Source organism: Streptomyces sp. NPDC018026, from assembly GCF_044327745.1.
Taxonomy (GTDB): domain Bacteria; phylum Actinomycetota; class Actinomycetes; order Streptomycetales; family Streptomycetaceae; genus Streptomyces; species Streptomyces rubrogriseus.
On sequence record NZ_JBIRFY010000026.1, the window covers coordinates 1 to 49,350 of the forward strand.

General features: G+C 70.2%; 34 protein-coding genes. 27 read left to right on the plus strand and 7 right to left on the minus strand.

Going from position 1 to position 49,350, the window contains the following annotated elements; translation table 11 throughout:
* The first annotated feature begins 12 nt into the window (after positions 1-12).
* From ACH4D3_RS39830 to ACH4D3_RS39870, 9 genes are all read left to right on the plus strand, one after another.
* Positions 13-13,812, plus strand: a complete 13,800-nt coding sequence (locus ACH4D3_RS39830; RefSeq protein WP_398332659.1) for an amino acid adenylation domain-containing protein — start codon at positions 13-15, stop codon at positions 13,810-13,812.
* Positions 13,813-13,999: 187 nt separating this feature from the next.
* Positions 14,000-15,583: an MBL fold metallo-hydrolase gene (locus ACH4D3_RS39835; protein ID WP_398332660.1), complete on the plus strand. Its 1,584-nt coding sequence runs from the start codon at positions 14,000-14,002 to the stop codon at positions 15,581-15,583.
* Positions 15,584-15,585: 2 nt separating this feature from the next.
* Positions 15,586-16,893: a PLP-dependent aminotransferase family protein gene (locus ACH4D3_RS39840; protein ID WP_398332661.1), complete on the plus strand. Its 1,308-nt coding sequence runs from the start codon at positions 15,586-15,588 to the stop codon at positions 16,891-16,893.
* A 94-nt stretch (positions 16,894-16,987) separates the two neighbouring features.
* Positions 16,988-18,142, plus strand: coding sequence for a 3,5-dihydroxyphenylacetyl-CoA synthase DpgA (dpgA, locus tag ACH4D3_RS39845; protein ID WP_398332662.1), 1,155 nt, complete (start codon positions 16,988-16,990; stop codon positions 18,140-18,142).
* A 23-nt stretch (positions 18,143-18,165) separates the two neighbouring features.
* Positions 18,166-18,864, plus strand: coding sequence for an enoyl-CoA-hydratase DpgB (gene dpgB / locus ACH4D3_RS39850; RefSeq protein ID WP_398332663.1), 699 nt, complete (start codon positions 18,166-18,168; stop codon positions 18,862-18,864).
* Positions 18,865-18,929: 65 nt separating this feature from the next.
* Positions 18,930-20,207, plus strand: coding sequence for a (3,5-dihydroxyphenyl)acetyl-CoA 1,2-dioxygenase DpgC (gene dpgC / locus ACH4D3_RS39855; RefSeq protein ID WP_398332691.1), 1,278 nt, complete (start codon positions 18,930-18,932; stop codon positions 20,205-20,207).
* Entirely contained in the window at positions 20,204-21,010 is an 807-nt protein-coding gene (gene dpgD / locus ACH4D3_RS39860) for an enoyl-CoA-hydratase DpgD (protein ID WP_398332664.1), read from the plus strand. The genes dpgC and dpgD overlap by 4 nt, the downstream gene beginning before the upstream one ends.
* 138 nt (positions 21,011-21,148) lie before the next feature.
* A complete protein-coding gene (locus ACH4D3_RS39865) occupies positions 21,149-22,279 on the plus strand; it encodes a sensor histidine kinase (RefSeq protein WP_398332665.1) in 1,131 nt (376 codons plus the stop codon).
* Positions 22,276-22,944, plus strand: a complete 669-nt coding sequence (locus ACH4D3_RS39870) for a response regulator (protein WP_398332666.1) — start codon at positions 22,276-22,278, stop codon at positions 22,942-22,944. The genes ACH4D3_RS39865 and ACH4D3_RS39870 overlap by 4 nt, the downstream gene beginning before the upstream one ends.
* 126 nt (positions 22,945-23,070) lie before the next feature.
* Here the strand turns inward: ACH4D3_RS39870 and ACH4D3_RS39875 are convergent, their stop codons facing one another.
* Positions 23,071-25,629: an ABC transporter permease gene (locus ACH4D3_RS39875; RefSeq protein ID WP_398332667.1), complete on the minus strand. Its 2,559-nt coding sequence runs from the start codon at positions 25,627-25,629 to the stop codon at positions 23,071-23,073.
* A 16-nt stretch (positions 25,630-25,645) separates the two neighbouring features.
* A complete protein-coding gene (locus ACH4D3_RS39880; protein WP_398332668.1) occupies positions 25,646-26,431 on the minus strand; it encodes an ABC transporter ATP-binding protein in 786 nt (261 codons plus the stop codon).
* Positions 26,432-26,827: 396 nt separating this feature from the next.
* Between ACH4D3_RS39880 and ACH4D3_RS39885 the strand changes: the two genes are divergently transcribed.
* The 10 genes from ACH4D3_RS39885 (at position 26,828) to ACH4D3_RS39930 (ending at position 38,601) form a co-directional block, all read left to right on the plus strand.
* On the plus strand, positions 26,828-27,631 hold the full coding sequence (locus ACH4D3_RS39885) for an alpha/beta fold hydrolase (RefSeq protein ID WP_398332669.1): 804 nt from the start codon (positions 26,828-26,830) through the stop codon (positions 27,629-27,631).
* A gap of 50 nt (positions 27,632-27,681) precedes the next feature.
* Positions 27,682-29,643, plus strand: coding sequence for an ABC transporter ATP-binding protein (locus tag ACH4D3_RS39890; protein WP_398332692.1), 1,962 nt, complete (start codon positions 27,682-27,684; stop codon positions 29,641-29,643).
* Between the two features lie 84 nt (positions 29,644-29,727).
* On the plus strand, positions 29,728-30,654 hold the full coding sequence (locus tag ACH4D3_RS39895; RefSeq protein WP_398332670.1) for a VOC family protein: 927 nt from the start codon (positions 29,728-29,730) through the stop codon (positions 30,652-30,654).
* Between the two features lie 57 nt (positions 30,655-30,711).
* On the plus strand, positions 30,712-31,794 hold the full coding sequence (locus ACH4D3_RS39900; protein WP_398332671.1) for a prephenate dehydrogenase: 1,083 nt from the start codon (positions 30,712-30,714) through the stop codon (positions 31,792-31,794).
* A 249-nt stretch (positions 31,795-32,043) separates the two neighbouring features.
* Positions 32,044-32,895 (plus strand): hypothetical protein, encoded by an 852-nt coding sequence (locus ACH4D3_RS39905; RefSeq protein WP_398332672.1) that lies wholly within the window; start codon positions 32,044-32,046, stop codon positions 32,893-32,895.
* A gap of 610 nt (positions 32,896-33,505) precedes the next feature.
* The gene (locus ACH4D3_RS39910) at positions 33,506-34,336 is read left to right on the plus strand and encodes a transcriptional regulator (protein ID WP_398332673.1); all 831 of its coding nucleotides are present in this window, start codon (positions 33,506-33,508) and stop codon (positions 34,334-34,336) included.
* Positions 34,337-34,409: 73 nt separating this feature from the next.
* Entirely contained in the window at positions 34,410-34,844 is a 435-nt protein-coding gene (locus ACH4D3_RS39915) for a cold-shock protein (RefSeq protein WP_398332674.1), read from the plus strand.
* A gap of 642 nt (positions 34,845-35,486) precedes the next feature.
* Positions 35,487-36,494 (plus strand): 4-hydroxyphenylpyruvate dioxygenase, encoded by a 1,008-nt coding sequence (hppD, locus tag ACH4D3_RS39920; protein WP_398332675.1) that lies wholly within the window; start codon positions 35,487-35,489, stop codon positions 36,492-36,494.
* A complete protein-coding gene (locus ACH4D3_RS39925) occupies positions 36,491-37,573 on the plus strand; it encodes an alpha-hydroxy acid oxidase (protein ID WP_398332676.1) in 1,083 nt (360 codons plus the stop codon). Before hppD ends, ACH4D3_RS39925 begins: the two co-directional genes overlap by 4 nt.
* A 206-nt stretch (positions 37,574-37,779) precedes the next feature.
* Positions 37,780-38,601 (plus strand): potassium channel family protein, encoded by an 822-nt coding sequence (locus ACH4D3_RS39930; protein ID WP_398332677.1) that lies wholly within the window; start codon positions 37,780-37,782, stop codon positions 38,599-38,601.
* An 82-nt stretch (positions 38,602-38,683) separates the two neighbouring features.
* Here the strand turns inward: ACH4D3_RS39930 and ACH4D3_RS39935 are convergent, their stop codons facing one another.
* Positions 38,684-39,358, minus strand: a complete 675-nt coding sequence (locus ACH4D3_RS39935) for a TetR family transcriptional regulator (RefSeq protein ID WP_398332678.1) — start codon at positions 39,356-39,358, stop codon at positions 38,684-38,686.
* 226 nt (positions 39,359-39,584) lie between these two features.
* Between ACH4D3_RS39935 and ACH4D3_RS39940 the strand changes: the two genes are divergently transcribed.
* Positions 39,585-40,649 carry a hypothetical protein gene (locus ACH4D3_RS39940; protein ID WP_398332679.1) on the plus strand — a complete coding sequence of 355 codons (1,065 nt, stop codon included), beginning with the start codon at positions 39,585-39,587 and terminating at the stop codon, positions 40,647-40,649.
* An 18-nt stretch (positions 40,650-40,667) separates the two neighbouring features.
* Here ACH4D3_RS39940 and ACH4D3_RS39945 read toward each other — a convergent pair whose 3' ends face one another.
* Complete coding sequence (locus ACH4D3_RS39945; RefSeq protein ID WP_398332680.1) at positions 40,668-41,093, minus strand: winged helix-turn-helix transcriptional regulator; 426 nt, start codon at positions 41,091-41,093, stop codon at positions 40,668-40,670.
* A 97-nt stretch (positions 41,094-41,190) separates the two neighbouring features.
* On the opposite strand from ACH4D3_RS39945, the gene ACH4D3_RS39950 reads away from it, so the two are divergent.
* Complete coding sequence (locus ACH4D3_RS39950; protein WP_398332681.1) at positions 41,191-41,913, plus strand: DsbA family protein; 723 nt, start codon at positions 41,191-41,193, stop codon at positions 41,911-41,913.
* A 41-nt stretch (positions 41,914-41,954) separates the two neighbouring features.
* A complete protein-coding gene (locus tag ACH4D3_RS39955; RefSeq protein WP_398332682.1) occupies positions 41,955-42,596 on the plus strand; it encodes an FMN-dependent NADH-azoreductase in 642 nt (213 codons plus the stop codon).
* A gap of 172 nt (positions 42,597-42,768) precedes the next feature.
* On the opposite strand, the gene ACH4D3_RS39960 is transcribed toward ACH4D3_RS39955, so the two are convergent.
* Positions 42,769-43,524, minus strand: coding sequence for a hypothetical protein (locus ACH4D3_RS39960; protein WP_398332683.1), 756 nt, complete (start codon positions 43,522-43,524; stop codon positions 42,769-42,771).
* A 452-nt stretch (positions 43,525-43,976) separates the two neighbouring features.
* Between ACH4D3_RS39960 and ACH4D3_RS39965 the strand changes: the two genes are divergently transcribed.
* Positions 43,977-44,465, plus strand: a complete 489-nt coding sequence (locus ACH4D3_RS39965) for a GNAT family N-acetyltransferase (RefSeq protein WP_398332684.1) — start codon at positions 43,977-43,979, stop codon at positions 44,463-44,465.
* Positions 44,466-44,592: 127 nt separating this feature from the next.
* On the opposite strand, the gene ACH4D3_RS39970 is transcribed toward ACH4D3_RS39965, so the two are convergent.
* A complete protein-coding gene (locus ACH4D3_RS39970) occupies positions 44,593-44,991 on the minus strand; it encodes a hypothetical protein (protein WP_398332685.1) in 399 nt (132 codons plus the stop codon).
* A 219-nt stretch (positions 44,992-45,210) separates the two neighbouring features.
* Between ACH4D3_RS39970 and ACH4D3_RS39975 the strand changes: the two genes are divergently transcribed.
* Both ACH4D3_RS39975 and ACH4D3_RS39980 read left to right on the plus strand, forming a co-directional pair.
* Positions 45,211-45,843, plus strand: coding sequence for a bifunctional 4-hydroxy-2-oxoglutarate aldolase/2-dehydro-3-deoxy-phosphogluconate aldolase (locus ACH4D3_RS39975; RefSeq protein ID WP_398332686.1), 633 nt, complete (start codon positions 45,211-45,213; stop codon positions 45,841-45,843).
* Positions 45,840-46,901, plus strand: coding sequence for a sugar kinase (locus ACH4D3_RS39980; protein ID WP_398332687.1), 1,062 nt, complete (start codon positions 45,840-45,842; stop codon positions 46,899-46,901). Before ACH4D3_RS39975 ends, ACH4D3_RS39980 begins: the two co-directional genes overlap by 4 nt.
* Positions 46,902-46,912: 11 nt before the next feature.
* Here ACH4D3_RS39980 and ACH4D3_RS39985 read toward each other — a convergent pair whose 3' ends face one another.
* The gene (locus ACH4D3_RS39985) at positions 46,913-47,338 is read right to left on the minus strand and encodes a hypothetical protein (protein WP_398332688.1); all 426 of its coding nucleotides are present in this window, start codon (positions 47,336-47,338) and stop codon (positions 46,913-46,915) included.
* A gap of 190 nt (positions 47,339-47,528) precedes the next feature.
* Between ACH4D3_RS39985 and ACH4D3_RS39990 the strand changes: the two genes are divergently transcribed.
* Together ACH4D3_RS39990 and ACH4D3_RS39995 are read left to right on the plus strand one after the other, a co-directional pair.
* On the plus strand, positions 47,529-48,065 hold the full coding sequence (locus tag ACH4D3_RS39990) for a DUF2269 family protein (protein ID WP_398332689.1): 537 nt from the start codon (positions 47,529-47,531) through the stop codon (positions 48,063-48,065).
* Between the two features lie 31 nt (positions 48,066-48,096).
* Complete coding sequence (locus tag ACH4D3_RS39995) at positions 48,097-49,140, plus strand: LacI family DNA-binding transcriptional regulator (protein ID WP_398332690.1); 1,044 nt, start codon at positions 48,097-48,099, stop codon at positions 49,138-49,140.
* Positions 49,141-49,350: the final 210 nt, after the last annotated feature.

Below are 49,350 nucleotides of genomic sequence, written 5' to 3' on the forward strand. Positions count from 1 at the left end.
CATGTTCTTGGTTTGTCCTCGGTCGGGGTTGACGACGATTTCTTCGCGTTGGGCGGGCATTCTCTGCTGGCCACGCGTCTGGTCAGCCGGGTCCGGGCGGTACTCGGGGTCGAGTTGCCCATCCGGGTCCTGTTCGACGCGCCGACACCGGCCCAGCTCGCCGCCCACCTCAGCCAGGCCGCCCAGGGGCGGGCCGTCCTCGCGCCCATGGAGCGTCCCGAGCGGCTTCCCCTGTCGTACGCGCAGCAACGACTGTGGTTCCTGTCCCAGTTGGAGGGACCGAGCCCGACCTACAACATCCCGATGACACTGCGGCTCTCGGGCGGAGTGGACGCCGCGGTGCTGGAAACGGCGCTGCGGGACGTGATCGGGCGCCACGAAGTGCTGCGTACGGTGTTCCCCGCGGTCGACGGGCAGCCCTGCCAGCTGATCCTGCCGGTTGCCGGATGCGGATTCGCCCTGAGCACCGTCGAGGTGACACCGGACGGCCTCGCGACCGCGGTGGCCGATGCGCTGGACCACGGCTTCGACCTGGCCGCGGAGATTCCGCTGCGTGCCACGCTCTTCGAGGTGGGCCCGCAGGAGCACGTGCTGGTACTCCTCGTGCACCACATCGCCGGAGACGGCTGGTCCACCGCACCGCTGGCGCGTGACCTGGCGACCGCCTATACGGCACGGCTCGCGGCCCGGACCCCGCAGTGGGATCCGCTGCCGGTCCAGTACGCGGACTACACCCTGTGGCAGCGGGAGCTGCTCGGTGCTCCGGACGACCCGGACAGCCTTCTCGGTGCTCAGGCCGACTACTGGCGTGAGACGCTGTCCGGCCTGCCGGAAGAACTGGAGCTCCCCTTCGACCGGCCCCGTCCGGCGGTCGCCTCCCACCGCGGGCATGAAGTGCCGCTGGAGCTGTCACCCGAACTGCACGCACGACTGCTGGAGTTGGCGCGGGCGCAGGGAGTGACACCGTTCATGGCGCTGCAGGCGGCGCTCGCCGTGCTGCTGTCGCGGCTCGGTGCCGGCACGGACATCCCGATCGGTTCGGCGGCCGCGGGCCGCACCGACGAAGCGCTGGACGGTCTCGTCGGGTTCTTCGTCAACACCCTCGTCATGCGCGCCGACCTGTCGGGCGACCCCACGTTCGCCGAGATGCTCTCCCGGGTGCGGGAGGCCGACCTGGGGGCGTACGCACACCAGGACGTGTCGTTCGAGCGACTGGTGGAGGAACTCGCCCCCGTTCGCTCCTTGTCGCGCCATCCGCTGTTCCAGGTGATGCTCACCCTGCAGAACAACGCTCAGGTGACCCTGGAACTGCCCGGTGTGCGCACCGGCGGACTGCCCGGCGGAGCGGGAACGCCGTCGGGCGCGGTGAAGTTCGACCTGGAGGTCAACGCCACCGAGGTGTTCGACGAGGAGGGAGCTCCCGCCGGGCTGCGCGGAGTGGTGGTGGGCGCGGCCGATCTGTTCGACGAGGAGTCCGTGGCGCGGCTCGCCCGGCGCTGGACGCACGTCCTGTCGCTGCTGGTCGGTGATCCCGGACTGCCGCTGAGCCGGGTGGACGTGCTCGGCGCCGAGGAGCGCCGGCAGGTGCTCGAAGGCTGGAACGACACCGCGGTCGCGCTGCCCGAGACGCTGGTGCCCGAGCTGATCGCGCGACGTGCGGCCGAGGACCCCGCGGCCGTGGCCGTGGTGTGCGACGGGAGCGCACTGTCGTACGCGGAGCTGGAGCAGCGGTCGAACCGCCTCGCGCATCTGCTGATCGCCCGCGGAGCCGGCTCGGGCAGTGCGGTGGGGCTCTGCCTGCCACGCGGGGTGGACATGATCGTCGCGCTTCTCGGAGTGTGGAAGACGCAGGCCGCCTATCTGCCGCTGGACCCCGATTACCCCGTCGAGCGACTGGAGTTCATGCTCGCCGACGCCGGGTCCGACATTCTCGTCGGTACCGGCGGGTCGGCCGACGGACTGAGCGCGCCGCGGAAGGTGGCTCTCGACGCGCCGGAAATCCTTGCCGAACTGCGCGAGGCACCGGTGACGGCTCCCCGAGTCTTCCAGCATCCCCAACAGTTGGCGTATGTGATCCACACATCGGGTTCGACGGGCCGGCCGAAGGGCGTGGCGGTCTCGCACGCGTCGTTGGCGAACATGGCGCTGGCGCTGGGCCCGGTGCTCGGCGCGGGTCCCCGCGTCCCCGTGCTGCAGTTCGCGTCGTTCAGCTTCGACGCGTCCGTCCTCGACGTGGCCGCGACGCTGGCGGCCGGCGGCACGCTGGTGGTGGCGGGATCCGCCGAGCGGGCGGAGCCGGAGCTGCTGGTGGACCTGATCCGCACGGCGGGCGTGCGGTCGGCCAGCGTGGTGCCCTCGCTGCTCGGGGTGCTCGAACCGGGGGATCTGCCGGAGCTCTCCACCATCCTCGTCGGCGCCGAGCCGATCAGTGCCCGGCAGGCAGACGCGTGGGCGCGGGACCGGCGCCTCGTCAACACATATGGTCCGACCGAGGCCACGGTGATGATCACCACCGGGGTCGTCGTCCCCGGCAGGGGGCCGGTGGTCCCGATGGGCGCGCCGATCGCGAACACGCGCGTCTACGTGCTCGACGACCGTCTGGCGCCCGTGCCGGTGGGGGTGGCGGGCGAGCTCTATCTGGCGGGCGCCGGCCTCGCTCAGGGCTATGCGGGGCGCGCGGGCCTGACCGCCGAACGGTTCGTGGCCTGCCCGTACGGCTCGGCCGGGGAGCGGATGTACCGCACCGGCGACCGCGCCCGCTGGACCGCGGACGGGCAGCTGGCGTTCGCCGGCCGGGCCGACGACCAGGTCAAGATCCGCGGGTTCCGGATCGAGCCGGCTGAGGTCGCCGAGGCCCTGGCCGTGCACCCGGCCGTGGCACACGCGGCCGTGGTGGCTCGCGCGGACGCGGCCGGGGACACGCGGCTCGTCGCCTATGTCGTGCCGGCCGGACCCGAACGTGCCGCGGACGAACTGGCCGGTGAGCTGAGGAAGCACGCGAGTGAGCGGCTGCCCGGATACATGATGCCCTCGGCGGTCGTCACCCTCGACGCACTGCCGCTCACGGAGAACGGGAAGCTGGACCGCGCAGCGCTGCCCGCACCGGACTTCCCCGCGACGGCGGGCACGGGCCGGGGGCCGGCCACGGTCCGCGAGGAGATCCTTTGTGCCGTCTTCGCCGAGGTGCTCGGTGTGCCGTCGGTCGGCGTGGACGACGACTTCTTCGCGCTCGGCGGTCACTCGCTCCTCGCCGTGACACTGGTGGAACGGCTCCGCGTGCGCGGGGTTGCGATCTCGGTACGGGCGCTGTTCCAGACCCCGACACCGGCCGGACTCGCCGCTGCGACGGGGCCCGAAACGGTGGTGGTGCCCCGCAACGCGATACCCGCGGACGCCCGGGAGCTCACCCCGGACATGCTCCCGCTCGTGGACCTGAACGCCTCCGAGATCGCCCGGATCGTGGCGGACGTGGACGGCGGCGCCGCCAATGTCGCGGACGTCTATCCCCTCGCGCCGCTCCAGGAAGGCTTCCTCTTCCACCACCTCCTCGCGGACGGCGGCGAGGACGCGTACGTCGTACCCACGGTTCTCGAATTCGACTCGCGGCAGCGCCTGGACGGTTTCGCCACGGCGCTGCAACACGTGGTGGACCGGCACGACGTACTGCGCACCGCGGTCCTCTGGGAAGGCCTGCGCGAACCCGTGCAGGTGGTGTGGCGGCGCGCCGTGATCCCCGTCGAGGAAGTCGCCGTGGACCCGCAGAGCGCCGACCCGGCACGGGAGCTGACGGCGGCCGTCGGTCTGTCGATGGACCTGGGGCGGGCACCGCTGGTCAGCCTGCACACCGCGGCGCTGCCCGACGGGCGGCACCTCGGCCTGCTGCGCATGCACCACATGGTGCAGGACCACACCGCGCTCGACGTGATCCTCGGCGAGGTGTGGCTGTTCCTCGCCGGACGGGGCGACGAACTGCCCGAGCCGCTGCCGTTCCGCGACTTCGTGGCGCACGCGCGCGCCACGAACGACGACGGAGAACACGAGCGGTTCTTCACCGAACTCCTCGGCGACGTCACGGAACCGACGACGCCGTACGGCCTGACGGACGTGCGCGGGGACGGCGCGGACACGGTCCGAGCCGTGGTGGACCTGGCGCCGGCGGTGTCCGGACGGCTGCGCGAGACGGCCCGCCGCCTGGGTGTGAGCCCCGCGACGGTGCTGCACGTGGCGTGGGCCCGGGTCCTGGCCGCCGTGTCGGGGCGGGACGACGTCGTGTTCGGCACGGTGCTGTTCGGGCGGATGAACGCCGGGGCCGGGTCCGATCGGGTTCCCGGACCCTTCATGAACACGCTTCCAGTACGGGTACGCGTTGCGGGCACCGGTGCCAAGGAGGCGGTCGACACGATGCGTCGGCAGCTGGCGAACCTTCTTGAGCACGAGCACGCATCGCTGGCCCTGGCTCAGCGAGCCAGCGGTGTACCGGGCGACACGCCCCTGTTCACCTCGTTGCTCAACTACCGTCACAACACCGGTCGCATACCGGACGTGGGCGCTGACACGGGCCGGCGGGCCGGTCGCCTCGACGGCATCAGGACCCTGTTCTCACAGGAGCGCGACAACTTCCCGCTCTCGGTCTCGGTGGACGACGACGGAGCGGGCATCGGCCTGTCCGTGGAGGCGCTCGACCCGATCGACCCGGAGGTGGTGGGCACCCTCCTGCGTACCGCCGTACAGAACCTGGTCGGCGCACTGGAGGAAGCCCTCGACGGCGGCCCGGACCTCCCGCTCGGCGCGGTGGAGACGCTCGACGAGGCCGTGCGGTCGCGTGTCCTCGTCGAGTGGAACGACTCCGGCCTCGACGTGCCCGACCGGACCCTCACCGAGGAGTTCGAGGAGCAGGCGGCCCGGACCCCGGACGCCGTCGCCGCGGTGGGTGCGGGCATCGAGCTGACGTACGCCGAGCTGGACACACGCGCCAACCGCCTCGCGAGGCTGCTCGTCCGCCGCGGTGTGGGCCCGGAATCGGTGGTCGCGGTGCTCCTGGAGCGCGGCGTGGCGTCCGTGGTGGCGCTCCTCGCGATCCTCAAGGCGGGTGGCGCCTATCTGCCGGTGGACCCGGACCATCCGGCAGACCGCGTGGCCTCCGTCCTCGAGGACGCGGCACCCGTGGCGGTCCTCGCCGACGCGAGCACGGCCGCGGCCGCGGCCCGGTCGGCCGCCCAGGTGCTGCACCTGGACGCTCCCGCCACCGCCGCGGAGCTGGACGCGTTGCCGCCCGGCTCCTTGGGCGACGACGAGAGGACGACACCCGGGGCGGAGCACGCGGCATACGTCATCTACACCTCCGGCTCCACCGGGCGCCCCAAGGGCGTGGTGATCCCGCACTCGGGTCTGCACAACCTCTACGCCTTCCACCGCGCGCACGTGATCGCGCGGGGCGTCCGCCGGATGCGCGTGGCGCTGACGGCCTCCCTCTCCTTCGACACCTCGTGGGAAGGGCTGCTGTGGATGGTGGCCGGACACGAGCTGCACGTGGTCCCGGACGATGTGCGCCGGGACGCGACCGCCCTGATCGAGTACGTCTCCACGGCCCGCGTCGACGTCATGGACCTGACCCCGACATACGCCGAACTGCTGTTGGAGCAGCAACTGTTGGCAGGGTCGGCGCACCGGCCCAGCGTGCTCCTTCTCGGTGGGGAGGCGGCCGGAGCGGCGCTGTGGCAGCGTATCCGCGAGACCGCGGGCACCCGGTGCGTCAACCTGTACGGGCCCACGGAGTTCAGCGTCGACGCCCTCTGGTTCGACGCGGCGGAGAGCGCGCGGCCACTGGTGGGCCGGCCCGTCGCGAACACACGGGCGTACGTCCTGGACGGCGGGCTGACCCCCGTCGGCGCCGGCACGGTCGGCGAGCTCTACCTGGCGGGTGCGGGCCTGGCCCGCGGCTACCTGCGACGAGCGGCCCAGACCGGCGAGCGGTTCGTGGCCTGCCCCTTCGAACCTGGCGCACGGATGTACCGCACGGGCGATCTGGTCCGCTGGGACGAGGCCGGCCGCATCGAGTACCTGGGCCGCGCGGACGACCAGGTGAAGATCCGCGGCTTCCGCATCGAACCCGGAGAAGTACAGACGGTCCTCGCGGAACACCCCGCCGTGGCGCAGGCCGCCGTACTGGCCCGCAGCGACGACACCTCGGGAGAACTGCGCCTGGTCGCGTACGTCGTCCCCGCGGACGGCGCGGAAGTGTCCGAACTCGCCGAGACGGTGCGCAGGTTCGCCGCGGACCGGCTCCCGCGGTACATGGTTCCGTCGGCCGTCGTCGTGCTGGACGCGCTGCCCATGACGGTCAACGGAAAGCTGGACGGGCGGGCGCTGCCCGCGCCGGACTACGCCGCCTCGGCGGGCGCGGGCCGCGGTCCCTCCACCCTCCAGCAGGAGATCCTGTGCGCCGCCTTCGCCGAGGTGCTCGGCGTGCCGTCGGTCGGCGTGGACGACGACTTCTTCGCGCTCGGTGGGCACTCTCTGCTCGCGACCCGGCTGCTCAGCCGGATCAGGACGGTCTTCGGCGCGGAACTGCCCCTGCGGGCACTGTTCGAGACACCGACGGCGGCCGGGCTCGCCACCCGCCTCACGGACGCGGACGACGCCCGTCCCGCGCTGGTGGCCGGCGCGCGCCCCGAGCGGGTGCCGCTGTCGTACGCCCAGCGCAGGCTGTGGTTCATCGGACAGCTCGAGGGCCCGAGTCCCACCTACAACCTCCCGACGGTGTTGCGGGTCTCCGGCCAGGTGGACCGGGAAGCCCTCGGCCTGGCGATGCGGGACGTCATGGGGCGGCACGAGGTGCTGCGTACGGTGATCACCACCGCGGATGGCGAACCGTTCCAGAAGATCCTCGAACCCTCTGAACTCACCTGGGAACTCCAGGTGATCGACCTGACCGCGGCCGACGCCCCGGCCGGCCGCGCACCGGCTGTCGCGGCGGCGACCGGGTACGCCTTCGACCTCGCCGCCGAGGTGCCGATCCGCGCCACGCTGATCACCGTGGGCCCCGATGAGCACGTTCTCGTGGTCGTCGTCCACCACATCGCCGGCGACGGCTGGTCGCTGGGGCCGCTCGGCCGGGACGTCTCCCTCGCGTACGAGGCACGGCTCGCGGGACGCGCCCCGCGGTGGACTCCGCTGCCCGTGCAGTACGCGGACTACGCCCTGTGGCAGCGCGAACTGCTCGGCGCGGAGGACGATCCCGAGAGCCGGCTGTCCCGACAGGTGGCGTATTGGAGCGACGAACTGGCCGGATCCCCCGAGGAGGTGCCCCTTCCCATCGACCGGCCGCGTCCCGCCGTCCCTTCGCATCGGGGTCACCCGGTGAGGCTGACCGTCCCGGCCGCACTGCACGCCCGCCTCCTCGATCTGGCGAGGGAGCGAGGGGTGACCCTGTTCATGCTGCTGCAGGCCGGGCTGGCGGCGACATTGTCCCGTCTCGGCTCCGGCGCCGACATCCCGATCGGGACCGCGGTGGCGGGCCGTACCGACGAGGCACTCGACGATCTGGTGGGGTGCTTCGTCAACACCCTGGTGATCCGTACCGACCTGTCCGGCGACCCGACGTTCACCGAACTTCTGGACCAGGTGCGGGAGACGGGACTGCGCGCGTTCGCGCACCAGGACGTGCCGTTCGAGAAGCTGGTGGAGGAACTGGCTCCGACCCGTTCCCTGGCCCGCCAGCCCCTGTACCAGGTCATGCTCACCTTCCAGGACACCGTCTCGATGGCGGGCGCGGACCCCGAATCGGCGCCCGCGCTCTCCGGTCTCCAGGTGAGCGGGATGCCCATCGGCCAGGTGGCGGCGAAGTTCGACCTGGCGGTGGCCGTGGGGGAGGTGTTCGACGAACAGGGCGCCCCCGCCGGACTCGGCGGAATGGTCACCGGAGCGGCGGACCTCTTCGACGCGGCCACGGTGGAGCGGTGCGCGGACTCCTTGGTCCGTGTGTTGTCGGCGCTGGTGGAGGATCCGTCGGTGCGGGTGAGTGCGGTGGATGTGCTGGATGCGGGTGAGCGGCGTCTGGTGTTGGAGGGGTGGAACGACACGGCGGTCGAGGTTGGACCCGCGATTGTGCCTGGGTTGTTCGCGGCTCAGGTGGTGCGTTCCCCGGAGTCGGTGGCGGTTGTGTGCGGCGGGGAGTCGGTGACGTATCGCGAGCTTGATGCGCGGGCGAATCGGCTGGCGCACTATCTGGTGGCGCAGGGTGTGGGCGCGGAGTCGGTGGTGGGGCTGTGCCTGCCGCGCGGGGTGGAGACCGTCGCGGGCATACTCGCCGTGTGGAAGGCGGGGGCCGCGTATCTGCCGGTGGACGCGACGCAGCCGACGGAACGTATAGCTCATCAACTCCAGGACAGTCGTGCGGTGTTGACGCTGACGACGGAGGAGATCCTGGAGGACTTGCCGGCGGGCAGGTATCGGTTGGTGGCGGTGGACGGTGTACTGACCGCGATGCAGCTTGCGGCTGCGCCGGATACGGCTCCCGAAGTGCCCGTGGACAAGGGTCAGGTGGCGTATGTGATCTATACGTCGGGTTCGACCGGTGTGCCGAAGGGGGTGGCGGTTTCGCATGGGGCGCTGGCGAATTATGTGTCGTCGGTGCCGGGTCGGGTGGGGTTGGGTGTGTCGGGTGGCCGGTATGCGGTGTTGCAGGGGCAGGCGACGGATCTGGGTAACACGGTGGTGTTCGCGAGTCTGACGACGGGTGGTGAGCTGCATGTCCTGGACGAGGAGGCGGTCACCGACCCGGTGGTGGTGTCGGCGTATCTGGCCGAGCACGGGATTGATTTCCTGAAGGCGGTGCCGTCGCATGTGGCGGCGTTGGGTGCGGCCGCGGTGCTGCCCGCCAAGTCGCTGGTGCTGGGTGGTGAGGCGGCCTCGCCCGCCCTGGTGGCGGAGCTGCTGGCGGCGGCCGGGGACCGGGAAGTGTTCAACCACTACGGCCCGACCGAGACGACGATCGGTGTCGCGACCGCCCGTCTCACCGAGGAGGTGGTGGCGTCCGGGGTGGTGCCGGTCGGCACGCCCGTGGCCAACACCCGTCTCTATGTCCTGGACAACGCGCTGAACCCGGTCGCGCCGGGCGTGACCGGTGAACTCTATGCCGCTGGAGCCCAGTTGGCGCGCGGCTATGTGGATCGGGCCGGACCGACGGCGGAGCGGTTCGTGGCGTGCCCGTTCGGCGGTTCGGTGGGTGAGCGGATGTACCGGACGGGAGACTGGGCGCGGTGGACGGCGGACGGTCGGTTGGTGTTCGCGGGCCGGGCCGACGACCAGGTCAAGATCCGTGGCTTCCGGGTCGAGCCGAGTGAGGTGGAGGCGGCGCTTGCCGCCCATGCCGAGGTGGCGCGCGCAGCGGTCGTCGCCCGCGAGGATGTCCCGGGCGATACCCGCCTGGTCGCCTACGTCGTCGCGGCCGACTCCGACGATCCGGACGGCGAACTGCCCACTGCCTTGAGGGAAGTCGCCGCCACTCGGTTGCCGGAGCACATGGTGCCCTCGGCCGTGGTGGTCCTCGATGCGCTGCCGCTCACCGGCAACGGCAAGTTGGATCGCAAGGCCTTGCCGACGCCGGACTACGCGGCGGCCGCCACCGGTGGGGGCCGGGGCCCGGCGAGTGTGCAGGAGGAGATTCTGTGCGCCGCGTTCGCCGAGGTGCTCGGTGTTCCGTCCGTCGGGGTCGACGACGACTTCTTCGTGTTGGGCGGGCACTCGCTGCTGGCGGTGTCCCTGGTGGAACGGTTGCGGGCGCGAGGGGTCTCGGTCTCGGTCCGGGCGCTGTTCCAGACGCCGACCCCGGCCGGGCTGGCCGCGGAGACGGCCCCGGACGACGTGGTGGTGCCGGCGAACGCCGTCCCCGAGGGTGCCACGGAGATCACGCCGGACATGCTCCCGCTCGTCGAGCTGAGCGAGCAGGAGATCGAGCGGATCGTCGCGGCGGTGCCGGGCGGCGCGGCCAACGTCGCCGACGTCTACCCCCTGGCGCCGCTCCAGGAGGGCATCTTCTTCCACTACCTGATGCAGAACACTGACAGTACTGACGTCTATGCGTCCCCGACCATCGTGGGCTTCGACTCGCGTACCCGGCTGGATGCGTTCCTCGGCGCGCTGCGACAGGTCATCGCCCGGCACGACATCTACCGCACGTTGATCGTGTGGGAGGGGCTGCGCGAACCCGTGCAGGTGGTCGCCCGCCACGCCGACCTGCTGGTCGAGGAGACGGAGCTCGACCCTCAAGGACCGGAAACGAAACGGCAGTTGCTTGCGAGGGGCACCGAGCGGATGGACATCGGCCGGGCGCCGCTGCTGCGCGTACACGTCGCGGCTGAGCCCGGCGGCGACCGGTGGCTGGCGATGGTGCGTATCCACCACCTCATCCAGGACCACACGACGCAGGACGTCATGCTCCGGGAGCTGAGCGCCTTCTTGTCCGGCCGACAGGATGCGCTCCCCGAGCCACTGCCGTTCCGCAACTTCGTGGCACAGGCCAGGTTCGGGATGCCGCGTGAGGAGCACGAGCGGTACTTCGCCGGGCTGCTGGGTGACGTGACGGAGACCACGGCCCCGTACGGGCTGCTGGACATTCACGGCGACGGTGCCGGGGTGGAGCGCGGGCATCTGGTCGTGGAGCACGAACTGGGCGTTGCCGTGCGGGAGGTGGCGCGATCCCTCGGGGTGAGTGCGGCCACGGTCTTCCACCTGGCGTGGTCGCGGGTGCTGGCGGCGGTCAGCGACCGGGACGACGTCGTGTTCGGCACGGTGCTGTTCGGGCGCATGAACGCCGGCATCGGTTCGGACCGGGTGCCGGGGCTGTTCCTCAACACCTTGCCCGTACGGGTGCGGGTCGGCGCGGCCGGTGTCGGCGAATCCCTGTCCGGCCTGCGCGAGCAGTTGGCGGAACTCCTGGTGCATGAACACGCGCCGCTGGCCCTGGCACAGCAGGCCAGTGGGGTGCCGGGTGGCAGTCCGCTGTTCACCTCGATCTTCAATTACCGGCACAGCGCGCGGGGCGCGGCACCGGCCGGTCAGGACGTCGGAGTTGCGCTCGAAGGCATGCGCACGGTCCACATTCAGGACAACACCAACTACCCCTTGAGCGTCGCGATCGACGACCGGGGCACCGAGTTCACGGTGAACGTCCAGGCGGCCGCGGTTGACCCCACAGGCGTGTGCCAGCTGCTGCACACGTCTTTGGAGAGGCTGGTGGCCGCTCTGCGGGACGCCCCGGAAACGCCCCTCGCGGCGGTCGACGTGCTGGGTGCGGTGGAGCGGCGGCGGGTGGTGGGGGAGTGGAACCGGACCGCTGTGGAGGTGTCGGGCCTGTCGGCGGCGGGGTTGTTCGAGGCGCAGGTGGCGCGGACGCCGGAGGCGCTCGCCGTGGTGGGTGACGGGGTTGAGGTGTCGTACGCGGAGCTGGACGCGCGGGCGAACCGGCTCGCGCACTACCTGCGGGCGCAGGGTGTGGGGTCGGAGTCGTTGGTGGGGTTGTGCCTGCCTCGCGGTGTGGAGCTGGTGGCGTCGATCCTGGGCGTGTGGAAGGCGGGCGCCGCCTATCTGCCGCTGGACCCCGCGTACCCGGCCGAGCGGCTGACCTACATGCTGACCGACAGTCGGGCCTCGCTGCTGTTGGGTCTGGAGGAGGGCCTCGACGAACTGCCGGTGGGCCGGGTCAGGGCGATCGCCATCGATGATCCGCTGACGGTGGCCGGGCTGGCTGCCCAGCCCGACTCGACTCCCCCAGTCACCGTGTCACCAGTGCAGTTGGCGTACGTGATCTATACGTCGGGCTCGACCGGCCGGCCCAAGGGCGTGGCGGTCTCGCACGCGGGCGTGGCGAGTCTGGTGGCGGCACAGGTCGAGCGGTTCGCGGTGGACGGGGCCAGCCGCGTGCTGCAGTTCGCATCCGTCAGCTTCGACGCGGCGCTCTGGGAGCTGGTGATGGCGCTGGGCACGGGCGCCTGTCTGGTGGTGGCACCGGCCGAGGAGTTGCTGCCGGGCGGCGGCCTCGCGGAGGTCGTGACGCGCCACCGGGTCACGCATGCCACTCTCCCGCCGGCGGTGCTGGCCGTGCTGGGACCCGAGGACCTGGCGCCGGTTTCGGCGCTGGTGTCGGCGGGTGAGGCGCTCGGCGAGGAGCTGGTGGCGCGGTGGTCGGTGGGCCGGCTGTTCGTGAACGCGTACGGGCCGACGGAGACGACGGTGTGCGCGACGATGTCGCGGCCGCTGGCCGCGGGTGGACCGGCGGACATCGGCGGGCCCGTGGCCAACGCGCGGGTGTTCGTGCTGGACGGCCGGCTGGAGCCGGTGCCGGTGGGTGCCGCGGGTGAGTTGTATGTGTCGGGTGCGGGGCTGGCGCGCGGCTATCTCGGGCGTGCGGGGCTGACCGCGGAGCGGTTCGTGGCGTGCCCGTTCGGTTCCGCGGGCGAGCGGATGTACCGGACCGGCGACCGGGTGCGGTGGACCGAGGACGGCCGGCTGGAGTTCGCCGGTCGCGCCGACGAGCAGGTGAAGATCCGCGGGTTCCGGATCGAGCCGGGTGAGGTGCGGGCGGTCGTGGCGGCACACCCCGGTGTCGGCCGGGCCGCGGTGGTCGCCCGGGAGGACGCGCCGGGGGACAAGCGCCTGGTCGCCTACGTGGTGCCTGTCGACGAGGGCGAACCGGTCGATGGTGTACGGGAGTTCGTCGCGGGTCGGTTGCCGGAGCACATGGTTCCCTCGGCGGTCGTCGTCGTGGACGAGCTGCCACTCACCGTGAACGGCAAACTCGACCGCAACGCCCTGCCCGCACCCGACGATGTCACAGGCTCCGCCGCGGAGCCGACATGGAGGCGGGGTCCTGCCGGCGCGTTCGAGGAGGCGGTGTGCGAAGCCTTCGCGGAGGTGCTGGGCGTGGAGCGGGTCGGCGTGGATGACGACTTCTTCGCACTCGGCGGACACTCGCTCCTCGCGGTCTCGCTCATGGAGCGGCTGCGGACTCGGGGCATGTCGGTGTCGATGCGGGACATCATCGCGCATCCGACGCCGGCCAGCCTGATGGGCACACTGGGCTTGTCGTCCGTCCAGGAAGCGTTGGCCGGCGTGCTGCCGATCCGACCCGGAGGCAGTGCCGCGCCCTTCTTCTTCGTGCACCCGGGCGGCGGCCTGAGCTGGTGCTACATGCCGTTCGCCCGGTACGTCGCCGAGAAGCATCCGCTGTACGGTCTGCAGGCCCGGGGGATCGACGGCGCGGGTGAACTCGCTGACTCGATCGGGGACATGGCCGACGACTACATCGAACAGATGCGTTCCGTGCGGGAGTCGGGCCCGTACTACCTGGTGGGATGGTCCTTCGGTGGCATCCCGGCGCACGAGATAGCCACTCGGCTGCGGGCCCAGGGGGAGGAGGTGGGTCTGGTCCTCATGGACGCCTACCCGCTGGATCCGATGGACGGTCCCGCGCGACGGATGGACGACGCCGAGATCGTGCGGCGCAGCCGTGCCGAACTCGGCCACCTGGTGGACGGTTTCTCGGACGAGGAACTGGGCCGCATGGCACGCGTCTACAACAACCATGTGCGGCTGAGGCTGGAGCACGAGCAGGGGACCTTCGACGGCAGGACACTGCTTCTCGTGGCTGAGACGGGAAAGCCCGAGGACTTCTCCGCCCTCGGTTCGTGGCAGCCGTACTCAGGCGGAGAGATCACGCTCTCCGGTCTTCCCTGTGAGCATTCCGACATGGTGCGCCCGGACATTATCGAACTGTCCTGGAAGGCCATATCGAAATGGCTTGACGAGGAATAGGGATCAACAGTGTTCAACTGCGGCAGGGGATCGGTTGAACGCTCCTGCGCGACGGCAGTTGAGCATTGATCGGCGGTGCGGGCTGCGCCATAGTGCTGAAGGCGTGATTTCGTGCGCACAAGGCATTCGTGCTGTGCCGCCGCCCTGCTCCTGATGTCGTCCGAAAAATCCGAGAGATGGGAAATACATGGCTGACCAGCCGCTGTTCCTGCGCTCGAAAGTCATCGTCGAGCCGCTGATCGACAAATTCTTCGCCTGGCCGTACACCATGGCGCCGGTGCAGTCGGCGATGAATCTCGCGTTCCTTCAGGTGCCGCTTCTCGAGTCCTATCTGCAGTCGCCGCAGGTGCACGTCGCGGCCAGCAACAACCCCGAGCTGCGCGGTGGCTACTTCATCAACATCGCGGAGGAGCGCGCCGACGAGGTGCGCGACCTGCTCGCCGCGATCAAGCACGACCGCGCGCACATCCTGCGGTTCGCGGAAGCCGTGGTCGCGGGACAGGAGCTGCTGCGGGCCAACGCCACCGGATTCGACCTGACCCCGCTGTACCCGAAGCTGCCCCCGGAGCTCGGCGGCCTGGTCGAGCTGGCCTACGACACGGACAACCAGGCGCAGATGCGCTTCATGGAGCCGCTCGTCTACAAGAGCGAGGTCTACCAGGAGTCGCGCCAGTCGGTGCAGCTGTCCTTCGAGACCGGCATCGAACGCCCCTTCGTTCTGAGCACCCCGCGTCTCTCCTCGCCGGATGTCATCGAGCTCGACATCCCCTTCCGCCACGACGGCCTCCAGGAACTCTTCAAGGCCCGGGTACGGCCCAGCACACTCGGTCATCTGCGCGAGGCGCTCGGCCTCGACGACGCGCAGGCGAGCCGCCTCTCGGGCATGCTCAGCGAGCAGCCCTCCCTGGCCGAGGACCGGCACATCGAGGGCGGAGGCCGCATCCGCTACTTCGGGCACGCCTGTCTGGTGCTTCAGACTCCGCAGGCCGCAGTCGTCACCGACCCGTTCATCAGCGCCGACAGCTCCGCCGGGGACCGCTACACCCTTGACGACCTGCCGGACTTCATCGACCTCGTGGTGATCACCCACGGCCACCAGGACCACATCGTCCTGGAGACGCTGCTTCAGCTGCGCGGCCGGGTCGGGGCGATCGTGGTGCCGCGCTCCTCGCGCGGAAACCTGGCCGACCCGTCGATGGCGCTCATGCTCAAGAACCAGGGCTTCCCCGTGATCGAGGTCGACGACTTCGACGAGGTCGAGTTCCCCGGCGGCAAGGTGACCGCGACGCCGTTCCTCGGCGAGCACTGCGACCTCGACATCCGCGCCAAGTCCACGTACTGGGTCGAACTGGCCGGCAAGAAGGTCTTCGTCGGCGCCGACTCCTCCGGCATCGATCCGATGCTGTACCGGTACATCAAGCAGCACCTGGGCACCGCCGACTACGCCTTCCTCGGCATGGAGTGCGACGGCGCCCCGCTGACCTGGCTGTACCAGGCACTGCTCACCATCCCGATCACCAAGAAGATGAGCAACTCCCGCAAGCTGTCCGGGTCGAACGCCGAGCAGGCCGGCGCCATCATGACGGAGCTGGAGGCCAAAGAGGCGTACGTGTACGCCATGGGCGAGGAGCCCTGGCTGGGCCACGTAATGGCGACGACGTACACGGAGGACACCTACCAGATCAAGCAGATCAACGAGTTCCTGACTTGGTGCAAGGACCGCGACATCAAGGCGGGCCACCTGTACGGCCAGCAGGAATGGCGCTGGTAGGCATGGCCGCCGTGACCCTGCGGAAAGAGGAGCTGCACGCCAGCGTCGGCGACCCGGTGCTCGACACGATGAACTTCCTCAACGAGATCACGCATCGCTACCCCAAGGCGATCTCGTTCGCACCGGGCCGCCCGTACGACGGCTTCTTCGACGTCGAGGAGATCTTCACGCACATCCGCCGCTACCTGGACCACTTGGAGCAGGGCGGGGCCACACCCGGCGAGATCCGAAGCGCGATGTTCCAGTACGGCCCGACCAGCGGCCAGATCCGGGCGCTGATCGCGGACTCGCTGCGCAAGGAGGAGAACATCGATGTGCGGCCCGAGTCCATCGTGGTCACAGTGGGCTGCCAGGAGGGGATGTTCCTGGCGCTGCGCGCGCTGATCGCCGGGCCGGACGACGCGCTCCTCGTCTCCAGCCCCTGTTACGTGGGGATCACCGGAGCCGCCCGGCTGCTCGGCATCGAGCCGACCCCGGTCGAGGAGGGCCAGGACGGCTTCCGCTGCGCCGACCTCGAAGCCGCGCTCGACGCGGAACGGGCGCGCGGCCGCCGTCCGCGTGCCTTCTATGTGGTCCCGGACTACTCGAACCCCTCAGGGACCACCATGTCCCTGGAGGAACGCCACGCGCTGCTCGAACTCGCGGCCCGTGAGGACCTCCTCGTCCTGGAGGACAGCCCCTACCGGCTGGTCAGCCCCGGACGGCAGCTGCCCACCCTCAAGTCCCTCGACCGGGAGCAGCGGGTCGTCCATCTGGGCTCCTATTCCAAGACCCTGTTTCCCGGTGCGCGGGTGGGCTTCGCCGTCGCCGATCAGCGAGTCGTCGACAAGGACGGCAGCCCCGGGCTCCTCGCGGACGAACTCACCAAGATCAAGAGCATGGTCACGGTGAACACCTCGCCGCTCAGCCAGGCCGTGGTGGCAGGCATGCTGCTCGCCGCCGACGGCCGGACCTCCGAGCTCAACACCGAGACGTCCGCGTACTACGGCGAAGCGATGCGGGCCATCCTGGCGCGGCTCGACGAGTGCTTCCCGCAGCAGGACAGGGACGCCCTCGGCGTCCGCTGGAACAGGCCGGACGGTGGCTTCTTCCTGACGGTCGACGTCCCCTTCCGCACGGACAGCGCCGCGCTGATGCGCTCGGCGGAGGACCACGGCGTGATCTGGACGCCCATGTCCTACTTCTATCCCCGGGGCGGCGGCGAGCACAGCCTGCGACTGTCCGTCAGCTACCTGACGCAGGCCGAAATCTCCGAGGGCGTCGCCCGCCTCGCCCAGTTCATCAAGTCCGAAACCACGAAGGCCGGTTGATCCCGACGCGCCGGCACACACGGAAAGCGAGTCCAGTGTCAGCAGTGATACGTCTCATCCGCAGCAGGCCGCGTATGTGGGGGTGGAAATATCGATGACCGTCGACTTGAACGCTCCCGGTACCGGCTTGCTCGACCTACCGATCACGGAACCGAAGAAGAGCCTGGGCGCCACCCGGATCATGAGTGTCGGCACCGCCGTCACCGATCAGTCGTACTCCCAGCAAGAGCTCCTCGACATCTTCGACATCACGGACCCCAAGGTTCGTTCGGTCTTCCTCAACAGCTCGATCGAGCGGCGCTTCCTCACCGTCCCGTCCAGGGACCGCGACGGCGCCGTGCTCCCCGAGGCCCAGGGTGAACTCCTCGCCAAGCACAAGCGGCTCGCCCTGGACATGGGTGCCCGCGCCGTGCGGACCTGCCTGGAGAACGCCGGCATCGACCTCGCGGACATCGACTACCTGTGCTGCACCACCACCACCGGATTCCTCACCCCCGGCCTCAGCGCCCACCTGATCCGCGACATGGGCTTCCTGCCCAGGACCAGCCGCGTCGACGTGGTGGGCATGGGCTGCAACGCGGGGCTCAACGCCCTCAACACCACCTCCAGCTGGGCCATGGCCAACCCCGGCAAAGTCGCCGTCATGCTGTGCGCGGAGGCCTGCTCGGCCGCGTACGTCATCGACGGGACGATGCGCACCGCAGTCGTCAACAGCCTGTTCGGCGACGGAGCGGCCGCGATCGCCCTGACCGCGGATCCGCCGGACGCCGCCCACGGCGGCCCCTCCGACGCCGCGCCCGAGCCGGGCGGCCCGCGCATCCTCGGCTTCGCCAGCCACCTCATCACCGATGCCATCGGCGCGATGCGTTACGACTGGGACGACGAGCAGGGCAAGTTCAGCTTCTACCTCGACCCCGAGGTCCCCTATGTCGTCGGCGCCAACGCGGAACAGGTCGTGGACCGTCTGCTCGCGGGTGCCGGACTGCGGCGCAGCGACATAGCCCACTGGCTCGTGCACTCCGGCGGCAAGAAGGTGATCGACGCGGTGCGCGTCAACCTCCGTCTCACCCGCCATGATGTGCGGCACACCACCGGAGTCCTGCGGGACTACGGCAACGTGTCGAGCGGCTCGTTCCTCTTCTCCTACGAGCGACTGCTCCAGGAGGGGGCCGCCAAGACCGGCGACTACGGCCTCCTGATGACCATGGGCCCCGGCTCGACCATCGAAACTGCGCTGGTGCAGTGGTGACTACGGAGCAGGTGAAGGACATCATGAAACCCACACCGGCTGCCGAAGCGCAGCCCGGGCACGAGGATCTCACGCTGCGGATCGACGGGCGGCAACCCCTGTCGGCCGAGGTCGTGGCGGCGGTCGGCGCCGTCTGCGACAGCGCCGAGGACCGTGCGGGACAGGCCAGAATCATCGTCGAGGTGTCAGGGGTCCCGCAGACATCGTGGGCGAACGAGCTGACGGTGTCCCTGGTGAGCAAGTGGGAACGCGCACTGCGTCGCCTGGAACGCCTGCCCGCGACCACGATCGCGGTCGCCGACGGCGACTGCGGCGGACCGGCCCTGGACGTACTGCTCGCCACTGACTACCGCATCGCGACCCGCTCCCTACGCCTGGTCGTGCCCGTCGAGAGCGGGGCGACCTGGCCCGGCATGGCCCTGTACCGGCTGGCCGGCCACGGAGCGAACGCCGCCGCGATCCGCCGCGCGGTGCTCTACGGCACCCCTGTCGAGGCGGCCGACGCCCTGGCCCTGCACCTGGTCGACGAGCTGACGGACGAGGTGCCACGGGCGCTGTCGCTGGCCGCCGAGCGGGCCGGTGCCGTATCGGGCACCGAGCTGGCCATCCGGCGGCAGCTGATGCTCGACGCCTCCGTCACCAGCTTCGAGGACGCGCTCGGCGTGCACCTGGCAGCCTGCGACCGTGTCCTGCGCGGCGCCACGACGGGGGTGGACGCGTGACCCCCGGCGAGGTGCGCGACGAACTGCGCGAGGTGCGCTCCGCGCTGCCCGAGGCCCGGCAGGCCATGGTGAGGACCGCGGCGCGCACCGGGACCCTGCTGGCGGACCTGCCCGGGCCGGAGGACCGCACACCGCAGCAGCGCGCCGTCGCGCAGGCGGCGGGCGACGCCATGCGGAACCTGCGCGCCGCGTTCATGGGCACGCACGGGGACGCGGTCTACGACGAGCTGACCGATGGCCGGACCCGCCATCTGCGCGTGGGAGAACTGGCGGACGCGGCCGCGGCGGCCTTTCCCGGTCTCGTCCCCACCACCGAGCAGCTCGCCGTCGAACTCAGCCGTCCGCAGGCGCACAAAGAGGGCCACGAGATCGACCAGGGCATCTTCTTCAGCCGGGTGCTCCGTTCGCCGCTCGCCGGCCCGCACCTGCTCGACGCGATGCTGCTCCCGACCTCGCGCGCACGCACCCTCCTGCCGCGGTTCGTCGAGACGGGAAGCGTCGACCTGGGCTCGGTGCGTCTGGAGCGCACCGGCGCCGTGGCACGCCTCACCATGTGCCGCGACGACGCCCTGAACGCGGAGGACAACGCGCAGGTCGACGACATGGAGACCGCCGTCGACCTCGCCCTGCTCGACCCGTCCGTCGAGGTCGGTCTGTTGCGCGGCGGCGAGATGACCCACCCCCGCTACCGGGGGCGGCGGGTGTTCAGCGCGGGCATCAACCTCAAGGCCCTGCACAGCGGCGACATTTCACTGGTCGACTTCCTGCTCCGTCGCGAACTGGGCTACATCCACAAGCTCGTACGGGGAATCCTCAGCGACGAGGAGACGAACTGGCGGGCACGGACCGTCGAGAAGCCCTGGGTCGCCGTCGTCGACTCCTTCGCGATCGGTGGCGGAGCCCAGCTGCTGCTCGCCTTCGATCACGTCATCGCCGCCTCGGACGCCTACTTCAGCCTCCCCGCCGCGGAGGAGGGAATCATCCCCGGCGCCGCCAACTACCGGCTGACCCGGTCCACGGGGCCCCGGCTTTCCCGGCAGGTCATCCTGGAAGGGCGGCGGATATGGGCGAGTGAGCCCGCCGCCCGGCTGGTGGTGGACGAGGTGCACGACCACGCCGAGCTGGACCTTGCCGTGGAGCGCAGCGTCGAGCGTCTGCGGGGCAGTGCGGTGCTCGCCAACCGGCGGATGCTGAATCTCGCGGACGATCCCCCGGACGAGTTCCGCCGGTACATGGCCGAGTTCGCACTCCAGCAGGCCCTGCGGCTCTACAGTTCCGACGTCATCGACAAGGTCGGCCGGTTCTCCGCCGCCGCCGGGACCAAGGACGGGCGATCGGGGTGATCGGCGGCGGGGACTCCGGCATCCGGTACGAGAAGAAGGACCACGTCGCCCGCATCACGCTGGACCGGCCCTCGGTGCTGAACGCGATGAACCTGCGCATGCACGAGGAGCTTGCGCTCGTCTGGGACGACGTCGAGGCCGACGACGAGATCCGGGTCGCGGTCCTCACCGGTGCGGGCGACCGCTCCTTCACGGTCGGGCAGGACCTGCGGGAGCGGGCCCGGCTCGACCGTGAAGGAGCGGCGCCGACCACGTTCGGCAGCCGGGGCCAGCCCGGCTGGCCCCGGCTGACCGACCGGTTCGATCTGTCCAAACCCGTCATCGCCCGCGTCAACGGATACGCACTGGGCGGCGGTTTCGAACTGGCCCTGGCCTGCGATCTCATCGTCGCCGGCGACCAGGCGGTCTTCGCCCTGCCGGAAGCCACCCTGGGGCTGGTGCCCGGAGCGGGCGGAGCTTTCCGGCTGGCGCGGCAGCTGCCGCTCAAAACCGCCATGGGGTACCTGCTGACCGGGCGTCGATTGAGCGCCGCCGAAGCGCTCCGGTTCGGACTCGTCAACGACGTGGTACCGGCGGAGCAGCTCGACGAGAGCGTCGCGGCCTGGACCGACGCCCTGCTGCGCAGCGGCCCGCTGGCCGTGCGGGCCATCAAGGAGGCCGTACTGCGGTCGCTGGACATGCCGCTCGAAGAGGCCTTCGTCGCGTCGTACGCCTGGGAGGAGAAGCGGCGGCGCAGTGATGACGCGGTCGAGGGTCCCCGGGCCTTCGCGCAGCGGCGTGAACCCGTGTGGCGCGGTGCGTGACACACCCCCGTCGGCGTACACCCGCAAGCTGATTTCCGGCCGGCGGGTGTCCGCCCGCGGGCTGATGACCGCTGCCGGTCGCCGCTCTAGGATCGGGCCGTGGAAGAACGTATGCCGCGCCCCCCACTCCTGGGCCGGATGACACCGCGCGCCTGGACGACGGTGATGTGGTGCCTGGCCGCCGCGATGGTCGTCCTGCTGTTCACCATGATCACACCCACCATGTCACCGGTCTTCGTCCGGCCGCGACAGCGCTATCACCTGGACATCTGGGTCAGGATCGGCATGGCCGTCCTCATGGCGCTGCCCATCGGTCTGGCCCGCCTCCGGCCGGTGCCGGTACTCGGCCTGGTCCTGGCCGAGTCGACCGTGATCGCGATGCTCAGGCAGCCGACGTGGCCGATGCTGTGCGTAACCGTGGTGCTGATCGGCTACATCGCGGTCATCCGCCCCCGCCGTGTGGTGGCGGGCGCCGCCGTCCTCACGCTGTTCGTGTGGTCCGCGCAATGGGGGGCGCTGTCGACCGGCAGTTGGCTGTATCTGCTCGCCGTCAAGCCCGGCTATGCCGCCCTGCTCATCGTCATCGCCTGGTCGGTCGGCAACTCGATCCACCAGCGACGCCGGTATGCCGAGGCGCTGCGCAAACAGGCGGCCAACCAGGCGGTCGTGGACGAACGGCTGCGGATCGCCCGGGAGCTGCACGACATGGTCGCCCACAGCATCGGCATCATCGCGATTCAGGCCGGTGCGGTGAACCGTGTCATCGACGCCCAGACGCCGGAAGTGCGCGATGCACTGAACGCCATAGAGAACACCAGCAGGGAGACTCTCGCCGGGCTCCGGCACACCCTCGGCATGCTCCGCGAAACCGACCCGGACTCCACGGAATCCGTTCGTTCACCGGGCCTGGAGAACGTCGACCAGCTCGCAAGGACCGCGGCCGACGCCGGGATCCGTGTTCAGGTGAACTGGCAGGGGCGGCGGCGTCAGCTTCCCGCCGATATCGATCTCTCCGCATTCCGGATCATTCAGGAGTCCGTGACCAACGTGGTGCGACATTCGGGCAGCGACGACTGTCAGGTAAACGTGGAATTCCGGGACGCCGAACTGACCATCGAGGTCGTGGACGACGGCCGTGAACACCGCATGACGGGAGCCGGCTACGGCATCGCCGGAATGCGTGAACGCGTCGGCCTGCTGCACGGCCACTTCCAGGCCGGTCCCCGGCCCGAAGGCGGGTTCCGGGTGGAAGCGAGGCTGCCGGTATGACCATTCGTCTCCTGCTCGCCGACGACCAGCCGCTGGTCCTCTCCGGCCTCCGCATGGTGATCGGCACCGCCCCCGACCTCGAGATCGTGGGAGAGGCGGGCAACGGAGCCCAAGCGGTTCAGCTGTCCAGGGATCTGCGGCCCGACGTCGTGGTGATGGACATCCGTATGCCGGGCATGGACGGCATCGAGGCCACTCGTGTCATCACCGAGGACTCGGGCGACGTTCACGTGATCATGCTGACCACGTTCGACGACGACCAGAACGTGTACGGCTCACTGCGCGCCGGGGCCAGCGGGTTCCTGGTGAAGGACACGGCTCTCGACGACCTGCTCACCGCGATCCGCGTGGTCGCCGAGGGCAACGCCCTGATCGCTCCGCACGTCACCCGTCGCCTCATCGAGGAATTCGCCAGCCGCCCCGAGCCCACCAGGAGTCCTGTGCACCGCGAGCAGCTGCTCGCCGGCACCACCGAGAGGGAACGGGAAGTCCTCACCCTGATCGGGCGCGGCCTGTCCAACGGCGAGATCTCCACCACGCTGTTCATCGGCATGGCCACGGCCAAGACCCATGTGGCGCGGCTGATGAGCAAGCTGGGAGCCCGCGACCGGATCCAGCTGGTCATCATCGCCTACGAGGCCGGTCTGGTCTCGGTGTCCCGCTGACGTCCGAACCCGGTTCAGCAGAGGTCGACCCCCGCACGCGGTACGGGGGTCGACAAGGACGACCGGGGCGGGTGCCCCGACGGGGGATTGGAGGGGTGCCCGCCCCGGTCGTCGGCCCGGTGGTCGTCAGTCCGAGGCGATGGCCCCCAGAACGTTCATGCGGCCGGCGCGGAACGCGGGCACGAGGGCGGCCAGCAGACCGACCACAGCGGAGAGCACCAGGACCGCCGCGATGGTGACGACCGGCACGGACAGCAACTGCAGTCCCTGCCCCTTCATCAGCCGCTGGGTGCTGATGCCCCAGCAGAGACCGAGCCCGGTGCCGAGCAGCGCGCCGAACAGCGCGATCACCACCGACTCCAGGCGGATCATCCGGCGCAGCTGACGGCGGGAGAGACCGATCGCCCGCAGCAGACCGATCTCACGGGTCCGCTCGACCACCGACAGGGCCAGCGTGTTGATGACCCCGAGCACCGCCACGATGATCGACAGGCCGAGCAGTGCGTAGACCAGGTACAGCAGGGTGTTGACCTGATTCAGATAGAGCGCCTTGAAGCCCGCCTGGTCCTGCACGGTCAGTTGCGGATAGCCGTCGAGCGCCTTCTGCAGCGCGTCGTACGTCTCGTCCTTGTCGGCTCCGGAGGCCGCCGCGCCGTAGAAGCCGGTGTCGGCCGGCATCTGTGCGGCGGGGATGGCACGGGCGACGGTCGGAATCCCGATGTAGAACTGTTTGTCGAAGAGGGTGCTGCCCGCGGTGGTGATCACTTCCACCGGCACGGACTGCTTGTGCCCGTCGCCGTAGTCGATCTCGAGTTTGTCACCGATTTGCAGGTGATGGAGGTCCGCGTAGTCCTCGTCCACCGAGATGCCGCGGGCGATGGCGTCGTCGCCGTTTCCGTCCTTGACGGGGAAGCGGAAGTCCTTCGTGAAGGACTTCGAGACGGCCACCACGGTGAAGTCGTCACTGTCCCCGTCCGGCGTGGTGAGCGTCGCGGGGAGGTGCTTCTCCTGGGTGATGTGGTCGATCCCCTCGGCGGCCTCGGCGGCCTTCAGCATGGCCGGAGTCAGGCCCGCCTGATCGCCTTGGACGAGGTAGTCGGCGCCGAGCGCATCGTCGATCTGCGCGTTGGTCGAGCGGACCATCGAGGAGGAGATCACCGAGACGCCGGTGACCACGGCGAGACCGATCATCAGGGCCGCCGCGGTCGCTCCGGTGCGCCGCGGATTGCGCATCGCATTGCGCTGGGCGAGCTTGCCGGAGGGGCCGAACACGGCCGGAAGGACCGCACCCAGAGCTCGGACGACGCCCGTGGCGAGGACGGGGCCCAGCACCACGAAGCCGATCAGGGTGAGCACCACGCCCGCACCCACGGCCGGTGAGGAACCCGCACCGCCGGCACCGTACGCGAGGAGAACACCACCGAGCAGCGACAGGAGCAGGCCGAATCCGGCCCGGGTCCTCGTGGTGGCCCTGTCACCCGGAGTGCCGTGCTCGCGCAGCGCGGCCATCGGTGAGAACCGGCCGGCCCGGCGGGCCGGGATCCAGGCGGCGAGGACGGTGACCAGGACGCCCACCGCGTAGGAGGCGATCGGGATGCTCGCGTCGAACTCCAGCGAGGAGGAGATCTTCATTCCCGCCCGCCCCATCAGCACGATCAGGAGCTGTGCGACGCCCAGACCGGCCAGCATACCGAGCGTGGAGCCGATGACCGCCAGCAGCAGCGCCTCGACCAGGACCGACAGGTTCACCTGACGACGGCTGCCACCGAGGGCGCGCAGCAGGCCGATCTCCCGGGTGCGCTGGGCCACCAGCATGGAGAAGGTGTTGACGATCAGGAAACCGCCGACGAGCAGCGAGATACCGGCGAAACCGAGCATCAGGTACTTCATGAACGTGAGGTAGCTGCCGACATCCTTTTCGCCGTCCGCCGTCTGTTCGTCGGCCGTCTTGACATCGAAACCCGTGCCCAGAGCGGCCGTGGCCGAACTCTTGATCCGGTCGTCCGACACACTGCCGTCGCCGAAGGCCGAGACCGACGTGTAGACGTCGGAGGCGCCGAGGAGATCCTGCTGCGCGGTGGGGACATCAAGATAGGCCAGTCCGGAACCGGGATTGGTGCCCTTGAAGGTGGTGATGCCGGAGACGGTGTAGTCGAAGGTGCCGAAGGAATTGATCACCTGGACCCGGTCACCGATGTCGATGCCGGAGTGGTCGGCGGTGTCCGCGTCGATCATCATCTGACCGGACCCGGACGGCGCCTTGCCCGAAGTGATCTCCATGGGGGAGCGAGGCGAGGGGACCCAGGCGCCGATCACGGTCGAGGAGCCGCCGACCGGTCCGGCCGGCTTGTTGGTTCTGGGATTGATCAGGGTGGCGTTGGTGACGGAGATCTCGCCCGCGGCACTCTTCACCCCGGGCAGAGCGGTGACCGTCCGCACCGAAGAGGCGGGAAGCGTCAGAGGCTTCGCGCCCTGTTGCGTCCCAGCGACCTCCTTGGCCGGTGTTCTGGTGATCAGGACGTCGGGGGCCGTGGAGGAGAAGAGCCGGTCGAAGGTCTTGGAAGCGGTGGTGGAGAAGACCAGGGTCCCCGCGACGAAGGCGACGGAGAGGACGACCGCGACGAGGGACAGCACCAGGCGGCCCTTGTGCGCGAGGAAGCTCCGCAGAGAGGTCTTGAGCAGCATGGGTTCGAGCCGCCGTTCAGCTGGTGCGCTTGCCGTCGAAGCGGCCCATGCGATCCAGCACGGAATCGGCGGTCGGCGACGACATCTCGTCCACGATCCGGCCGTCGGCGAGAAAGAGCACCCGGTCCGCGTAGCTCGCCGCCACGGGGTCGTGGGTGACCATGACGATGGTCTGCTGCAACTCGTCGACCGAGCGGCGCAGGAAGGTCAAAAGCTCGGCACCGGACCGCGAGTCGAGGTTCCCGGTCGGTTCGTCACCGAAGATGATCTCGGGACGCGAGGCGAGCGCTCGGGCCACGGCGACCCGCTGTTGCTGACCTCCGGAGAGCTGGGCCGGCCGGTGGCCGAGCCGGTCGGCCAGACCGACGGTCTCCACGATCTTCTCGAGCCAGGACCGGTCCGGCTTGCGGCCGGCGATGTCCATCGGCAGCGTGATGTTCTCCAGCGCGTTCAGTGTCGGGAGCAGATTGAAGGCCTGGAAGACGAAGCCGATCTTGTCCCGGCGCAACTTGGTCAGCTCCCGGTCCTTGAGGCCGGTGATTTCCATGGCGCCGATCCAGATGCGGCCTTCGCTCACCGTGTCGAGGCCCGCGAGGCAGTGCATGAGCGTCGACTTGCCCGAGCCGGACGGTCCCATGATGGCGGTGAACCGGCCGAGGGCGATGTCTACATCGACCGCGTCGAGCGCGGTGACCCGGGTCTCCCCGGTACCGTAGGCCTTGGTGACCTGCCGCGCGGAGGCGGCGGCATGTGGTCCGCCGGGGCCATGGGGTGCCTCTACGGCCGTGGATACCGTCGTCACTGGATCGCTCCTAGGTGGATGGTTCTCGACTCGACCCAACCACAGGGGCTGAGTCGACCACTTCAACGTAGGACGCGGCCGCGGGGATAATCGTCATCCCGCGGACGGACAGGGATGCTCATCCCACGGACGGAACGGCGCTGCCGGGCTTGGTGTTCAACTGCGCTCCTGCCGCAGTTGAACTCCTGAGGGGCGATGAGGCGATCGCCTTCGACCGCTATTGATCGCCCTCGCCGTACGGTGCCATCGTGACTCGCGACGGAGCGGAGCCGGCGGCGCTCGGCGGCTTCGGTGCGGAGACCGCCTGTCGCTCGCCGCGGAACCTGGCCATCCGATCGGGAACACTGCGCCCTACCACGAGGAGTGCGTCTTGCCCACCACGAGAACAGGCTGGTCATGCCGTTCGTGAACGCCAATGGCATCCGGCTCTCCTACCAGCGCTCGGGAAGCGGCGCACCCGTCCTGTTCATCATGGGCTCGTCGGCGTCCGGCCGGGTCTGGACGACGCATCAGACACCGGCCCTGAACCGGGCCGGATACGAGTGCGTCACCTTCGACAACCGGGGAATCGCGCCGACGGACGCGCCCGAGGGGGACTATGCGCTCGCCGAACTCGTCGCGGACACCAGAGGCCTCATCGAGCAACTGGACCTGGGCCCCTGTCACGTCGTGGGGACCTCGCTCGGCTCGATGATCGCCCAGGAACTGGCCCTGGAGTCACCGGAGTTGATTCGTTCGGCGGTCCTGATCGCGAGCAGAGGGCGGTCGGATGCCTTCCGTCGAGCGCAAATCGAAGCGGAAAAGGCGCTGTTGGGAAGCGCCATCCGGCTGCCGGCCAGGTACGAGGCCGCGAAGACGGTCCAGGAGATGCTCTCTCCGGCGACGCTGAACGACGACGCCGCCGTCACCTCATGGCTGGAGCTCTTCGAGTTGACCGGTGTCGCCAACACCGGCACCGGACAGGCTTCGGCCGTCGAACGACTCGGGGACCGGCGCGAGGCGCTGCGCAACATCACGGTGCCGTGCCGCGCGATCGCCTTCACCGACGATCTCATCTGTCCCCCGCATCTGGTCGCGGAGGTGGCCGACGCCATTCCCGACTGCGACCTCGTGGAAATCGCCGACTGCGGTCACCTCGGATACCTGGAGCGCCCCGACGAGGTCAACTTGGCTCTCATCGAGTTCCTCAACAAGTACTGAGCAGCGTTTCAACGTGTGGCAACGAGAGAGCGAGGCAGGTTTCCGTGTCCATGATGGGTGGCGGGGGTCCCGCGCTGGGCCCGGCAGGGCTACGGCTGGACGACGAATCGATCACTCGGGAGCGGGTCAAGCCCGGGACGGTGCGACGGATCCTGCCGTATGCGAAGAAGTTCCGCTGGCCGCTGGTACTGCTGATGTCGACCACGGTCGTCACCGCGGGCGTCGCGGTCGCCACCCCGCTGATGCTCAAGATGATCATTGACGACGGCATACAGCCCAGCGACCGCTCGTTCGTGGTGTGGATGTGCGTGGCCATCGCCGGCCTGGCCCTGGTGGACGCGCTGGCCGTCTACGTCCAGAGCTGGTGTTCGGGCAGGGTCGGCGAGGGCATCGTGTACGAACTGCGCACGCAGGTGTTCTCGCGCGTGCAGGAACAGCCGCTGGCGTTCTTCACCCGCGCCCAGACCGGCGCCCTGGTCAGCAGGCTCAACGCCGATGTCATCGGCGCCCGGCAGGCCGTCACGACACTTCTCTCCCAGTCGGTCTCCACGCTCCTGACGCTGGTGCTCGTACTGGCCGCGATGTTCTATCTTTCGTGGCAGATCACTCTCGCCGCACTGGTGATGATCCCGCTCTTCCTGATTCCCGTACGGCTGATCGCGCGCCGGCTCCAGCGGCTCACCCGGCAGACGATGCAGCTGGACGCCGAGATGAGCTCGATGATGAACGAGCGGTTCAACGTCTCGGGGGCCATGCTGGCCAAGCTGTACGGCCGTACGGCGGACGAGTCGGATCTGTTCGCGGACAAGGCGGCCCGGGTGCGCGACGTCGCCGCCACCTCGGTCGTCTGGGGACGGGTGCTGTTCATCGTCGTCTCGCTGCTCACCGCCATGACCACTGCCCTGGTCTACGGCCTGGGGGGCATCCTGACCATCTCCGGCACGCTCGAGATCGGCACCCTGGTGGCCATGGTGACGCTGTTGATGCGGCTCTACGGGCCGATCAACCAGCTGACGACGATGCAGTCCACCGCGATGATCGCGCTCGTCAGCTTCGACCGGGTATTCGAGGTGCTCGACCTGAAGCCGATCGTCGCTCAGCGCCCCGACGCCAGGCCGCTGACCGCCCGCAACCACGCGCCCGACATCGAGTTCGACCACGTCTCCTTCCGGTATCCGACCGCCGCGGAGGTGTCCCTCGCCTCGCTGGAGTCGATCGCGCTGCGCAGGGCGGAACGGGCGGACAACGGCTTGACGTTGGAGGAACTGACCTTCCGCGCACCAGCGGGAAGGCTCACGGCTCTGGTCGGCCCCTCCGGTGCCGGCAAGACCACCATCACCCATCTCGTGCCGCGTCTGTACGACCCGACCGCGGGAACCGTGCGCATCGGCGACCACGACATCCGCGACCTGACCCTCCAGTCGCTGCGGGACACCGTCGGCGTCGTCACTCAGGACGCACACCTCTTCCACGACACGCTGCGCGCCAACCTCGCGTACGCCCGCCCGGGAGCGGAGGAGGAGGAACTGGTCGAGGCGTGCAGGGCGGCACTGATCTGGGACACCATCAGCAAACTCCCCGACGGTCTCGACACCGTGGTCGGCGATCGCGGCTACCGCCTCTCCGGCGGTGAGAAGCAGCGGATCGCCCTGGCCAGACTGCTGTTGAAGGCGCCGCCGATCGTCGTCCTCGACGAGGCGACCGCACACCTGGATTCCGAGTCGGAGGCGGCGGTCCAGCGCGCTCTCAAGACCGCCCTGGCCGGCCGTACGTCGCTGGTGATCGCGCACCGTCTCTCCACCGTCCGTGAGGCCGACCAGATCCTGGTCGTCGAAGGTGGCCGGATCGGGGAGAGCGGCACGCACGAGGAGCTGTTGGCCGCAGGCGGCCTCTACGCGGACCTCTACCGCACCCAGTTCGCCGAGCAGCTCCCGGAACGGGCAGCCGAACAGGTCCGGTCGGAGCCCCAACTGGTGGGCCGGGACACGAGTTCCGGGCCCGACGCCGTCTGACCCGAGGTGTGCTCAAGTGCCGCGCGGGGGCAGTTGAACACACAGATTCATGCACCTGTCCATACTTTTCGCAGGGGGACACCCATGGCTGTGCGCGACATCGCGTACGTAGAGCTGTACGCCAAGGACAAGCAGTCCGCCGTCGACTACTTCGTCTCGGCGCTGGGCTTCGCCTGCGTGGCGGACTCGGTCGGGTCCGAACGCAGTTCCGTGCTGCTGCGGCAGGGCGCGGTGCACCTGATCGTCACTTCTGGCCCCGCCACCTGGAAGTTCCTGGAAAACCACGGCGACGGCATCGCCGACATCGCGATGACCTGCGACGACGTCACCGCGACCTGGGAGAGGGCCGGCCGGGCCGGCGCGCGACTCGTCGGCTCGACACGGGGCAACCCGATCCTGGCGGGCTGCGGAGACGTCACCCTCACGCTGCTGCCCGCCGCCACCGACCCGGCGACAGGGCTGCCGCCGGGGCACCGCTGGGTCACCATGGCGCAGCGCCGCGGACGTTCGGCCGAGCGCATCCGAGCCCTCGACCACATCGCGCTCCGACTCGATGGGCGCGACCTGGAAGGCCAGGCCGCCTTCTACCGGGCTGCCTTCGGGTTCTCGCAGGATCCGCCGGCGTACGGGACGGGTTCGATCGTCGTCCGCAGCGACACCGGAGGTGTCACCTTCGCCCTGGTCGGCTCCGATCCGGTGGAGAGCACAGGCGGACCGGACACGTTCCTCGACAGGAACGGTGGTCCAGGCGTCCAGAGCGTCGCCTTCCTCGTCGAGGAGATCGTCCCCGCCGCACGAGAATTCCGGCACAGGGGAGTGGAGTTCACCGGCGGCGCGGGCGGGTGCGAGGACACCCGGGCCGACCGCCTGCGCCTCTTCGGCCGTTCCCCCTACCGGCGCGACACCCTGTTCTTCGAGATCGTCCAGCGACGGGGCTCCCGCGGGTTCGACAGCGCCGGCATCCGGGCTCTGCACGAAGTGATGGACCACGACCGGCTGGCCGCCGGGTGAACCTCGCCCGTGTCCCCGGACCGTGGCCGCCGACCCGTCCGAGAAGGAAGTAGCCTCATGCGCTCTGCAGCTGTGGTCGGCACAGGACTCATCGGCACCTCCGTGGCGCTCGCGCTGAACGCGCAGGGCGTCAGGGTGCACCTGCGGGACGTGGACCCCGCGGCGGCACGGACAGCGGCCTCGTGCGGAGCCGGGGTGGTGGAACCACACGACGGACCGGTGGACCTTGCGGTGCTGGCCGTGCCCCCCGCACTGGTCGGCAGCGTGCTGGCCGACACACAGGCGCACAACCTGGCAGAGCACTACACGGACGTTGCCAGCGTGAAAGCGGGACCGAGGGAGGACGTCCTCAGCTTCGCCTGCCGCACCAGCCACTACATCGGCGGTCACCCGATGGCCGGAGGGGAGCGCAGTGGTCCGCTGGCGGCCCGGGCGGACCTGTTCGAGGGGCGTACGTGGGTTCTCACCCCGACCGCCGACACCAGCACGGAGACGCTCAATACGGCACTCGAACTGGTCGCGCTGTGCGGCGCGACGCCGGTCGTGATGGGGGCGGCCGAGCACGACCGGGCGGTCGGCCTCGTCTCCCACACCCCGCATTTGGTGGCCAGCCTGGTCGCCATGCGCCTGGAGCGGGCGGAGGAGCGCGCCGTGAGCCTCGCGGGCCCGGGCATCCGGGACCTCACCCGGGTCGCCGGTGGAGACCCGGACCTGTGGGTCGACATCCTGTCCGCCAACGCGTCGGTCGTGGCGGACCTCCTCGAAGAGCTGGCCCTGGACCTGGACGACGCCGTCGTCGGCCTGCGTGCCCTGGCAGCGACCGACGAGGCCAAGCGCGGTGAGGGCAGGCGGACGGTGCGTCAGCTGCTCAGCCGTGGCCGGACCGGCCGGGGCCGTATCGCCGGGAAGCGCGGCACCCCTACGGTCCGGTACCGCACCGTAGGGGTGCTCATAGGCGACCAACCGGGGCAGCTGGCCCGGCTGTTCACAGACGCCGACCGCTCCGGCGTCAACATCGAGGACGTCCGCCTCGAGCACTCCGCCGGTCAGCTGACCGGTCTGGTTCAGCTGAGCGTGGATCAGCGCTCCGTGACGGTGCTCGAAGAAGCACTTCGCGCCAACGGCTGGCGTGTTCAGTAGGGCTGTCGTTCCACGGGAGTAAACCCCGGGGCTGACGCCGAGGCTGCCCGCAGCCCGCGGGCGTAGAGGGAGTAGGCGTCTGGGCGGATGTGCCTGGTCCGGGGCGGCTCCTAGCCTGGATCCGTCACCAGGTCGCCCGTGGAGCGCTTCGCGTCGACGCGGCCGTTTGGACCGGAAGGACAGATACTGCGTGGGACGTGACCCTGGCGGAGCGTGCTGCCGCGTCGACCGGTTGAGAGCGGGGCATCGATGACGGACGAGCGCCCGCTCCCGAGTCCGCAGACGCCTCCCGCCCGGGAACGCCGGCGGCACCGGCCGATCCGTCGCACGTCGGTCGCGCTCGTCCTGCGCTGGGCTGCCGGGCGGTGGCGCTGTGTGGACCCGGAGGTGGCGGGCCTGCACCAGGTGGTGCGCCCGGGGTCCGTGTGTCTGGACATCGGCGCGGAGTGCGGCGCGTACACCTGGGTGCTGGCCTCGCTCGCCGGTCCTACGGGGCAGGTCTACACGGCGGAGCCGCCGGACGGGTCGGACCGGTCCCGGTGGAGAATTGCCACCTCCCTCCTGCTCGGCTGCGGCAATGTCGTCGTGCGCTCGCCCCATGTGCCCGGGCGGCCGGGCGGGCGCGAGGCCGCCGGAAGGTCGCGGCGCCGCATGCGGGAGGTCCGCTGCGCGGAAGACCCTCCGCGTATCGTTCCCGTGACACCCCGGGTGGGGTCAACGGTCGACGCACTGTGCCGGCGGGAAGGGCTGCAGAAGGTCGACTTCATCAAGGCCAATGTCGCTGACACCCACACGGACGTCCTCATGGGTGCCTTCAGCACGCTGCTGCGCGACCGGCCGGCGCTGTTGCTCGAGATCGAGGACAGGCGACTGGCGACGCGGACGCTCAAGTCCACCGATCTTGTCCGTAGCCTGACCCAGTCGCTTGGATATGACATGTATTGCTGGTCCGACGGGAACTGGGAATCGGTCACCCGCGTAACCGAGGACGTGCGGAACTATCTGTTTAGTGTTCAACCTCTTACCCGTGGCCGAGGGGTACGAGGTCGGCCCCGGCTGCTGGGCGGCCGCGAACGTCATGGCCCCACGGAGTATGAGTAAAGGTCTGTGCCGCTTAGTAAAGCTGTTCCATGGGGAGTCCTGATGGCTCGACAATGGCCATGTGAAGTATGAGGATGTCAGTAACCGATCGGAAACGTCGCGGGTGGGACTACTCCAGGGAGGTTGCTGTTCAAGGTGAATAGGTTCCTCGGAGATCACCGGCCGAGACGGAGCCGCACGGAGCGTCTGAACCGGATGATTCTCTTCCGGACCACTCGACACGCGTATTCGGAATTTTCGATTCCGATTCCAGTGCTGTCGGCCGCCGCGGGGCGTTGCTGCCAGGAGGCCGCCGAACTGATCCATTGAGTCGTTCTCGCCAGCATCAGGTGTTCTGCTATCCAACGGGGTGAACATGGTGAATGAGCTGTCTAGAAGTCTGCATCATTCCGCCAGAGTGGAGGTTCCTGTCGAGGAGGCCGCTGCGACCGGCCGTGACGACGAGGCAGGCCAGTGCGGAGAAGCGACTGAACAAGGAAGTCAGGAAGTGCCCATAGCTTCCTTACTCCCCGGTAATTCCCCTCGCTCGGACGGACCGGACGCGGAGCATGTCGCACGTCTTGCCGAGCTGGACACGTCGTTTCCGCCGATTCTTGTGGATCGGCGGACAATGCGTGTGATCGACGGTACGCATCGTCTTATGGCTGCCTTTGTGAGGGGGCATGAGACTATTGCCGTCAATTTCTTTGACGGTACCACCGAGGAAGCTTTCCTCTGTGCTGTCCAGGCGAATGTGACGCATGGTCTGCCGCTGTCGCAGGCCGATCGCCGTGCCGCGGCCGCCCGCATCATCTCCTCCCATCCGCAGATGTCGGACCGGGCGATAGCGCGCGCCTCGGGCCTGGGGGCCAAGACGGTGGCGGCGATCCGGCGGCGCTCCTCCGACGTGGTGCTCCTGCACGCCCGCGTCGGCAGGGACGGCAAGGTCCGTCCGCTGAGCAGTGAGGCGGGGCGACGCCGGGCCGCCGAGCTGATCGTCGAGCGCCCGGAGGCCTCGCTGCGCGAGGTGGCACGGCTCGCGGGGATCTCTCCGGCCACGGTGAGCGATGTGCGCAGACGGCTCGAGGCCGGTGAGGCGCCGGTGACAGAGCGCGAGAAGCGGAGCGACACCGCGGTCGCGTCCGCCCTGCCGCCGCCGGCCGCGAGGCCGAAGGGCGAACGGAGGATGCGGCTGGTGCAGGCGGACCCCTCCTCGGTGCTGAAGAAGTTGCTGCGGGACCCGTCGCTACGGCACAAGGAAGAGGGGCGCATTCTGCTGCGTCTGCTGCAGCAGAATGCCGTGGGCATGCAGCAGAGTTCCGAGCTGACCGCGGTGGTCCCGCCGCACTGCGGCGCGCTGGTCGTGACGCTCGCCCGGCAGTATGCCGAGACCTGGCTGGAGTTCGCCCAGAAGATTGACGAGCAACTGCAGTCCACGCACAGCGCGGCAGTGGGCGAGTGACGGGAGTCGCTGTTCCGTCCGTCCTGCGAGGTGCATTTCTCCGAGTGAGGGCTCGAGTCGTTGGGAGCTTGATGTGGTTACTGGACACGTGGTGCGGTTCGACGGTGCGCGAGGCTATGGGTTCATCGCCCCCGATCAGGGAGAGGGGGATGTGTTCCTGCATGTGAACGACCTCCTCATTCCTGAAGCCTCGGTTCGGGCCGGGCTGGCTGTCGAGTTCGAGATCGAGGAAGGCGACCGCGGGCCGAAGGCCTCGTCGATACGGTTCGCCGAAGGTGCTCAGTCGTCGCCGACAGCGGCGCTCGGTCGCCCGGCCGGCGAGGCCGTGGCGACCGGGGCCGTCAACGGGGACGAACCGATGTGCGACGTGCTGCGCGCGGACGAGTTCACCACGGAGGTCACAGAGGTTCTGCTCCATGTGACACCGTCCCTGACCGGGGTTCAGATCACGCATATCCGCCGAGAGCTGACGCAGTACGCGAGAAAGCACGGCTGGGTGGAGGGCTGAATTCCCCGGGTGTCGTTGCTGTGAATTGCTGCTCCAGGCGTGGAATCGAGGCCGGAAATCTCGACTGCACGCCTGTGAGCAGCAAGTCGCGGCGCAGCGGATCATCATCTCGCACCCGCACATGTCCGGCCGGGTGATCGCGCTGACCGCGGGGCCGGGCGCCAAGTCCGTCGCGGCCGTCCGCCGTCGTTCGAGTGAGGCGCTGCCGCAGTTGAACGTGCGGGTCGGCAGGGACGGCCGGGCGCGGCCCGTGGGCAGCGCGGAGGGCAGGCCGCGGGCGGCCCGGGTCCTCGCCGAGCCGGTGTGCCCCGGAGCGCACCAGGCCGCGCCGAGCGCTGCGGTGCCGTCGCACCGCGGGTCCCCCTCGTCGTGGAGCCGGCCCGGCAGTGCGCCGACAAATGGCTGGAGTTGTCCCGAGAATTGGACGACTTCTGCGAACCGCCGAGCGACATTGATGGATGGTGCACTCTCGCGTCATAGTGCTGCAGGACGTCTTTTGTCTGCCGGGGCACATTCGAGTCGTCATCGCGTCCTGCGAGTCTTCGATGCGTCGAGTATTTAATTCCCGGCATGCGTCTGTCGTCCGTCGAGCGATCGATTCGTCGCGACCCACGGCCGATCTGTTTACGGGAAGGGCTCAACATGGCAGTGCAGGACATAGCGCATGTCGAACTGCTCACCACTGATGAACGGGCGACCGTCGACTACTTCGTGTCGTCCATGGGGTTCACACGGATGGCGAAGTCCGAGGACCGCGAACGGAGTTCGGTACTTCTGCGGCAGGGCGATGTGCGCATCGTCGTCTCCTCGGGTCCCGGGACCTGGAAATTCCTCGACACGCACGGGGACGGGATCGCAGACATCGCCATGACGTGCGACGACGTCGCCGCGACCCGGGACGCGGCGGTGGCGGCCGGGGCGAGGGTCGTCGACTCCGAGGCGGGCCATCCCGTCGTGTCGGGATTCGGCGGCGTTTCCCACACCCTGCTCCCTGCCGCCGGCGGGAACGAGGACGGGCTGCCGATCAGTGAAGCGGCCGCTCCGACCAAGGGCTCGGACCGCATCCGACTGCTTGACCACATCGCGGTCTGCCTGGAGGGCGGAACTCTGGAGGAGTACGCCGACTACTACCGAGACGCCCTCGGCTTCTCCCGTTACTCCTCGGAGTACGTGGACGTGGGCGGGCAGGCCATGGACTCCATCGTGGTCCGCAGCCCGTCAGCCCGCGTCACCTTCACCCTGGTCGCGCCGGACCCGGCCAAGGGCTCCGGGCAACTCGACGCGTTCCTGGAGCGGAACGCGGGGCCGGGTGTGCAGCATCTCGCCTTCCTCGTCGACGAGATCATTCCCACGGTGCGGGAATTCCGCGACAGCGGCGTGGAGTTCTTGAGGACCCCTGACTCCTACTACGACCTCCTCATCCAGCGGTTCAGCGGGATGACCGAGGAGATCGGCGACCTGCAGGCTGCTCAGGTCCTCGCCGACCGCGACGACTGGGGCTATCTCCTCCAGCTGTTCAGCCGTTCGCCCTACGAGCGGAACACGTTGTTCTACGAGCTGATCCAGCGCCGGGGCTCCCGAGGCTTCGGCAGCGCCAACATCCGCGCCCTTTACGAAGCGGTGGAGCGCGACCGGCTGGCCGCTGAATGACCTTGGACGGCCTGGACTCCGCGGTGGCGGAAGCCCTCACCGTGGGCGACTTCGCCGGACCCGCCCGGGCGCGGATGGATCCGGGCGTCTGGGACTTCCTGGCGGGGGGCGCGGGGCAGGAGCGGACGCTCAGGGCCAATGTCGAAGCCTTCGAGCGGACATGGCTGCGGCCACGGGTACTCACCGGCGCGGGACCGCCGATCACCGAGACCCGGATCCTCGGTCGCACCTGGGCGGCGCCCATGGGCGTGGCGCCCATTGCCTACCACACCTTGGCCGCCCCGGAAGGCGAGGTCGCCACAGCCCGGGCCACCGGACCGGCCGGTGTTCCGCTTGTCGTGAGCACCTTCGCGGGCCGCACCTTCGAGGACATCGCTGCGGTCGCGTCCCCCTGCTGGCTGCAGGTGTACTGCTTCCGGGACCGTACGACGACACGACGACTCGTCGAACGGGCGGAGCGTGCCGGCTTCGAGGCCCTCGTCCTCACGGTCGACGCGCCCCGCCTGGGTCGGCGGCTGCGCGACCTGCGCAACGACTTCCGGCTGCCGGCCGGGATCGCACCGGCCAACCTCACCGGCGACGGCTTCGCATCGCCCAGCGGACACGCTCTCGCCGAATTCGACCCGTCACTGGACTGGTCCGTTGTTCCGTGGCTGCGCTCCGTCAGCTCCCTTCCCCTGCTCCTGAAGGGCATTCTCACGGCCCGGGACGCAGTGCGGGCCGTCGACGCGGGCGTGGACGGCATCGTGGTCTCCAACCACGGAGGCCGCCAGCTCGACGGCGCGCCCGCGACACTGGAGGCGTTGCCCGAAGTCGTGGCGGCTGTCGCGGGCGCGTGCCCCGTCCTCGTCGACGGGGGAGTCCGGCACGGCGCCGACATCCTGGCCGCACTCGCGCTCGGGGCCGACGCGGCGTTCCTCGGGCGGCCGGTGATGCATGCCCTGGCGGCAGGCCAGGAGAAGGGCGTGGCACGGTTGTTGCGGATCCTGACCGACGAACTCGTGGACGCGATGGCCTTGACCGGCATTGGCTCCCCGCGGGAGGCAGCGGCCGACCTGCTCCATGGCGATGCCCTCTGACGAACTCGCGTGCCCCCCGGCGAACCAGAGGGCGAGTCGCGCACGAGTTCAACGGACCGACGGCGCCGTCGGTGGACCAGCGAGCCGTCCCGGCAGACCACCGCAACACCAGGGTGCGCCCGCAGTCAGGCAGTCAGGCAGTCAGGCAGCCGGCTGCTCGGCATCGCGGTAGGCCATGGACACCCCGCCTGTGGGGCCTGCCTACGATGCTGGGCGTGAATACGGACGAGTGTCCCCGGGAAGACACCGCTCAGGCCCGTTGGGAGCGGCGCAGCCAGCGGCCGCTGCTGGTACTCGCTGTGGCGTTCGCCGTCGCCTACGCCGTGCCGATCGTGGACGATTCGACGAGCCGGGCAGTAGGGCGGGCATGCCAGGCCATCGAGTGGTGTGTGTGGGGAGCGTTCACCGTCGATTACCTGATCCGGCTGCGCCTTGCCCCCGAACGATTGAAGTTCGTCCGCACTCACTGGCTGGACCTGTGTGCAGTCGCGCTGCCACTGTTGCAGCCTCTTCGGCTTCTCCGGCTGGTCTCCACGTTGCTCCTGGTGGGGCGTCGAGCTCGGATGGCCTCGCAGATCCGACTGACGACCTACGTCGCCGGGGCCGTGGTGGTGCTGCTCGTGTTCGGTTCGTTGGCTGTGCTGTCGGTGGAACGGAACGCACCTGAGGGAAACATCCGGACACTGGATGACGCCATGTGGTGGTCCTTCACGACGATGACAACCGTGGGGTACGGAGATCTTGCTCCGACGACCGGCGTCGGCCGGTTGCTGGCCGTCGGACTGATGCTGTCGGGAATTGCCCTTCTGGGTGTGGTGACAGCGAATATCGCGGCCTGGTTCATCGCCAGGTTCGAGCGGGAGGACCTGGAGGGCCAGCGGCAGGCAGCGGCCATCCGTGCTCTGACACAGGAGGTCCGAGCGCTGCGGGTGGAGGTGGCGGAGCTGCGGCGGGCCGAGGCCGGGTCCACCGAATTCACCACTGACCTCAGGGACGCCGTCCCGGACGAGGGCGTTCGAGGACAGTGACGAGGGCGTTCGAGGACAGTGATGACGGCCCGACCCGGCTGAGCGGGCGGCCCGTCCCGGCGAGGGTGGGACGGGCGCCGGTTCAGTCCGCCACGATCGCCTGGAGAGCCCGGCCGTAGTGGCGGGCCACCGTGTCGGTGTCGGCCGAGGCGAGGGGTTCGAGATGCGCCACGTAACGCATCATGGCGAGCCCGATGAGCTGGGTGGCGACCATGCTCGTCCGGAGCTTCGCGTCCTCGCCCGTGATCGCCCCGCTGAGTGCGTGCGCCAGGATGCCGGTCGCGGTCTCACGCAGCCGGGCGGCGGCGGCACGATGAATGGCGGCCGAGCGCACCATGGTCATGAGTGCCGGACGTGACGACACGTCGTCCCACACCGACAGGTGGGCGCGCACCAGGCGTTCCCCGATCCCGTCCGGTCCGCCCCGCGCCGCGGCGGTGAGGGCCTCCTCGAGCTTCCCCGGCAGTTCCAGCGCCTGGAGGAACAGGCTCTCCTTCGTGCCGTAGAAGTGGTGCACCAGAGACTGGTCCACCCCCGCCGTCTCCGCGATGCGGCGCAGGCTGGTCGCGTCGAAACCGCGCTCGGCGAAGCAGACCCGTGCCGCGCTGAGGATCGCCTCCCGCGTACGGGTCTCCCCGGGCCGCCGGCCCCCGGCGTGCTTCGTCGCCGGACCGGTCGCCGCGGCCGTCCCCGCCGTGTCCCCAGCCTGCTCGCGGCCGGAACCGGTCACCTCATGCGTATCGCTGACGCTCTCCATGCCCCCATCATGCCCGCTCCGAACGCCTTGGCCTGAAACTCATCAGGTGATGAACTCATTGCCCGCTGAGTTATATAGTGAAGGCGCCGGCGTCACCGAGCGTGCCCGGCCGCCGGTGTCGTGTCCGTTTCGCGCCCCGATCTGCGGGCCGAGCCGGACGCCTCCGCACTTCGTCCGCCGTTCCGTCCAACTGCCCGGGCGGAGCACCACTACGGAAACGGTTGCCATGTCTGCCAACCTCGACGCCTCCACCACCTCACAGCCGAGTGGCAACGCCCCGGAAGCCGGGCCGCCCGGTGGCCGGGGGCCGGTGGCGAAACTCGCCGCCATCGTCGTCGGCCTGACCGCCGCGATCACCCTCATGCTGTGCGCCTTCGGTCTGCCGTCCGCCGCGGGCGGCCCCCACCACGCGCCGCTCGGCGTCACCGGCCCGGAGTCCGCGGTGGCCGCCGTGCAGAAGCAGCTCTCCGGGGACGACTGGGAGGTCACGGCGTACGACGACCCCCGCGCCCTGGTCCGTGCCGTCGAGGAGCGCGACGCCGTGGGCGGCCTCGCCTTCGGCGACGACGGCCTGACCGTCTACAAGGCGACGGCGGGCGGCCAGATGATCAGCAACGCGATCAACGGGCTCGGCACCTCGCTCGCCGGTCAGCAGCACGTCGCCGTGACCGTCCACGACGTGGTGCCCTTCCCGGAGGACGACCCGCGGGGCACCGGACTCGCCTCCGCCGCGCTGCCGATGATCTTCGGCGGCATGCTGCCCGCCATCGCCCTGCTCCAGATCTTCCCCGGCCACGCCAATCTGCGGACCCGCCTCGCCGGGGTCGTCGCCTTCGCCCTGGCCGGTGGAGCAGCCGTGACCGCCGTCCTCCAGTTCGGGATCGGCACCCTGGACGGCGACTACTGGGTCACGTCCCTCGGTCTCGGGCTGGGCATGGCCGCGCTCGCCGTCCCGTTCCTCGGGCTGGAGTCGCTGTTCGGATACGCCGGGTTCGGTGTGGGCTCCGTCGTGATGATGTTCCTCGGCAACCCGCTCTCCGGCCTCACCACCGGCCCGTACTGGTTGCCCGACGGCTGGTCCACGCTCGGCCAGTTCCTGCCGCCCGGCGCCTCGGGCAGCCTGCTGCGCGCCAACGCCTTCTACGACGGGACCGGCGCGGGCGGTCCGGCACTCGTCCTGGGCCTGTGGACCCTCGCCGGTGTCGCCCTCATGTTCGCCGCGGACCGTCGCCGCAACGGGAAGGCCGGGAGGAAGGCCGGGAGCAAGGCCGGCGACGCTCCGGCGGTGTGAGGGAAGTGCATTCGCGGGTCAGGCCCGGCGCGAGGCAGTGACGGTGTCGACCCGGGAGCGGTGGGCGCGGATCTCCGTGTGGTGGTCCGCGGCCCAGCCGATCAGCCGCATGGCGATCTCGTGCAGGCCGCGGCCGAGCGGGGCGAGGGCGTACTCCACCCGCGGCGGAACCTCGGCGTAGGCGGTGCGCGTGATCAAACCGTCCTCCACGAGCTGGCGCAGCGTGTGGGTGAGCATGCGCTGGGAGATGCCGGGAATCTGGCGCTGCAGGTCGGTGTAGCGCAGCGGGCCGTCGTCCAGGACGACGATGATCAGCATGCTCCATTTGTCGCCGACTCGGTCCAGCACCTGTCGGATGAAGGGCATGTGCTCGGCGGGGATGCTCGCACACGGCCCGGTCGCGGCCGCCATCTCCGTATCGGTGCTGTCCGGCATGGCACCCATTCCTCTCCGTCGCGCACACCCGTGTGCCTTTTGTAACGACCTCCATACTGGCGCATCATGGCGCTACGAACAAAACGTAGGAATTGGAGGTCAGGCCGTGAAGGTAGAAATCTGGGCCGAGGTCACCTGCCCCTGGTGCGGGCTCGGCAGCCACCGGGTGGACCGGGCCGTGGAGCGGTTCGAGCACGGTGACGAGGTCGAGACGGTCCACCACTCCTTCCCGCTGGGCGGCGGGCTCCCCACGGACCGCACGATCGGCGTCCGCGAGTACCTGCTGCGCAGGTACGGCATGAGCGGCACGCAGGCGCAGGCGGCGACGGGGGAGATCGAGACGCTGGCCGCCGCCGAGGGGCTGAGCCCCTACCGGGTGCTGGACAACGTCGTCGGCAACACCGACCTGGCACACGAGTTCCTGGCCCACGCGACCGCGCAGGGCAAGAACCGCGAAGCCTGGGACACGATCTTCCACACCTACTTCGGCAGGGCAGAACCCGTCTTCACCCTCGACGACCTGCTCGGGCTCTCCGACCGGCTGGGCCTGGACCGTGACCTGACGCGCCGGACGCTCACCGAGCGCCACCACCGCGCCCGGGTCCAGGAAGACGCCCGCCGCGCGCAGCGTCTGGGCGCCACCGGTGCCCCGTTCACCGTCGTCGACGGCCGTTACGGCGTCCCCGGCGCCCAGAGCAGCGACGCCCTGCTCGCCCTGCTCCGTACTGCCTGGGACGAGGCCCACCCCGTCACCCTCACCCCCGCGGGCGACGCCCCGGGCTGCGGCCCCACCGGATGCGCGGTCCCCGCCATCCCCGCCCGCCACTGAGCCGTCACCCCACACCCGTCTCCTCGAAAGGCGCATCCGCCATGTCGTACCTGCTGCACATCGACTCCTCCTCGCTCGGCGAGGCCTCCGTCTCCCGCCGGGTCGCCCAGTCCTTCCGCGACCAGTGGCAGGGCCCGGTCGTCCACCGCGACCTCGCGGGCTCGCCGGTGCCGCACCTGACGGCGGCGGGCGTCACCGCCCGCAGTACCGACCCGGCCCGGTACACCCCCGAGCAGGCCAAGGCCCAGGCACTCCAGGACGAGCTGATCGAGGAGTTCCTCGGTGCCGGCGCGTACCTGTTCACGGTGCCGTTGTACAACCTGTCCATGCCGTCGGCGTTCAAGGCGTGGCTGGACCAGATACTCGTCATGGACCGCACCTTCACCCACGCCGGCGCCTCCCCGGCCGCGGGCCGTCCCGCCCTGCTGATATCCGCCCGCGGCGGCAGCTATGCCCCCGGCGCTCCGAGGGAGGGCCTGGACTACCTGGTGCCCACGCTGGAAACCGTCCTGGGCCACGAGGATCTCCTCGGCCTGGACGTCACCACCGTGACGCCCGAGCTGACCATGGCCCCCCACGCCCCGGCCCTCACCTCGCTCCTCCCCCTGCACGAGGCGTCCATGACGGCCGCCCACGACCGAGCCCGCACCCTCGCCACGACCTTCGCCACCCGGGCCGCCTGACCATCACCCCGAACTCGCGCACGGCACGCGGTGAGCCGAGCCCGGCCGGTCGCTCATGACGACCTTCGGGTGCGTCGACGCGGCGTGGACGCACAACGGCTACGAAGAACCTGGTGCAGGTGACGACTTCCTGAACCGAGGAGACCTTGCAGGCACCGGGCATGACGTCGTCTCACTGAGCGGCTACGCGGGTCAGATCTGCGCTGAATTCCCGCAACTCCGGCGATGGACGTGGGGCGGATCTGACCAGCCGAGCCACTGAGCGGGCCTGCTCGGAGATGCACGAGGGCTCCATCAACCCCGGCCCTCCCGGCTGCTGCGGACCCGTGGCCTGTTCCGCCATGGCGAGAAAGGCCGTGGCCATGTCGGTCGGAGCCAGGTAGGTGACCTGGGGCACCGTTACCGAGGAGCCGTCGTCCATGTACAGGGAGATTGTGAAGGTATAGATCCAGGGCACCGACCCCTCTCCGTAACGCTCGGGCCCCACCGTGAACGCGATCCGCTCCTGGGCATGCGGCGGGAGGGTGTACTTCATCTTCCGGGGGATTACGGCACCGGCCTGGGGGGCGACCGGGAGCTTGATGTCGTACTGCGCTGTGATGTCGGTTGGGCCGGCACCATAGCGGCAGTAGACCGCAGTGGCGGAAGCAAGGTTCACTTCAGCGCGGGTGATCAGCACGGGATTGTTCGAGCTGTTCCTCAGCGTCGCGCTGACCAAGGACGCGGGCACCTGAACCTGCTCGGTTACTTGTCCGTCGAAGACCACATCGGCAGCGATGTTCTGCTCCCGGTCGACGTCCGAGTCGACCAGTTGGACTGCCGGCGGCGGCTCGGGATCAGGCTTGGGCTGCGCGTCGGGCCAGAAGAGGAAGATCAGTCCGGCCACCCCGGCGATCACAGTGACGACGGTGCCGACGATCTCGAGCATCCTGGTCTGCCTGTGCCAGAAGCCTCCCTCCTGAGGTGGGCTGTTGTCCCCGGTCTGTGCCACAGCGGCATCGCCCTCCGGCCGAGTGGAAGGTCTGTCGCCATCGCCCGGTCGCCTGCTCGGCCGTTGTGGCCCAGAGCTGCCACTTGTTCCTCCTCCCGGGGGCCGACGCTGCTCTTCTTCGTGTAAACCGCCTGTCTCTCCGGAACTCATGCCCGTCTCCTCCCCCGACTCCGCAGCGGCCACCCACCCACAGGCAGTAGTGGCCCACGACCCGTGGAGTCACTACCCGCTCGGGGGCGTTCTGGGCCGTCTCCAGGTGCACGACCGATACCCGGTCCCAGCACCCAGCTGCCTGGGGTTCCTGGGCGTGGCGTGCTCCTCGCCACGAGGGAGAGCCCGTTGACCTGTGCGAATGGCTGGGGGACGCCCCGGTGGGAAATACTCTGCGGATGAGTCCTCGCACTTCCCCGGTCGGCCCGCCGATCACGATACGGCGGGCCGACGCGCGGGATGCCAAACGGCTCACCCGGCTTGTGCGCGGCTCAGGCGCCTACGCGGGCCAGTACGCGGCCGCGGTCGCGGGCTACCGGGTCGGGCCCGATTACATCGAGGCCCACCGTGTCTTCGTGGCCGTCGGCGCCGACGGCCAGGGAGGCCGGGTCCTCGGGTTCTACTCGCTCGTCCTCGCTCCGCCGGAGCTCGACCTGCTGTTCGTCGCCGACGAAGCGCAGGGGCGGGGCATCGGACGGCTGCTCGTCGCGCACATGCGGTCGCAGGCCCGGGCCGCCGGGCTCGACCGGGTCAGGGTCGTGTCGCACCTCCCCGCCGAGGGCTTCTACCACCGCGCCGGTGCGGTGCGGACCGGGACCGCGCTCGCGAATCCGCCCGCGGTGCCGTGGGACCGTCCCGAATTCGAGTTCCGGGTCGCTTCGGACTGACGCGGTGCGCCCGTACGCGGGGCACGCTGCCTCGGGCTCCGCGTGCCGGCCCGCCGGTGGAGCGCACAAGGGGCGAGCCGACCGGTCCGGCGGGTCAGCCGGACCGGTCGGCTCGTGTCGGGGCCGGTCAGTGGTGGCCGTGCGGCCGCAGCCACTGCGGTCGGTGGGCGGCGGGGCGCCGGTGTCCGGCCGGCTCGGCCGCGTCGTTCGTGCTGCCCCGGCCTTCCAGCCGGCCGGCCATCGCGTCGCGCTCGGCGGCGGCCTGCTTGGCGGTCTCACGGTCCCTGCGGCGCTTCTTGCCGCGGTGGCGTGCCAGGACGGTCCCGGCCAGGAGCATCCACATGCCCAGGCCGAAGATCAGAGTCAGGGCGATGCCGCCGAGAAACGCCCCGAGCGTGCTGATCGTGAATGGCTCGCTCCCCAGCAGGGTCACGGTGTAGTCCGGACCGCCGGACAGGTTGTACGCGATCAGCAGGCCTGCGAAGGCGGCGGCGCCCGCCATGAGCAGGAGACCCAGCACCAGCATGTTCCTCACCTCGTCGCACGTGGATGTCCTCCACCCGGGTCACCATGAGGAATGGAGCAAAACGCGCAACCCGGATGCCATCCCGGGTGCGTGCCGGATACACCCTGTACGTAACGGCATGTCACCCCGGCCTCCGGCCAGGTGCGACGGCGTTCTACCCTGGCCGTCGAGTGCCGCTGCGTGCCGTGTCCCCGACGCCCCGGAGTAGGAGACCAGTCTGTGGATCTGCGAGCTGCCCTGGCCGCACACCGCCTCGTCGCCATCGTGCGCGGAGACGACGCCGACGCCGCGTTGCGCACCGTGCTGACGCTGGCGGAGGAGGGCGTGGAACTCATCGAGGTGTCGTTGACCGGCAAGGACGCCCTCCGGGTCATAGAACGCGCCAGAGCGGCCCTCGGTCCCGACCGGCCCCTGGGCGCCGGGACGATCCTCGGCGCGGACGACGCGGTGGCCGCCCACCGGGCCGGCGCCGACTTCGCGGTCACGCCCGGTCTGGGGGAGGGGGTCACCGCGGCCCGCGAACGGGGCATGCCCGTCCTGGCCGGTGTCATGACGCCCACCGACGTCATCACCGCGCGCACCCTCGGCGCCACCGCGCTGAAGATCTTCCCGGCGGCCCAGGCGGGTGGACCCGCCTACGTGAAGGCACTGCGCGGTCCCTTCCCGCACGAGACCCTCGTGCCCGTCGGCGGTGTCGACGAGGCGGCGGCCCGTGCCCATCTGGCGGCAGGCGCCACCGCCGTCGGGGTCGGCTCCCCGCTGATCGGCGACGCCGCGGACGGCGGCAGCCTCGACGGCCTGCGCACCCGTGCCCGCGCCTTCCGCGCCGCCGTACGGGAGGCCCGGCCGTGACCGGAGCGCCGCCCGCGTCCGAGGAGCACGACGGCACCCCCGTACGCGGGCCCGGGAACGACGCGGCCGGTCCGGCCACGGGCCCCTGGCGGCCGCGACGGGGACCGGTGGTGTGTCTGGGGGAGACCATGGCGGCCATGGCCCCGGTCCCGCCGGACTCGCTGGACGACACCGAGTCCCTGCGCCTGTCGGTGGCGGGCGCCGAGTCGAACGTGGCCATGTACCTCGCGGACCTGGGCCTGCCCGTCTCCTGGCTCTCGGCGCTCGGCGACGACGCGCTCGGCCGGCGGGTGCGGGCGGCCGTCGCACGGGCGGGCGTGGACGTCTCCGGCGTGCGCACCGACCCGGCACGGCCGACCGGCCTGCTCCTCAAGGACCCGGGCGCCGCCGGGACCCGCGTGCACTACTACCGTCAGGGTTCGGCGGCTTCGGCGCTCGGCCCCGGCCTCCTGGACGACGAACGGTTCGACGGAGCCGCCCTCCTCCACCTGACCGGGGTGACGCCCGCGCTGTCCCCGTCCTGCCGGGCCCTGGTGGAACGGGCCCTGCGCACTCCGCCGGCGCGGCGCACCCACGCCGTCAGCTTCGACGTCAACCACCGCCCCGCGCTGTGGCCGCCGGACACGGCCGCCGCGGTGCTCCGGGACCTGGCCGACCGGGCCGACATCGCCTTCGTCGGCCTGGACGAGGCCCAGGACCTGTGGGGCGCCGGTCTGACCGCGCCGGACGTCCGCAGGCTGCTGAGCGGCCCGCGCGTCCTCGTCGTCAAGGACGGCGGGCGCGGCGCCACCGCGTTCACCGGGCAGGGGGCGTGCACCGTGCCCGCGCTGACCACCGAGGTCGTGGAGCCGGTGGGCGCGGGCGACGCGTTCGCCGCCGGATTCCTCGCCGGACTGTGGCGCGGTACGGACCTCACCCGGGCCCTGCGCCTGGGTCACATCACCGCGGCCTCCGCGCTGAGGGTCGTGGGGGACCACGGACCCCTGCCCGACGCGGACACCGTCGGGGCCATGCTGTCCCTCAGCGAGCAGGACTGGTGCCGGGCGCCGGTGTCGTAGGGCCTCAGGCCTCAGCGGGCCCTTTTCGTGGCTCCGTCGACGACGAAGCCGATCCCGATGCCGAGCATCCAGGTGTCCTTCGCCAGGGCCGTCCCATCCTGCGTCGGACGCAGGCTGCCCTCCTCGTGCATGCCCGGGGTGCGCAGATACAGACCCACCAGCCCGGCCGAGAAGGCGGTCAGACCGATGCCCGCCACAGCCGTCGGCACCACCGGCAGGAGCAGCGCCGCACCGAGCGTGATCTCACCGGCGGACAGCAGGCGCAGGAAGGTCGCGGGCCGCAGTCTGCCGAGGAACGGATAGGTGGTCTTGGCCATTCCGTGCATCGCGGCGGCGGTCTGCTCGTCGGCCCCCCGTTTGGCCAGGCCGGAGTTGAGAATGAAGGCCCCGGTGGCGAGTCGTGGGGCGACGTGCCTGAGCTCGATGGGCAGACGCATGGGAACTCCTAGCGGCGTTTCCTCGAAGACAGGCCCAGGCTAGGACGCGCGCGTGCCCGGCGCAGCGCGGGCGTCCGGGGCCTGCGCCGATCGGGTCACGGCGTCCCCCGCCGCGTACGCCCGGACCAGTACGGTCGGATACTCCCGCCGCGGGACGCCCCGGCGGCCGCCGACCGGCAGCGTGGGTGACGTGAAACTCGGCCGCCCCGCACGCAGGGCCTTCCTCGTCGTCCATGTCCTCGCCTCCGCCGCCTGGCTCGGGCTCACCCTCGGGCTGCTCGCGCTCGGCGTCACCGCGGCCACCGGAGCCTCCCCGGTGGCGGTGGAGGCCGCCGTCCGCTGCATGAAGCTGTTCGCCGACTGGCTGCTGCTCCCCCTCGCCCTGCTCACCCTGGTGAGCGGACTGGTGCTGGCCCTGGGCACGCCGTGGGGTCTCGCCCGGCACCGGTGGGTGTACACCAAGTTCTGGCTGACCCTGGGCACGACCGTCGCCACGTTCTTCGCGCTGCGCCCCGGGGTGAACACGGCGGTCGCCGCAGTGGCCGCCGGCGAGCCGCTGCCCGACGCGGGGGACGTGCTCTTCGGGCCGGTGGTCTCCCTGTCCGCCTATGTGTTCATGACGGTCCTCTCGCTCCTCAAACCCTGGGGACTCACCCGCCGTGGTCGCCGGCTGCGCGAGCGTTCCGTGGGCGTCCGTCCGCCGCTCACCCGCTCGGGCACAGGGTGAAATCCTTTTCAGACGCAGGTAGGGTGAGCAGGTGGACCTTACGCGGAGTGAGAGGGCGCGGGCGCAGGTGGTGACGATCCAGGACGTGGCGCGAGCCGCCGGAGTATCCCCGGCGACCGTCTCACGCGTCTTCAACGGCGGCAATGTCACCCCGGCACGGGTCCGGTCCGTGCAGGAGGCCGCCGCGGCACTCGGCTTCGCACCCAACCGGCTGGCGCGGTCGCTGCGCAAACAGCGCTCCAGCGTGATCGCCCTGATCATCCCGGACATCGAGAACCCGTTCTTCACGTCACTCGCGCGCGGCGTCGAGGACGCGGCGCAGCGCACCAGCCTCTCGGTGGTGCTGTGCAACTCCGACGAGGACACCGACAAGGAGCGCCGCTACCTCGAGGTCGCCCTCGGCGAGCAGATGGCCGGCGTGATCGTGGCGGCGGCCTCCCAGGACGAGACGGACCTCGGCCCGCTGATCGCCCGCGGCGTCCCCGTCGTCGCCGTCGACCGCCGCCCGCGGGACGCGGAGGTGGACGCGGTCCGCCTCGACGACCGCCACGGCGGCGAGGCCGCCACCCGGCACCTGCTGCGGGCCGGCTACCGCAGGATCGCCTGCATCACCGGCCCCCAGGGCGCCTCGACCTCGGAGGAACGCCTGGCCGGCCACCGTGAGGCGCTGCGGGCGGCGCGGCCGGGGGAGGCCGCGGACGACACCTACGTACGCCACGCCGACTTCCGGGTCGAGGGCGGCCGGGTCGCGATGCGCGACCTGCTGTCCCTGCCCGAGCCGCCCGACGCCGTGTTCGTCGCCAACAACCTCATGACCATCGGCGTGCTCGACGCCCTGCGCGAGGCCGGGCACACCCCGCCCGGCGTCGGCGTCCTCTCCTTCGGCGACGTCCCCTGGGCCTCACTGGTGCGGCCGTCCCTGTCGGCCGTGGAACTGCCCTCCTACGAGCTGGGCCGCACCGCGGCCGACCTGCTGCTCCAGCGGATCGAGGGCGGCGAGGCCCCCCTTCAGACCGTGGTGCTGCGCACGACGCTCCAGGTCCGGGAGAGCACCGGCGGCCCGGCCGGTCGCTGAGCCGGCGGTTTGCGAGTTGGCGGTTTGCGAGTCGGTGGTTTGCGAGTCGGTGGTTTGCCGAGTCGATGGTTTCCCGGGCGCACGCGAGCGGCGGGGGGGGCCGCCCCCCCCCCCCCCCCCCGGCCCGCCCCCCCCCCCCCCCAGCCCCCCCCCCCCCCAACAAAACCAGAAATAATAAAAAACAAAAAAAAAAAACCCACAAACAAACAA

Coding starts and splice junctions, on each gene's coding strand:
- ACH4D3_RS39925 (WP_398332676.1), top strand. CDS start 36,491: ATGACCTTGGACGGCCTGGACTCCGCGGTGGCGGAAGCCCTCACCGTG.
- ACH4D3_RS39985 (WP_398332688.1), bottom strand. CDS start 47,338: ATGCGTCTGCCCATCGAGCTCAGGCACGTCGCCCCACGACTCGCCACC.
- ACH4D3_RS39935 (WP_398332678.1), bottom strand. CDS start 39,358: ATGGAGAGCGTCAGCGATACGCATGAGGTGACCGGTTCCGGCCGCGAG.
- ACH4D3_RS39890 (WP_398332692.1), top strand. CDS start 27,682: ATGATGGGTGGCGGGGGTCCCGCGCTGGGCCCGGCAGGGCTACGGCTG.
- dpgC (WP_398332691.1), top strand. CDS start 18,930: ATGGTGAGGACCGCGGCGCGCACCGGGACCCTGCTGGCGGACCTGCCC.
- dpgA (WP_398332662.1), top strand. CDS start 16,988: ATGACCGTCGACTTGAACGCTCCCGGTACCGGCTTGCTCGACCTACCG.
- ACH4D3_RS39835 (WP_398332660.1), top strand. CDS start 14,000: ATGGCTGACCAGCCGCTGTTCCTGCGCTCGAAAGTCATCGTCGAGCCG.
- ACH4D3_RS39875 (WP_398332667.1), bottom strand. CDS start 25,629: ATGCTGCTCAAGACCTCTCTGCGGAGCTTCCTCGCGCACAAGGGCCGC.
- dpgB (WP_398332663.1), top strand. CDS start 18,166: ATGAAACCCACACCGGCTGCCGAAGCGCAGCCCGGGCACGAGGATCTC.
- ACH4D3_RS39895 (WP_398332670.1), top strand. CDS start 29,728: ATGGCTGTGCGCGACATCGCGTACGTAGAGCTGTACGCCAAGGACAAG.
- ACH4D3_RS39970 (WP_398332685.1), bottom strand. CDS start 44,991: ATGCTGGTGCTGGGTCTCCTGCTCATGGCGGGCGCCGCCGCCTTCGCA.
- ACH4D3_RS39885 (WP_398332669.1), top strand. CDS start 26,828: ATGCCGTTCGTGAACGCCAATGGCATCCGGCTCTCCTACCAGCGCTCG.
- ACH4D3_RS39965 (WP_398332684.1), top strand. CDS start 43,977: ATGAGTCCTCGCACTTCCCCGGTCGGCCCGCCGATCACGATACGGCGG.
- ACH4D3_RS39960 (WP_398332683.1), bottom strand. CDS start 43,524: ATGCTCGAGATCGTCGGCACCGTCGTCACTGTGATCGCCGGGGTGGCC.
- ACH4D3_RS39905 (WP_398332672.1), top strand. CDS start 32,044: ATGACGGACGAGCGCCCGCTCCCGAGTCCGCAGACGCCTCCCGCCCGG.
- ACH4D3_RS39865 (WP_398332665.1), top strand. CDS start 21,149: ATGACACCGCGCGCCTGGACGACGGTGATGTGGTGCCTGGCCGCCGCG.
- ACH4D3_RS39900 (WP_398332671.1), top strand. CDS start 30,712: ATGCGCTCTGCAGCTGTGGTCGGCACAGGACTCATCGGCACCTCCGTG.
- ACH4D3_RS39870 (WP_398332666.1), top strand. CDS start 22,276: ATGACCATTCGTCTCCTGCTCGCCGACGACCAGCCGCTGGTCCTCTCC.
- ACH4D3_RS39955 (WP_398332682.1), top strand. CDS start 41,955: ATGTCGTACCTGCTGCACATCGACTCCTCCTCGCTCGGCGAGGCCTCC.
- ACH4D3_RS39840 (WP_398332661.1), top strand. CDS start 15,586: ATGGCCGCCGTGACCCTGCGGAAAGAGGAGCTGCACGCCAGCGTCGGC.
- hppD (WP_398332675.1), top strand. CDS start 35,487: ATGGCAGTGCAGGACATAGCGCATGTCGAACTGCTCACCACTGATGAA.
- ACH4D3_RS39930 (WP_398332677.1), top strand. CDS start 37,780: ATGCTGGGCGTGAATACGGACGAGTGTCCCCGGGAAGACACCGCTCAG.
- ACH4D3_RS39945 (WP_398332680.1), bottom strand. CDS start 41,093: ATGGGTGCCATGCCGGACAGCACCGATACGGAGATGGCGGCCGCGACC.
- ACH4D3_RS39910 (WP_398332673.1), top strand. CDS start 33,506: ATGCGTGTGATCGACGGTACGCATCGTCTTATGGCTGCCTTTGTGAGG.
- ACH4D3_RS39940 (WP_398332679.1), top strand. CDS start 39,585: ATGTCTGCCAACCTCGACGCCTCCACCACCTCACAGCCGAGTGGCAAC.